Source organism: Pseudoxanthomonas gei (assembly GCF_010119615.1).
Classification (GTDB): Bacteria; Pseudomonadota; Gammaproteobacteria; order Xanthomonadales; family Xanthomonadaceae; genus Pseudoxanthomonas_A; species Pseudoxanthomonas_A gei.
Genome location: NZ_QOVG01000011.1, coordinates 1 through 56,148 on the forward strand (window position 1 = coordinate 1; position 56,148 = coordinate 56,148).

Annotated in this window: 54 protein-coding genes (1 of these 54 only partly in view); 20 read left to right on the forward strand and 34 right to left on the reverse strand. The window is 65.4% G+C overall.

Annotated features, from left to right (window positions below):
- The 6 genes from dinB to mddA all read right to left on the reverse strand — a co-directional run.
- Positions 1-1,051, reverse strand: a 1,051-nt coding sequence (gene dinB, locus DT603_RS14405; RefSeq protein ID WP_162350687.1) for a DNA polymerase IV, incomplete at its 3' end; no start/stop codon positions are given.
- 151 nt (positions 1,052-1,202) lie between these two features.
- Positions 1,203-2,318, reverse strand: a complete 1,116-nt coding sequence (locus DT603_RS14410; RefSeq protein WP_162350688.1) for an aromatic ring-hydroxylating oxygenase subunit alpha — start codon at positions 2,316-2,318, stop codon at positions 1,203-1,205.
- A 239-nt stretch (positions 2,319-2,557) separates the two neighbouring features.
- Positions 2,558-3,316 carry a L,D-transpeptidase gene (locus DT603_RS14415; RefSeq protein ID WP_246191870.1) on the reverse strand — a complete coding sequence of 253 codons (759 nt, stop codon included), beginning with the start codon at positions 3,314-3,316 and terminating at the stop codon, positions 2,558-2,560.
- A 23-nt stretch (positions 3,317-3,339) separates the two neighbouring features.
- The gene (locus DT603_RS14420; RefSeq protein WP_211368460.1) at positions 3,340-5,571 is read right to left on the reverse strand and encodes a two-partner secretion domain-containing protein; all 2,232 of its coding nucleotides are present in this window, start codon (positions 5,569-5,571) and stop codon (positions 3,340-3,342) included.
- Positions 5,572-5,620: 49 nt separating this feature from the next.
- Complete coding sequence (locus DT603_RS14425) at positions 5,621-7,279, reverse strand: ShlB/FhaC/HecB family hemolysin secretion/activation protein (protein WP_211368461.1); 1,659 nt, start codon at positions 7,277-7,279, stop codon at positions 5,621-5,623.
- Between the two features lie 835 nt (positions 7,280-8,114).
- Positions 8,115-8,897, reverse strand: a complete 783-nt coding sequence (gene mddA / locus DT603_RS14430; RefSeq protein WP_162350690.1) for a methanethiol S-methyltransferase — start codon at positions 8,895-8,897, stop codon at positions 8,115-8,117.
- A 182-nt stretch (positions 8,898-9,079) separates the two neighbouring features.
- On the opposite strand from mddA, the gene DT603_RS14435 reads away from it, so the two are divergent.
- Positions 9,080-10,135, forward strand: a complete 1,056-nt coding sequence (locus tag DT603_RS14435; protein WP_162350691.1) for an alpha/beta fold hydrolase — start codon at positions 9,080-9,082, stop codon at positions 10,133-10,135.
- 82 nt (positions 10,136-10,217) lie between these two features.
- On the opposite strand, the gene glmS is transcribed toward DT603_RS14435, so the two are convergent.
- Entirely contained in the window at positions 10,218-12,068 is a 1,851-nt protein-coding gene (glmS, locus tag DT603_RS14440) for a glutamine--fructose-6-phosphate transaminase (isomerizing) (protein ID WP_162350692.1), read from the reverse strand.
- A 199-nt stretch (positions 12,069-12,267) separates the two neighbouring features.
- Here glmS and DT603_RS14445 point away from each other — a divergent pair, with 199 nt between their 5' ends.
- From DT603_RS14445 to DT603_RS14480, 8 genes are all read left to right on the forward strand, one after another.
- A complete protein-coding gene (locus tag DT603_RS14445) occupies positions 12,268-13,563 on the forward strand; it encodes an efflux RND transporter periplasmic adaptor subunit (RefSeq protein WP_162350693.1) in 1,296 nt (431 codons plus the stop codon).
- Between the two features lie 62 nt (positions 13,564-13,625).
- Positions 13,626-14,354 carry an ABC transporter ATP-binding protein gene (locus DT603_RS14450; RefSeq protein WP_162350694.1) on the forward strand — a complete coding sequence of 243 codons (729 nt, stop codon included), beginning with the start codon at positions 13,626-13,628 and terminating at the stop codon, positions 14,352-14,354.
- Positions 14,355-14,366: 12 nt separating this feature from the next.
- Positions 14,367-15,677, forward strand: a complete 1,311-nt coding sequence (locus DT603_RS14455; protein WP_162350695.1) for an ABC transporter permease — start codon at positions 14,367-14,369, stop codon at positions 15,675-15,677.
- A gap of 45 nt (positions 15,678-15,722) precedes the next feature.
- Positions 15,723-16,955, forward strand: a complete 1,233-nt coding sequence (locus tag DT603_RS14460; protein WP_162350696.1) for an ABC transporter permease — start codon at positions 15,723-15,725, stop codon at positions 16,953-16,955.
- 284 nt (positions 16,956-17,239) lie between these two features.
- Positions 17,240-17,608 carry a DUF3471 domain-containing protein gene (locus tag DT603_RS14465; RefSeq protein ID WP_162350697.1) on the forward strand — a complete coding sequence of 123 codons (369 nt, stop codon included), beginning with the start codon at positions 17,240-17,242 and terminating at the stop codon, positions 17,606-17,608.
- 25 nt (positions 17,609-17,633) lie between these two features.
- Positions 17,634-18,143 (forward strand): nuclear transport factor 2 family protein, encoded by a 510-nt coding sequence (locus tag DT603_RS14470; protein WP_162350698.1) that lies wholly within the window; start codon positions 17,634-17,636, stop codon positions 18,141-18,143.
- 40 nt (positions 18,144-18,183) lie between these two features.
- Positions 18,184-19,521 (forward strand): sigma-54-dependent transcriptional regulator, encoded by a 1,338-nt coding sequence (locus DT603_RS14475; RefSeq protein ID WP_162350753.1) that lies wholly within the window; start codon positions 18,184-18,186, stop codon positions 19,519-19,521.
- On the forward strand, positions 19,518-20,861 hold the full coding sequence (locus DT603_RS14480; RefSeq protein ID WP_162350699.1) for a sensor histidine kinase: 1,344 nt from the start codon (positions 19,518-19,520) through the stop codon (positions 20,859-20,861). Before DT603_RS14475 ends, DT603_RS14480 begins: the two co-directional genes overlap by 4 nt.
- A gap of 235 nt (positions 20,862-21,096) precedes the next feature.
- On the opposite strand, the gene DT603_RS14485 is transcribed toward DT603_RS14480, so the two are convergent.
- From DT603_RS14485 to glmU, 4 genes are read right to left on the reverse strand one after another with little or no spacing between them, the layout of a single operon-like run.
- Positions 21,097-21,618: a GNAT family N-acetyltransferase gene (locus DT603_RS14485; RefSeq protein ID WP_162350700.1), complete on the reverse strand. Its 522-nt coding sequence runs from the start codon at positions 21,616-21,618 to the stop codon at positions 21,097-21,099.
- 37 nt (positions 21,619-21,655) lie between these two features.
- Positions 21,656-21,862, reverse strand: a complete 207-nt coding sequence (locus DT603_RS14490; RefSeq protein WP_162350701.1) for a hypothetical protein — start codon at positions 21,860-21,862, stop codon at positions 21,656-21,658.
- A gap of 6 nt (positions 21,863-21,868) precedes the next feature.
- Positions 21,869-22,381, reverse strand: a complete 513-nt coding sequence (locus DT603_RS14495; protein ID WP_162350702.1) for a DinB family protein — start codon at positions 22,379-22,381, stop codon at positions 21,869-21,871.
- 17 nt (positions 22,382-22,398) lie between these two features.
- Positions 22,399-23,766 (reverse strand): bifunctional UDP-N-acetylglucosamine diphosphorylase/glucosamine-1-phosphate N-acetyltransferase GlmU, encoded by a 1,368-nt coding sequence (gene glmU, locus DT603_RS14500; RefSeq protein WP_162350703.1) that lies wholly within the window; start codon positions 23,764-23,766, stop codon positions 22,399-22,401.
- A 62-nt stretch (positions 23,767-23,828) separates the two neighbouring features.
- Between glmU and DT603_RS14505 the strand changes: the two genes are divergently transcribed.
- The 3 genes from DT603_RS14505 to DT603_RS14515 all read left to right on the forward strand — a co-directional run bounded on the left by DT603_RS14505 (position 23,829) and on the right by DT603_RS14515 (position 28,699).
- On the forward strand, positions 23,829-25,871 hold the full coding sequence (locus DT603_RS14505; RefSeq protein WP_162350704.1) for a hypothetical protein: 2,043 nt from the start codon (positions 23,829-23,831) through the stop codon (positions 25,869-25,871).
- Positions 25,868-26,257, forward strand: coding sequence for a GtrA family protein (locus DT603_RS14510; RefSeq protein ID WP_162350705.1), 390 nt, complete (start codon positions 25,868-25,870; stop codon positions 26,255-26,257). The genes DT603_RS14505 and DT603_RS14510 overlap by 4 nt, the downstream gene beginning before the upstream one ends.
- A gap of 108 nt (positions 26,258-26,365) precedes the next feature.
- Positions 26,366-28,699, forward strand: a complete 2,334-nt coding sequence (locus DT603_RS14515; RefSeq protein WP_162350706.1) for a hypothetical protein — start codon at positions 26,366-26,368, stop codon at positions 28,697-28,699.
- Here DT603_RS14515 and DT603_RS14520 read toward each other — a convergent pair.
- Entirely contained in the window at positions 28,685-29,698 is a 1,014-nt protein-coding gene (locus tag DT603_RS14520) for a glycosyltransferase (protein ID WP_162350707.1), read from the reverse strand. The two genes, DT603_RS14515 and DT603_RS14520, sit on opposite strands and share 15 nt — an antisense overlap.
- 53 nt (positions 29,699-29,751) lie before the next feature.
- Here DT603_RS14520 and DT603_RS14525 point away from each other — a divergent pair, with 53 nt between their 5' ends.
- Positions 29,752-30,153, forward strand: coding sequence for a GtrA family protein (locus tag DT603_RS14525; protein WP_343037769.1), 402 nt, complete (start codon positions 29,752-29,754; stop codon positions 30,151-30,153).
- A gap of 6 nt (positions 30,154-30,159) precedes the next feature.
- Here DT603_RS14525 and DT603_RS14530 read toward each other — a convergent pair whose 3' ends face one another.
- From DT603_RS14530 to DT603_RS14575, 10 genes are all read right to left on the reverse strand, one after another.
- Positions 30,160-30,849, reverse strand: coding sequence for a class I SAM-dependent methyltransferase (locus DT603_RS14530; protein ID WP_162350708.1), 690 nt, complete (start codon positions 30,847-30,849; stop codon positions 30,160-30,162).
- A gap of 67 nt (positions 30,850-30,916) precedes the next feature.
- The gene (locus DT603_RS14535) at positions 30,917-31,342 is read right to left on the reverse strand and encodes a F0F1 ATP synthase subunit epsilon (RefSeq protein WP_162350709.1); all 426 of its coding nucleotides are present in this window, start codon (positions 31,340-31,342) and stop codon (positions 30,917-30,919) included.
- Between the two features lie 119 nt (positions 31,343-31,461).
- A complete protein-coding gene (gene atpD, locus DT603_RS14540) occupies positions 31,462-32,892 on the reverse strand; it encodes a F0F1 ATP synthase subunit beta (RefSeq protein ID WP_162350710.1) in 1,431 nt (476 codons plus the stop codon).
- Positions 32,893-33,011: 119 nt separating this feature from the next.
- Positions 33,012-33,875 carry a F0F1 ATP synthase subunit gamma gene (atpG, locus tag DT603_RS14545; protein WP_162350711.1) on the reverse strand — a complete coding sequence of 288 codons (864 nt, stop codon included), beginning with the start codon at positions 33,873-33,875 and terminating at the stop codon, positions 33,012-33,014.
- A 125-nt stretch (positions 33,876-34,000) separates the two neighbouring features.
- The gene (gene atpA / locus DT603_RS14550) at positions 34,001-35,548 is read right to left on the reverse strand and encodes a F0F1 ATP synthase subunit alpha (protein ID WP_162350712.1); all 1,548 of its coding nucleotides are present in this window, start codon (positions 35,546-35,548) and stop codon (positions 34,001-34,003) included.
- Between the two features lie 137 nt (positions 35,549-35,685).
- On the reverse strand, positions 35,686-36,213 hold the full coding sequence (locus DT603_RS14555; RefSeq protein WP_162350713.1) for a F0F1 ATP synthase subunit delta: 528 nt from the start codon (positions 36,211-36,213) through the stop codon (positions 35,686-35,688).
- 3 nt (positions 36,214-36,216) lie between these two features.
- Positions 36,217-36,687 (reverse strand): F0F1 ATP synthase subunit B, encoded by a 471-nt coding sequence (locus tag DT603_RS14560; protein ID WP_162350714.1) that lies wholly within the window; start codon positions 36,685-36,687, stop codon positions 36,217-36,219.
- A gap of 58 nt (positions 36,688-36,745) precedes the next feature.
- Entirely contained in the window at positions 36,746-37,021 is a 276-nt protein-coding gene (gene atpE / locus DT603_RS14565) for a F0F1 ATP synthase subunit C (protein ID WP_093285301.1), read from the reverse strand.
- 69 nt (positions 37,022-37,090) lie between these two features.
- Complete coding sequence (gene atpB / locus DT603_RS14570; RefSeq protein WP_162350715.1) at positions 37,091-37,960, reverse strand: F0F1 ATP synthase subunit A; 870 nt, start codon at positions 37,958-37,960, stop codon at positions 37,091-37,093.
- A complete protein-coding gene (locus DT603_RS14575; protein ID WP_162350716.1) occupies positions 37,950-38,336 on the reverse strand; it encodes an ATP synthase subunit I in 387 nt (128 codons plus the stop codon). The genes atpB and DT603_RS14575 overlap by 11 nt, the downstream gene beginning before the upstream one ends.
- Before the next feature lie 707 nt (positions 38,337-39,043).
- Here DT603_RS14575 and DT603_RS14580 point away from each other — a divergent pair.
- Positions 39,044-39,850: a hypothetical protein gene (locus DT603_RS14580; protein WP_162350717.1), complete on the forward strand. Its 807-nt coding sequence runs from the start codon at positions 39,044-39,046 to the stop codon at positions 39,848-39,850.
- Positions 39,851-39,924: 74 nt separating this feature from the next.
- On the opposite strand, the gene lpdA is transcribed toward DT603_RS14580, so the two are convergent.
- The 3 genes from lpdA to DT603_RS15995 form a co-directional block, all read right to left on the reverse strand.
- Entirely contained in the window at positions 39,925-41,754 is a 1,830-nt protein-coding gene (lpdA, locus tag DT603_RS14585; RefSeq protein WP_162350718.1) for a dihydrolipoyl dehydrogenase, read from the reverse strand.
- A gap of 83 nt (positions 41,755-41,837) precedes the next feature.
- Positions 41,838-43,280, reverse strand: a complete 1,443-nt coding sequence (locus DT603_RS15990; RefSeq protein ID WP_211368462.1) for a dihydrolipoyllysine-residue acetyltransferase — start codon at positions 43,278-43,280, stop codon at positions 41,838-41,840.
- Positions 43,281-43,409: 129 nt separating this feature from the next.
- Positions 43,410-44,159 carry a DUF2884 family protein gene (locus DT603_RS15995; protein ID WP_211368463.1) on the reverse strand — a complete coding sequence of 250 codons (750 nt, stop codon included), beginning with the start codon at positions 44,157-44,159 and terminating at the stop codon, positions 43,410-43,412.
- Positions 44,160-44,326: 167 nt separating this feature from the next.
- Between DT603_RS15995 and DT603_RS14595 the strand changes: the two genes are divergently transcribed.
- Positions 44,327-45,088: a hypothetical protein gene (locus DT603_RS14595; protein ID WP_162350719.1), complete on the forward strand. Its 762-nt coding sequence runs from the start codon at positions 44,327-44,329 to the stop codon at positions 45,086-45,088.
- Positions 45,089-45,107: 19 nt separating this feature from the next.
- On the opposite strand, the gene DT603_RS14600 is transcribed toward DT603_RS14595, so the two are convergent.
- Entirely contained in the window at positions 45,108-45,554 is a 447-nt protein-coding gene (locus DT603_RS14600; protein ID WP_162350720.1) for a DMT family transporter, read from the reverse strand.
- Positions 45,555-45,965: 411 nt separating this feature from the next.
- Between DT603_RS14600 and DT603_RS14605 the strand changes: the two genes are divergently transcribed.
- On the forward strand, positions 45,966-46,610 hold the full coding sequence (locus DT603_RS14605) for an OmpW/AlkL family protein (protein ID WP_162350721.1): 645 nt from the start codon (positions 45,966-45,968) through the stop codon (positions 46,608-46,610).
- A gap of 192 nt (positions 46,611-46,802) precedes the next feature.
- Positions 46,803-47,093 carry a hypothetical protein gene (locus DT603_RS14610; protein ID WP_162350722.1) on the forward strand — a complete coding sequence of 97 codons (291 nt, stop codon included), beginning with the start codon at positions 46,803-46,805 and terminating at the stop codon, positions 47,091-47,093.
- A 33-nt stretch (positions 47,094-47,126) separates the two neighbouring features.
- Here DT603_RS14610 and DT603_RS14615 read toward each other — a convergent pair whose 3' ends face one another.
- Both DT603_RS14615 and DT603_RS14620 read right to left on the reverse strand, forming a co-directional pair.
- Positions 47,127-47,657 carry a DUF1453 domain-containing protein gene (locus DT603_RS14615; RefSeq protein WP_162350723.1) on the reverse strand — a complete coding sequence of 177 codons (531 nt, stop codon included), beginning with the start codon at positions 47,655-47,657 and terminating at the stop codon, positions 47,127-47,129.
- The gene (locus DT603_RS14620) at positions 47,657-48,538 is read right to left on the reverse strand and encodes a DMT family transporter (protein ID WP_162350724.1); all 882 of its coding nucleotides are present in this window, start codon (positions 48,536-48,538) and stop codon (positions 47,657-47,659) included. The genes DT603_RS14615 and DT603_RS14620 overlap by 1 nt, the downstream gene beginning before the upstream one ends.
- Before the next feature lie 114 nt (positions 48,539-48,652).
- Here DT603_RS14620 and DT603_RS14625 point away from each other — a divergent pair, with 114 nt between their 5' ends.
- Together DT603_RS14625 and DT603_RS14630 are read left to right on the forward strand one after the other, a co-directional pair.
- Positions 48,653-49,135 carry a YajQ family cyclic di-GMP-binding protein gene (locus tag DT603_RS14625; RefSeq protein ID WP_162350725.1) on the forward strand — a complete coding sequence of 161 codons (483 nt, stop codon included), beginning with the start codon at positions 48,653-48,655 and terminating at the stop codon, positions 49,133-49,135.
- Between the two features lie 9 nt (positions 49,136-49,144).
- The gene (locus tag DT603_RS14630) at positions 49,145-49,699 is read left to right on the forward strand and encodes a DUF1415 domain-containing protein (RefSeq protein WP_162350726.1); all 555 of its coding nucleotides are present in this window, start codon (positions 49,145-49,147) and stop codon (positions 49,697-49,699) included.
- Positions 49,700-49,810: 111 nt separating this feature from the next.
- Here DT603_RS14630 and DT603_RS14635 read toward each other — a convergent pair whose 3' ends face one another.
- The 6 genes from DT603_RS14635 to DT603_RS14660 all read right to left on the reverse strand — a co-directional run bounded on the left by DT603_RS14635 (position 49,811) and on the right by DT603_RS14660 (position 56,110).
- A complete protein-coding gene (locus tag DT603_RS14635; protein ID WP_162350727.1) occupies positions 49,811-50,491 on the reverse strand; it encodes an HAD family hydrolase in 681 nt (226 codons plus the stop codon).
- Positions 50,488-51,189, reverse strand: a complete 702-nt coding sequence (locus DT603_RS14640; RefSeq protein ID WP_162350728.1) for a pseudouridine synthase — start codon at positions 51,187-51,189, stop codon at positions 50,488-50,490. The genes DT603_RS14635 and DT603_RS14640 overlap by 4 nt, the downstream gene beginning before the upstream one ends.
- Complete coding sequence (locus DT603_RS14645; RefSeq protein ID WP_246191871.1) at positions 51,186-52,265, reverse strand: class I SAM-dependent methyltransferase; 1,080 nt, start codon at positions 52,263-52,265, stop codon at positions 51,186-51,188. Before DT603_RS14645 ends, DT603_RS14640 begins: the two co-directional genes overlap by 4 nt.
- A 126-nt stretch (positions 52,266-52,391) precedes the next feature.
- Positions 52,392-52,751 (reverse strand): endonuclease domain-containing protein, encoded by a 360-nt coding sequence (locus DT603_RS14650; protein WP_162350729.1) that lies wholly within the window; start codon positions 52,749-52,751, stop codon positions 52,392-52,394.
- A gap of 138 nt (positions 52,752-52,889) precedes the next feature.
- A complete protein-coding gene (locus DT603_RS14655) occupies positions 52,890-55,385 on the reverse strand; it encodes an ABC transporter permease (protein ID WP_162350730.1) in 2,496 nt (831 codons plus the stop codon).
- The gene (locus tag DT603_RS14660; protein ID WP_162350731.1) at positions 55,382-56,110 is read right to left on the reverse strand and encodes an ABC transporter ATP-binding protein; all 729 of its coding nucleotides are present in this window, start codon (positions 56,108-56,110) and stop codon (positions 55,382-55,384) included. The genes DT603_RS14655 and DT603_RS14660 overlap by 4 nt, the downstream gene beginning before the upstream one ends.
- Positions 56,111-56,140: 30 nt before the next feature.
- On the opposite strand from DT603_RS14660, the gene DT603_RS14665 reads away from it, so the two are divergent.
- Positions 56,141-56,148: the beginning of an arylesterase gene (locus DT603_RS14665; protein ID WP_162350732.1), read on the forward strand. It continues 664 nt past the right edge of the window; the window shows 8 of its 672 coding nt (coding positions 1-8); it begins with the start codon at positions 56,141-56,143; its stop codon lies beyond the right edge, outside the window.

Sequence of the window (56,148 nt, forward strand, 5' to 3'; positions counted from 1 at the left end):
CAACGGCTAAGATCGGCGGCGGCGCAGGAAGTGTATAAGAGACAGGCCCCCCCCCCACCAGCCGGTACAGCGTGGCTTCCGGCTCGTGCACGCGAGCGCACAACGACAAGGCGATATCGGTCAGCGACTCCAGCGAGGCCGGTGGTGTCTCGGGCGTGAAGCTGCGGGTGAGGATGCGGAACTGCGAGGTCTTCAGTTTCAGCACCACCGTACGGCCCACGCGCTCGGTCTTGCGCGATGCCTCCCAGGTCTTGACCGCCAGCCGGCGGATCGTCGGCGCCAGTTCCGACAATGGCACGTCGTGCTCGAAGGTGTCCTCTGCCGAGATCGACTGCACCGGCTGGTCCGGCTGCACCGGGCGTTCGTCGATGCCGCGCGCGCGCCGGTACAGCGAAGCGCCAAAGCTGCCGAACAAGCGCTGCAGTTCTTCCAGCGGGTAATCGCGCAGGTCGCTGACCCGCTCGATTCCAAGCGCGGAAAGTTTTCCCTGCATCACCTTGCCCACACCGGGAATCTTGGCCACCGGCAAGGGTGCAAGGAAGGCCTCGACCTGCTGCGGTCGGATCACGAACTGGCCGTCGGGCTTGCGCCAGTCCGACGCGATCTTGGCCAGGAACTTGTTCGGCGCAATGCCGGCCGAGGCGGTGAGCGAGGTTTCCTCGCGGATTTGGCGGCGGATGTCCTCGGCGATGGCGGTCGCGCTGGGGAAATCCGTTTTCGGTTCGGTCACGTCCAGGTAGGCTTCGTCCAGTGACAGCGGCTCGACCAGGTCGGTGTGGCGCAGGAAGATCTCGCGGATCAGTTTCGAGGCGGCCTTGTAGCGCACGAAATCCGGGGGCACGAACACCGCCTGCGGACACAGGCGCTCGGCGCGCACCGCCGGCATGGCCGAGCGCACCCCGAACACGCGCGCCTCGTAGGAAGCCGCGCACACCACCGAGCGCGCGCCACGCCAGGCCACCACCACCGGCTGGCCGCGAAGATCGGGATTGTCGCGTTGTTCGACCGACGCGTAGAAAGCATCCATGTCGATGTGGAGGATCTTGCGCACGGGTGCATTATGCCCGCGCGGCCGCACGGGCCCAGACCGAGTGCCTGATCAGATCGTCATTCCCGCGCAGGCGGGAAGCCATGGACGTTTGGTCTTGGCGTGACAGCAGAGTCCATGGGTCCCCGCCTGCGCGGGGATGACGATGGATCTTTCACCCTTCGATTGCCCGGGACAAATCCCCATGCAGCAATCGATGGAACAGATGTTCCCCGGCTTCTCGCCGCACCGACAGGCGGCCGGTGGAATATGCGCGTGAATGCAATCCGCGCTGCACCGACTTGCAGATGGCCATGTCCTCGTCCTGGATGAGGTTGCCCACCTCGATGCTGGCGCGGTTGCGATCGCGCGCGGACTTGGACACGTCGGCGAAATAGAAGTCGAAGATCACCTCGGTGCGGTCCAGGCCCAGCGGCAGCACCAGGTTCACGTCCATCTGGCCTTCGTACCAGTTGACCATGAAATTCGGATGCAGCCAGTAGTACAGCGCACGGTCGCCGCTGCGCACCGAGGCGAAGTCGGCATGGTCGCCGTTATTCACCATCGGGCTGGACTGCAGGCAATGGTGCCTGCCGTTTTCAATGGTGTAGTTCCTGAAATCCAGCACGCTGTTGAGGCCCTTGTGCAGGTGCGGCACGTGATAGCCGCCGTCGAGGTAGTTGTCGACGAAGACCTTCCAGTTGCAGTCGAAGAAGTAATGCCGGCGCTCGAACCAGTGCAGGTCCTGCAACTGCAACGCGGCGAATTCCGCCACCAGCTGCGGCCCCAGGAATTCCTCCAGGCCGGGGCCTTCGGCATCCAGCCGCACGAACACCCAGTTCTCCCACACCGCGGTCGCTACCGGCACCAGTCCGTGGCTGCTGCGATCGAAATGGCATTCGCTGTTGAAGCTTGGCGTGCCCTTCAGCGCGCCCTCCAGCGTGTAGGTCCAGCCGTGGTAGGGACAGCGCAGGTTTCTCGCGCAGCCTGCTGCTTCGGTCATCACCGCCGCGGCATGGTGGCGGCAGACGTTGAAGAAGCCGCGCAGTGCGCCATCGTCGCTGCGCACCACCAGGATCGGCTCGCCGGCGATCTCGCAGGTGACGTACTGGCCGGGTTCGCGCAGCTGGTCAACACGGCCGGCCAGCTGCCAGGTGCGCGAGAACGTGCTGCGGTTCTCAAGCGCGGCGATGCGCGGGTCGAGGTACCAGGAAGAGGGGATGGTGCTGGCTTCATCCAGCGGCGCAGACGGATCGTATTGCTGCAACAGGGTGGCGACCGAGGCTTGCATCCGGGTTCCTGGCGAGATGGACCGCAGGGCATCGTGCCATTGCCGGGACGCCGTTGCACGGGCGACATGGCGTCCACGCGGCCGTGCTTGCCGGCGGCAGAAGACGGAGGCCATGCCTGGGCGGCAATCACTGCTGCCTGCTCATCACCAAGGACTACAAGCCGCTTCTGATTGCCCCTCCTGCCAGGCCGCTGGCGCATCGGCCTGGTCGGGCAGTCATGCGCCTGCGAAGCGCGTGTTCAATGCTGGCTGCTGTCCGGCGATTTGCCGCCAGTGTCGACCTCGTAGGAACCGAACACCTCTTGCGCCGGCCGGGTTTCCGGCAGGATGTAGACCACCCCACTGCTGTGGGCGAACGCAGGGCTTACCACGCCCTCGTAGAACGCCACCGGGACGTTGATGCAGCCGTAGGAAATGCGGTTGTCCTCGGCGCTTGCACTCTGCAACCGCTCGGCCCGTCGTTCCGTCGGCGTGCCCTTGACCACGCGATGCAGCGCCAACGCCGAGTCATAGTCGATCCACAGGATTTCCTGGCCTTTCATATCCCTGGCCAGCGAAGCGACGAAGCGGCCGGCGGGCGTGGTGCGTTCCTGCGGTGCAATGGCCGCGAGCTTGCGCTCGCCCAGGCCCAGGGCCGTTCCATCGCCGCGCTCCATTCCCAGCAGTGCTGGTCCGGCGCCCTGAAGGCGCCCTTCCTTGTCGAACACGAAGACCCTGGCCTGGACCTTGTCCACGATCATGTACGGCATGCCGGCATGGTCGCCCGAGTGCAGGGCCCAATGGGCGATGCGCCGGGTCTCGGGCGATGCGGCCTCACCTTTGAAATCCGCCAGCCGCGCGTCGCCTGCCAGGCCACCGGGCCCCGACGCGCTGGCCGAAGTTGCACCGGCCGAGGTGGCGCCGGCCTGCGCCGCGCTCGCCTGCAGCGCCATGGCCAGGGCCAGGGCGCCCGTCCACGCGGCCATGGCACGCAAGCCGCTGGAACGGGTATTCGGCACGGGGCGGCTCGTGTTCCCCACTGCTAGTTGCGGTAGGGCTTGGGCGCGCGCACCGGCGCCACGTACACGGGTACTTCAACCGGTACTGGCGTCACCACCAGCGTCTGCGGCGGCTGCACTTCCGGCGCAACGTCCACCACGGTTTCCGGGGGCAGCGGCGGCAAGCCGGGCAGCGGTGGGGTCACGAACAACGGCGGTCCTACCGGAGGCACGGTGGTCACGGGCGGAGTGACCGGCGGCGGAGTCACGGGAGGCGGGGTGACGGGCGGCGGAGTCACCGGCGGCGGGGCGGCGGCGATGATCGTGCCGGTGGTGTGCGCCACGACCGGGCCACAGCAATTGACCGGCAGTGCGTAGGCGCCCGCATTGGTGCCGGCCAGGCTGTAGCCGGTGAAGGTAATGGCCTTGCCGGTGCCGACTGCGGGCGTGTCGAAGTTGGCGCTGGCGCCCGGACCGGCCACCAGGGTGACGCCGTCGGGGTTGCCCTTCAATCCGGACAAAGTGGTGTTGGTGGTGCCGTCGAACGGCTTGTCGACGCCGGCGGCGAAGACCAGCATGAACTGGCGCAGCGCCGCGCCCTCGGTCAGCCTCAAGCGAGTCGAATAGTCAGTCGGTGCGGTGTAGGACACCGGGTTGTAATAGATCGTCACCGGTGCCGCGGTGACCGTGGTCGGCGGAGCCAGCGAATCGAACACCACCGTGCCGCCGGCAAGGCCCGGGCCGCTCCCATCGGTATCGGCGCTGAGGGTCAGGCCCAGCGGCAGGGCCAGGCTGCGGGTCGGGTCGCTGGTGCCGCGGGTCAGGGTGATGGCCCCGGCGATGTTGACGTCGTCGGCGGCGCACATCATCAGGTTGCCGTCGGTGACCGTGATGGCGCCCCGCTGGTTGATGTCGCGGCCTGCGCTGAGCAGCACGCTGCCGTTGGTGGTGGTGATGGCGGCGTTGACGTTGACGTCCTGCCCGCAGCAGACGACCAGGTTGCCGTTGGTGGCGGTGATGGCCGCGTTGATGTCGACGTTGCGGTCGGCGGTCAGGGTGAGGGTGGTGGGGCCGCCGCTGGCCGACCAGCTGACCGCATCGTTGACGAAGATGTCGCCGTTTTCGGTGCCGGCGCCGTTGGTGGTGATCTGGATGTTGTTGGTCACCAGCTGCCCGGACAGGGTGGAACCGGCGATGTTGTCGCCGGGCGCGCTGCCGATGGTGAAATCCTGCGGATCGATCAGCCAGGTTCCGGTCTGCCCGTGTGGGGCGGCGGTGCTGACGCGGACGCCGGCATCGACGTTGACCGTCGCCGCCGAGGTTTCCACGAAACCACCGGCGCCGCCGTTTGGCGCGCTGGCATCGAGGGTGCCGCCGACCTTGACGGTGCCCGTCTGCATGTCGCCGAGCAGCAGGATGCTGCCGCCGCGGTTGCCGATGCTCTGGGCCTGGATCACGCCGGTGTTGTTGACCGCGGTGTGCAGCAGGCTGCCGGCGGCCTGAGCGGTCATCAGCACGCGACCGCCATCGGCGCGGATCAGCCCGCCGTTCTCGGCCAGTGCATTGACCGCGCCGGTGGACACCGCCACGTTCAACAGGCCGTCGCCGGCCACGTCCAGGGTGACCGCCTGGCCTGCAGCCAGCGCCACCGTGCCCAGCCGGGCGACGATCACGCCCTGGTTGCTGACGTTCCTGCCCATCAAGGCCACATAGCCGCCGTCACCGGCACTGATGCTGCCCTGGTTGACCACCGCGCCGGCACCGGCGCCGGTGAACGCGTATTTGCCCGACTGGAAGTCCGCATCGCTGATGTTCATGGTCGAGGCCACCAGGCCGCCCACGTTCACCGACGAACCCTTGCCGAACAGGATGCCGTTCGGATTGAGCAGGAACACGCGCCCGTTGGAGGACAGCTTGCCCAGGATCACCGAGGGATTGGCACCGAGCACGCGGTTCAGCGCGATGGAATCGACGCCGGGCTGTACGAACTGCACCGACTCGCCGGCGCCGATGCTGAAGTCCTGCCAGTTGATCGACACGTTGCGCGTGGTCTGGTTGATGACCGTGCTGCTGCCGGCCTGGTCGATGCTGGCGGTGCCGGTGGTCACCACGCCGCCGGACGGCTGCGCCGCCTGGGCCGAGGCGGCGAGGACCAGCAGCAGCGCGCCCGACAGGACGTGAAGTGCCATGCCATTGAGCCCGCGAACACCGTTCGTATGGTGCGCGTTGGCGGATGCGGCGCGGGTGGCCTGGCGGGAAGCGGGGGCGATGTTCATCGGTGATCCTTCGAAAGTGGTTGCGCGGAGGCAGTGGCTGGCGTGCCGATCAGAAATACTTGATGGCCTGGATCCAGAAGCGGCCGGACCGGTCCGGCGCGGAAATCGCGTCTTCGCTGCCGAGCTTGCCGGCGTAGTAGGTCCTGACCGCGAAGTCGCCGGGCTCTTCCCAGGTCAGGCCGACGCCGGCGGCACTCAGGTTGCGGTCGCGGGATCCGGCATACCACGGGTCCTTGTCGGCGGTGATGCGGCCGCCATCGACGAAGCCAAGCACGTGCACCTGTCCCGGGACGCGTTCGCTCAGGCCGGCCAGCAACAGCCGCGCTTCCAGCGTGGCCACGAAGCCTTCATCACCGAAGCCTTCGCCCTGCGGATAGGCGCGCACGCCATCCATGCCACCCAGCACCAGCTTCTCCGAAGCATCCAGGTTGCCCGAGGCGACCTGTCCGCCGATCGAGCCGTACAGCGACAACAGATCGGTTACCCGCTGCAGCCGCGAGGCGTTGAAGGCGAGCTTGGAATAGGAGCCCTGGGCGCGCGCGCTTGCCGCATCGGCCGCGCGCGCGGCCGGGGTGCGTATGTCGAGTTCGCCCGAGGACAGGCCAAGATAGAACGCGTTGGCGCCGCCGCCGCCCAGGTCGTCGTAGTGGTTGCCATAGAGGCTGGCCGTGGCGACCCGCGCCTTCTTGCGGACGACCGAGGAAATCAGGTCGATGTGGTCTTCGAAGCTGCGGTCTTCGTAGGCCAGCCCGGCATAGAGATTGGTGTCGCGCGAGCGCAGCAGCGCGATCGAGCCGAACAGGCTGGCGACATCGGCCGTGCCGTGCGCGTCCAGGTCCTCGTACTGTTCGCCCAGCTCATACCTGAGCCGGCTGTAGGCGACCCCGGCGGTGACCCGGCCGAACGGCATCTGGTAGGCGCCCCGGGCGTAGTTCAACCCGGAGCCGGAAGTCAGCACGCGCAGCGAAGCCATGTCGCCGCGCCCCAGCGGATTGTTCAAGTTGACGGTGGAACCGAGCCGGTACTCGCCGGTATACGGATTGCCGGCGTTGTCGGCATCGATGCTGCCGGTGATGCGACGTCCCGGCGCGATGTCCACCACCAGGTCCGAAGTGCCGGGCGCCTGGCCAGGCACCATCGTCGATTGCACGACCACGCCGGGCAGGTCCGACAGCAGCAGCAGGCGATTTTCGATCGGCTCCAGGGTGACCGGGTCGCCCGGCCGCAGGCCGGCCAGGCGGCTGTTGGCCACGTCGTCGGCCAAGTGGCTCTGGTTGCGCAGGGTCACCTGTCCCAGCACGCCTTCGCTGACCGCGATGGTCAGCGCGTTCGAGGTGACGTCCTGCGCAGGAAGGTAGGCACGCGCGACGAAGTAACCCTGGCCGCGGTAGTGCTGGGTGATGCGCGCGGCCATGGCCTGCATCTGGGCAAGCGTCATTTGCGCGCCGGGGGTGAAGCCGGCGATCGCGACAAGCTCGGCAGCCGGAAATGCGCTGGCGCCGGTGAACTGCAACCGGTTCACCAGCACGCTGGCGGCGTCATCGGCCGCCGGCGTGGCCGCGGCGTTGTCTTCGATGCGTATGCGCGGCTGCGCCTGCGGCAGCGGCGGCGGGGTCGGCAACTGGCGCAGTTGGCTGCCCGCTCCGGGCACGTCCTGGGCAAGCGCACCCTGGCAGAGTGCAAGCAGCAACAGCGGCAACAGTTTCATTCTTGGATTCATGGCGTGCGTCCTGACTGGAGTCGGCCGCCAATCCCCCTGCAGTGCAGGAGTATCCCGGGCGGCCGTATTGCGATGAGGGAACGTGTTTTGGCGGCGTACGCTCGGGAGCAGGTACACGCGCGACGGCCCCTGCGATCGCCACGGCGACTGCAGCAGAAAGACGTTCCACGGTTTCCCTGTTACCTGACGCGAGCTGCGCAGCGGCAACGCTGATTCCCTGCCTCAGCGGCGCTGGTGTCCAAGCGGATATGGCGATGGTGGGGCGGCACGGACGGACCGTGGGACGGAATCCACTACTGGGCCGGGTGTAGGGCGACCAGCTGCATCGCGGTAGATGTCCGCATTAGGGACCGTTTGTTATGAATGCGTTGTGAGGTAGTCGCGCTTGGCCCAAAAGCACAGGCTGCGGTTAACAAACCACCGCCCAAGACCGGGAGCTGGATGGCCTCTGCATTCCGGTCAGGTCGGAAGCTGGCGGGAAAGGCTTTTTTGTATTCCCGAAGGCCGCCAAGTGATTCCGGAAAGGCTTTTCTGCCTTCCCGAAGGCCAATGAGTGATTCCCGAAAGGCTTTTTTGTATTCCCGAAGGCCGGCGAGTGATTCCGGAAGGGCTTTTTTGTATTCCCGAAGGCCGCCAAGTGATTCCGGAGAAGCTTTTCTGCCTTCCCGAAGACCGATGAGTGATTCCGCAAAGGCTTTTTTGTATTCCGGACGGCTCGCCGCCTTTCAGCGGCCGCTTGCAGGTTCCACGTCAATATCGAAATTGCCTGGCGCTTCTTCCCGCCGGGATGCATGCAGGCATCCCGCTGGTGCGCACTGAACAACTACTCCCCAGTCACGCTCTTGGCCAGGTGGCGCAACTCGGCCGCGGCGGCGCGCGCTCCCCGCCTGCGTCGCGGCACCAGCATCGGCACCCGTTTCCTGTAGTCGGCGTATTCGGGCAAGGCCGCCAGCAGATCGCGCTCCTCCCACTGGATGGCGACCAGGATGTAGGCAGTGGTCATCAGCGCGAACAGCAGGTGGGTCACGGTCATGGTCGGGGTGGCCCAGAAAGTGAAAAGCCAGCCCACGTACAACGGATGCCGGACCCAGCCGTAGATACTGGGCGTCTTGAACGGCAAGTGGGTGTAAGGACGCCGGCGGAACTGCAGCCAGACCTGGCGCAGCCCGAACAGGTCGAAATGGTTGAGCAGGAAGGTGGTGTACAGCAGCAGCATCCAGCCGAACGCGAACGCGCAATGGATGAGGGCTCGCGCGATTCCGTTTTCGACCCGCCAGACCACCCCGCCGATCGGGCTCCACAGCCAGAACAGCAGGATCAGTGCGACGCTGGACAGAAGGGTATAGGTGCTGCGTTCCGCCGACTCGGGGATGATCCGCGTCCATGCGCGCTTGAACGCTGGTCGCGCCATCACGCTGTGCTGGATGGCGAACAACGCCAACAAGCCCAGGTCGATCAGCACGGCCGTGCCGACCGCCGTCGCAGGCGCCGAGTCCATCGCCTTGGGCACCCACAGGTTGCCAATGAAACCGATGGCGTACAGGAAGGTGGCCAAGAACACGGCATAGCAAACCACGCCGTACAACAGGATAAGGAAACGTTTCATCAGGACCTCCAGGCGCCGGATGTCTTGGCGTGCGGCGCGGACATGTGCAATGGGTGACACAGCTTTGCCCGCGCGCGACCGCGCGCACAGGGGAGCAATGTCCCGGCGTGTGATCCAGGGCGCGCCTACCCGGTGAGGTTTGTCCCGGCTAGACTGGAACCGGCGCCTTTGCGGGAACCGGCATGCAGCAATCGATCCGCTACCTGACCACCGGAGACGGCGCGCGGCTGGCCTGGGCGTCGATGGGCACGGGCATGCCGCTGGTCAAGGCCGCCAACTGGCTGAGCCACCTCGAATACGACCTGGAAAGTCCGCTCTGGCGGCATTGGGTGCATTTCTTCGGCGAGCACTTCCGGTTCGTCCGTTACGACGAGCGCGGCTGCGGCATGACCGGCGGCACTCCGCACGGGCTGATCCTGGAGCACTGGCTGGGCGACCTGGAAGCAGTGGTGGATGCGTCTGGTTTCAACCAGCCTTTTGCCCTGCTCGGCATTTCGCAGGGTGCGGCCGCCTGCGTGGCCTACGCGGTCAAGCATCCACAGCGCGTATCCAGGCTGGTGCTGTATGGCGGCTATGCACGCGGCCCCTACCAGCGCGACAGCGAAGAGGGCGCGCGCCTGTACCACGCCATCTCCGACATCGCGCGTGTCGGCTGGGCCGATGAGAATCCGGTGTTCCGCCAGTTGTTCACCGCGCGCTTCATCCCCGATGCCAGCGACGCCCAGGTGAAGTGGTTCAACGAGCTGGCGCGCACCACCACCAACGCCGAGGCCGCCGGCGCACTGCTGGATTCGCGCGGACACGTCAACATCGTGTCGTTGCTTGGCCAGGTCAGCGTGCCCACCCTGGTGCTGCATGCACGCCAGGATGGCGTGGTACCCATCGAGGAAGGCAGGTTGCTGGCGGCGGGGATCGCAGGATCACGCTTCGTGCAGCTTGAGTCGCGCAACCACGTGCTGCTGGAGAACGAGCCGGCGTGGCAGCGCTTCGCCAGCGAAGTGCTGGCATTCCTGGGCGAACAGCCGCAACGCGACGGGCGGCTGGCGCTGCTGAGCGCGCGCGAACGCGAGATCGTCGCAGGGCTGGTGGCCGGCCACAGCAACGCGCAGATCGCCGCCGCACTGTTCATCAGTGACAAGACCGTGCGCAATACGCTGACCCGGATCTACGGAAAGCTGGGCGTGCAGTCACGGATGCAGGCGATGGCCGTGCTCCGCGATCGGCACGACATGCCTTAGCTTCGTGCAGGCGCGCTGTCCGCGCGCTTGTCCGAACATTGCATAGCCCCGCCGCGGTCAACCCGCCTGCCGCAACGATCGATTACTCGACCGTCACGCTCTTGGCCAGGTTGCGCGGCTTGTCGACGTCGGTGCCACGCGCCAGGGCGGTGTGGTAGGCCAGCAGCTGCACCGGGATGGTATGCACGATGGGACTGAGCACGCCGGCGTGGCGTGGGGTGCGGATCACATGCACGCCTTCGGACTCGGTGAAATTGCTGTCCTGGTCGGTGAACACGAACAGCTCGCCGCCGCGCGCGCGCACTTCCTGCATGTTGGACTTCACTTTTTCCAGCAGCTTGTCATTCGGCGCGATCACCACCACCGGCATGGCCGCATCGACCAGCGCCAGCGGACCATGCTTGAGTTCGCCGGCCGGGTAGGCCTCGGCGTGGATGTAGGAGATTTCCTTGAGCTTCAAGGCACCTTCGAGAGCGATCGGATAATGCAGGCCGCGACCGAGGAACAGCGCATTCTGCTTGCCGGCGAATTTCTCGGCCCACAGGGCGATCTGCGGTTCCAGGTTGAGGGCGTGCTGCACGCTGCCGGGCAGGAAGCGCAGCTGCTCCAGGTAATCGGCCTCGTCGGCCTCGCTGACCTTGCCGTGCAGCTTGCCCAGCACCACGCACAACTGGAACAGCGCCGCCAGCTGGGTGGTGAAGGCCTTGGTCGAGGCCACGCCGATCTCGGCACCGGCGCGCGTGTAGCAGACCAGTTCGCTGGCGCGCGGGATCGCGCTTTCCGGCACGTTGCACACCGACAGCGTGTGCAGGTGGCCCAGCGACTTGGCGTACTTCAGCGCTTCCATCGTGTCCAGGGTTTCGCCGGACTGGGAAATGGTGACGATCAGGTGTTTCGGATTGGCATGGGCGGCGCGGTAGCGGTATTCGCTGGCGATCTCGACCGAACACGGCAGCCCGGAAATGGCTTCCATCCAGTAGCGCGCGGTCATGCCCGCGTAGTAGCTGGTACCGCAGGCCAGTATCTGCACGCCTTCGATGTCGCGCAGCGCGGCCTCGGCATTGGCGCCGAACAGCTCGGCCGAGAAGCCGCCATCGATCACCGCCTCGATGGTATCGGCCAGCGCGCGCGGCTGCTCGTGGATTTCCTTCTGCATGAAGTGGCGGTACGGGCCCAGCTCCAGCGACGCCAGTGACACATCGGACACATGCACTTCGCGCTGGATCTCGACGTTGTCGCCATCGAACACGCGCACGCCGGCCCGGGTCACTTCGGCGGTATCGCCTTCCTCCAGGAAGATCACCCGGCGGGTGGCCTGCAGGATCGCCGAGACATCGGAGGCCACGAAGTTCTCGCCCTCGCCCAGGCCGATCAGCAGGGGGCAGCCCATGCGCGCGCAGACCATGCGCTCGGGTTCCTTGCGGCTGACCACGGCCAGCGCGTAGGCGCCGGTCAGGTCCTTCACGGCGCGCTGCACCGCTGCAAGCAGACCCTGCGCCGGACCTGTGCCGGCGTCGTTGCTTTCCTTCAGGTAATGGTGGATCAGGTGGGCGATGACCTCGGTGTCGGTCTGCGATTCGAACTGGTAACCCAGTTCGCGCAGGCGCTCGCGCTGTTCCTCGTGGTTCTCGATGATGCCGTTGTGGACCAGGGCCACGCCCTGGCTGATGTGCGGGTGCGCATTGGCCTCGGTCACCCCGCCATGGGTGGCCCAGCGGGTATGGCCGATGCCGAGGTGGGCATGGAAATCCTCGGCGATGGCGGCGTTCTCCATTTCCGAAACGCGGCCGGTGCGACGCACGCGGCGCACGTCCTGCTCGTCCACCACGGCAATGCCGGCAGAGTCGTAGCCGCGGTACTCGAGTCGCTTGAGCCCTTCAATCAGTACCGGAACCACATCGCGATCCGCGATCGCGCCAACAATGCCGCACATCAAGCCTGCTCCCGTTCAAAGTGGGTCCAGTGTAAACGCGCAAACCCCGGCCGACCGTCCGCGCGGACGCCACAAGTGTCCGCGCGGACACCGTCACAAGCGGTTATTTACTTGTGATTCAACGGCTTGCAGTTGGCACAAGCATTGCGTGGGGAATGGCATCCAAGACCCATGCAAGCCAACGGACGCCCGAAACCCCATGGAAACCCGCGATCCCTTCCGTATCCGCGATACCTCCGCACAGGACCAGGTGATCCGGCCCGGGGCGGCCGGCGGGCGCCGCATTCCCCGCGCCTGGCTGGTCGGCGGCGTCGCCGGGCTGGCGGTGCTCGGGCTGGCGGCTTGGGTGGCCAGCGGCTGGATGTCGGGCGGCCGCTCCTTCGATGCTTCGCGGGTGCGCATCGCCGAAGTGACCCGCGGCGACCTGGTCCGTGACATTTCCGCCGACGGCCGCGTCATCGCCGCCAACAGCCCGACCCTGTACGCCATCGCCGGCGGCACCGTGTCCCTGAAGGTGGTGGCCGGCGACGTGGTCAAGCAGGGCCAGGCCCTGGCGGAAATAGACAGCCCCGAGCTGCGCAGCAGGCTGGCCCAGGAAGGGTCCACCCTGGCCAGCATGGAGGCCGAGGCCAGCCGCGCGCTGCTGGATGCGCAGATCACCCGTTCCAGCGCCTCCAAGCTGCTGGACCAGGCCAATATCGAACGCACGGCCGCCGAACGCGACCTGGAGCGCTACCAGCGCGCCTATGAGGGCGGCGCCGTGTCGCAGAACGAATACGCCAAGGCCCAGGACGAGCTGAAGAAGGCCCAGATCGGCCTGGCCGCCGCACGCAAGGATGCCGGCCTGCAGGGCCAGGGCGCCGGCCTGGATTCGCGCAACAAGCGCCTGCTGGCCGACCGCCAGCGCGCGGTGGTGGCTGAACTGCAGCGCCAGGTCGATGCGCTGACCGTGCGTGCGCCCTTCGACGGCCAGATCGGCCAGGTGCAGGTGCCGCAGGGCACCAACGTGGCCGCCAGTGCGCCGATCCTCAGCGTGGTCGACCTGAGCGTGTTCGAAGTCGAGATCAAGGTGCCCGAAAGTTTCGCCCGCGACCTGGCCATCGGCATGCCGGCGCAGATCGGCAGCAACAACATCCAGTACCCCGCGCAGGTGTCGGCGGTATCGCCGGAAGTGGTCAACGGCGAGGTCAATGCGCGCCTGCGCTTCGCCCAGGGCAAGCAGCCGCCGGGCCTGCGCCAGAACCAGCGCCTGTCCGCGCGCATCGTGCTGGACACCCGCCGCAACGTGCTGATGGTCGAACGCGGTTCCTTCCTCGAACAGGGTGGTGGTTTCGCCTACGTCGTCGATGGCAGCCGCGCCGAGCGCCGGGCCATCCAGACCGGGGTCAGCAGCCTGGGCGCGGTGGAAATCATTTCCGGCCTGCAGCCTGGCGAAAAGATCGTGGTCTCCGGCAGCGACCAGTTCGGCGATGCCGCGCGCGTCACCCTCAATTGAACCCGGCACTCAATTCCCTTCCGCAATCTGCTTCCCACGAATAACCAACAGAGGAAAACCCGATGCTCGACATGCGCCAGGTCACCAAGGTCTACCGCACCGCGATGGTCGAAACGCACGCGCTGCGTTCGCTGGACCTGCACGTCAGGGAAGGCGAGTTCGTCGCCGTGACCGGGCCTTCGGGTTCGGGCAAGACCACCTTCCTCAACATCGCCGGCCTGCTGGAGGATTTCAGCGGCGGCGAGTTCAGCCTGGATGGCGAGAACGTGAAAGGGCTTTCCGACGATGCCCGCAGCCGCCTGCGCAACCAGAAGATCGGCTTCATCTTCCAGGGCTTCAACCTGATTCCCGACCTCAACCTGTTCGACAACGTCGACGTGCCGCTGCGCTATCGCGGCATGGCCGCCAGCGAGCGCAGGCAGCGCATCGAGGAGGCGCTGGGCCAGGTCGGCCTGGGTTCGCGGATGAAGCATTTCCCGGCCGAACTCTCCGGCGGCCAGCAACAGCGCGTGGCCATCGCCCGCGCCCTGGCCGGCAAGCCGCGCCTGCTGCTGGCCGACGAACCGACCGGCAACCTGGACTCGCAGATGGCGCGCGGCGTGCTGGAGCTGCTCGAGGACATCAACGCCAAGGGCACCACCATCATCATGGTCACCCACGACCCCGAGCTGGCCGCACGCGCGCAGCGCAACGTGCACATCGTCGACGGCATGGCCACCGACCTGTCGGTGGAGCCCAGCCTGATCCGCGTGGCGCAGGCCGCCGGCGCGACCGCCGACACCACGGCATAAGGGAGGCGCGTCATGTTCGCTTATTACTTCAAGCTCGCCCTGCGCAGTTTCCGGCGCAACAAGGTGCTGACCGCATTGATGGTGCTGGCCATCGCCCTGGGCATCGGCGCCAGCATGACCACGCTGACCGTGTTCTACGTGCTGTCCGGCGATCCGGTGCCCACGCGCAGCGAGCAGCTGTACTACGTGCAGATGGCGCCGGAGAGCATGAACGGCTTCACCCCAGGCGACGAACCGGCCCAGCAGGTGACGCGTTTCGACGCGGAGAAACTGCTTCGTGAAAAGCGCGGCGACCGCCAGGCCTACATGACCGGCGGCGGCGTGGCGATCACACCTGACAAACAGGGCCTGACGCCCTTCCAGGTGGATGCGCGCTACTCGACCGCCGACATCTTCCCGATGTTCGACATGCCATTCCTGTTCGGCACCGGCTGGAGTGCGACCGAGGATGAACGCCACGGCCGGGTGGCGGTGATCGCCAAGGCACTGAACGACAAGCTGTTCGGCGGCGCCAACAGCGTGGGCAGGACCGTGCGCCTGGACAAGGCCGACTTCACCATCGTCGGCGTGCTCGACGAATGGCGTCCGACGCCTCGCTTCTACGACATGAACAGCGACCAGTTCGGCGAACTGGAACAGGTGTTCCTGCCCTTCTCCACCTCGCGCGACATGAAGATGGGCCGCAACGGCAGCATGGACTGCTGGGGCGATACGGGTTCGGACCCGGAAGGCTCGACGGGTGCGAACGCGCCCTGCGTATGGATCCAGTACTGGGTGCAGCTGGACAGCGCGGCCAAGGCTGCGACCTACAAACAGTACTTGACCAACTACTCCGACCAGCAGCGCAGCGCGGGGCGCTTCGAACGGCCCACCAACGTGCGCCTGCGCAAGGTCATGGAATGGCTGGACTTCAACAAGGTGGTGCCGGGTGACGTGCGCCTGCAGGTGTGGCTGGCCTTCGGCTTCCTGCTGGTGTGCCTGCTCAACACGGTCGGTCTGCTGCTGGCGAAATTCCTGCGCCGCGGTGGCGAAATCGGCGTGCGTCGCGCCCTCGGGGCATCGCGGCGGGCGATCTTCACCCAGTGCCTGATCGAGGCTGGGACCGTTGGCCTGGCAGGCGGCATCGCAGGCCTGGGGCTGGCCTTGCTCGGCCTGTGGGCGGTACGCCAGCAACCGGCCAGCTACGCCGAACTGGCGCACCTGGATCCGTGGATGCTGCTGGCCACTTTTGCGCTGGCGATAGTCGCCAGCCTGCTGGCCGGGATCGTGCCGGCATGGCAGGCGATGCAGGTCACCCCGGCCATGCAGCTGAAATCGCAATAACCCCCTTATTCAAGGCAGGCGTCAACGACGCCTACGGAGATCGTCATGGAACTGCGCCCCATCCTTTCCACCCTGCTGCGCCACAAGACCGCCGCCGCATTGATCGTGCTCGAGATCGCGCTGAGCTGCGCGATCATCTGCAACGCGCTGTTCCTGATCGGCGGGCGCCTCGATCGCCTGAACCTGGTCAGCGGCGTGGCCGAAGACGAAGTGGTCCGCGTGCAGCTCACCGGCATCGGTGAAGACACCGACGCCGCCGCGCTGACCCGCAGCGACCTGGCCCTGCTGCGCGGACTGCCGGGGGTCAAGGCGGCCTCGGTCACCAACCAGGTCCCGTTCGTGAATTCGTCCTGGAACACCTCGGTCAACATGGCCAAGGACCAGAAGCAGCCGACCTTGGTCGCCACCACCTACATGGGCGACGAGCAGTTTTTCGCCGCTCTGGGACCGAAGCTGGTCGCGGGCCGCGGCTTCGCCGCCGACGAGTTCATCGAATGGGCGGCACTGGATGCACCCGACAGCAAGGTTTCGATCCCTTCGATGATCATCACCCGGAGCATGGCCGACAAGCTTTTCCCTGGCCAGAGCGCACTGGGCAAGTCTCTCTACAGTTGGGGCGAGGAGCCGATCCGCGTCGTCGGCGTAGTCGATCACCTGGTGCGCCCCAGCGAACAGGGCGGAGCGGTGGCGCACGAGTATTCGATGGTGTTCCCGATCCGTGTCCCCTACTCGCTGGGCGGAAACTACCTGCTGCGCACCGATCCTGCGCGCCGCGACGAGGTGCTGAAGGCGGCGGTGGCCGCGCTGGAGAAGAACGGCCCGAGCCGCATCATCCTGGAGGAAAACACCAAGACCATGGAAGCGCTGCGTGCAGGCTATTACCGCCAGGACCGCGCCATGGTCTGGATGCTGGCCGCGGTGATCATCGCCCTGCTGGTGGTGACGGCGCTGGGTATCGTCGGGCTGGCAAGTTTCTGGGTGCAGCAGCGCACCAAGCAGATCGGCGTGCGCCGCGCCCTGGGCGCCACCCGTGGGCAGATCCTGCGTTACTTCCAGACCGAGAATTTCCTGCTCGCCAGCATCGGCATCGTGCTCGGCATGTTGCTGGCCTATGCAATCAACCAGCTGCTGATGGGCAAGTACGAGCTGCCGAGGCTGCCGCTGTACTACCTGCCGGTCGGCGCGGTGCTGCTTTGGGTGCTGGGGCAGATCGCGGTGTACGGCCCGGCCCGCAAGGCGGCCTCGGTGCCGCCCGCAGTGGCCACGCGCAGCGCGTGAGAGGTCACATGCTGATGATCTTGTTTTCCCTCTCCCATTTCGGGAGAGGGTGGCGCGAAGCGCCGGGAGAGGGTTCGGCTTCTGACTTTCGCAAGGCCGCCACAACAGCAAGAGCACGCTCGCTTCGCTTCGCGCCCCCTCTCCTGCCCTTCGGGCATCCTCTCCTACAAGGGGAGGCGATACAGAATCATGTGTCTGAAACATTCCATACTCACCTCCGAGAGGGGAAGCACTCAGACTTCGCTACTTATAGTCGTGCTTCCTCCCCCAAACCCCTGCACGCCATGAACCTGCCTCGAGTGTTATCGCTCTCCTTCGTCCTTGTTTGCGCGCTGGCCTGCGCCCCCGCCGGCGCACAGGAAAAGGAAGCCGCTGCCGACAGCGGCGTGTTCGTGTCGGAAGGCACCCTGGACACCTACGTCGGCAGCTACGTCATCTCGCCGGGTTTCGAGCTCAGGGTGTGGCGGGAAGGCGAACAACTGATGCTGCAGGCCACCGGGCAGGCGGCATGGCCGCTGCAGGGCATTTCGGAAACGGTGTTCCGGGTCCAGGCCGTCGATGCCAAGGTGAGCTTCGGCGCCAATGCGGCGGGCGACGTGGACCAGGTGGTTTTGTTCATGGACGGTCGCGAGACCAGGGCAATACGAAAATAATCCTTCTTCGCAGGAGCGATACCCGATGAAGATCCACCTGCCGGTGTGGCCGTTGCTGCTGGTCGCCATGCTGCAGCCCGTGCCGGTGCTTGCCGCCGATGCCGCATTGGCGGGGAGCCAGGGACAAGACCCCCTGTTCGACCAGATCGCCGGGCTGGATGCCAAGGTATTCGATGCCTTCAACCATTGCGGCGAGCCAGGCCGGCTGCAGGAACATGCCGGCTACTTCGCGCCCGGCATCGAGTTCTACCACGACACCGGCGGAGTGACCTGGAGCCGCGACGACATGATCGCCAACACGCGCAGGTACGTGTGCGGCCACTTCACCCGCGAACTCATCCCGGGCACGCTGAAGGTGTATCCGGTAAAAGACTTCGGCGCCATCTCGCAGGGCACGCACCGCTTCTGCCAGATCGACAGCGGCAAATGCGAGGGCCTGGCCGACTTCCTTGTCATCTGGCAACAGTCGCAGGGCCGCTGGGAGATCACCCGCGTGGTCAGCTACGGGCACCGCGCAGTGGCGGCCGCACAATGAAGTTACGATGCCGACCTGTTCCAAGGATGCCGGTCACACCATGTCCAGCCTGCTGATCATCGACGACAACCCGGCGGTTGCCACGGCGCTTGAGGTGCTGTTCTCGCTGCACGACATCGCCACGCTGCACGCCGAGACGCCCGAAGCAGGATTGGCGATGCTGCAGTCCGAATCGGTGGACCTGGTGATCCAGGACATGAATTTCAGCGCCGACACCACTTCGGGCGACGAAGGCGTCGCCCTGTTTTCCGAGATCCGCGCGCGCTATCCGGACCTGCCGGTGATCCTGCTCACCGCCTGGACCCACCTGAGCAGCGCGGTGGAACTGGTCAAGGCCGGTGCCGCCGACTACGTGGCCAAGCCCTGGGACGACCGCAAGCTGCTGGCCACCGTCAACAACCTGCTGGAACTGGCGGAGGCGCGCAGCGAACTGGACCGGCGCCGCAACCGCGAACGCGCACGCCAGGAGCAACTGGCCAGCAAGTACGACCTGCGCGGCGTGGTCTTCGACGATCCGGCCAGCGAGCGCGTGATCGCACTCGCCTGCCAGGTCGCGCGCTCGGAACTGCCGGTGCTGATCACCGGGCCCAATGGCAGCGGCAAGGAGAAGATCGCCGAGATCGTGCAGGCCAACTCCTCGGTCCGCAACGGTCCCTTCGTGACCTTGAACTGCGGCGCGCTGCCGTCGGAACTGATCGAAGCCGAACTGTTCGGCGCCGATGCCGGCGCCTACACCGGCGCCAACAAGGCGCGCGAAGGCAAGTTCGAGGCGGCCGATGGCGGCACCCTGTTCCTGGACGAGATCGGCAACCTGCCGCTGGCCGGGCAAATGAAGTTGTTGCGTGTGCTGGAAACCGGGCGCTTCGAGCGCCTGGGCTCCAATCGCGAACGCCAGGTCCGCGTACGCGTGATCAGCGCCACCAATGCCGACCTGCCGCTGCTGATCCGCGAAGGCAGTTTCCGCGAGGATCTTTTCTACCGCCTCAACGCCATCGAGCTGGCATTGCCGCCATTGGCTGAGAGGCCGGGCGATATCCTGCCGCTGGCCGAAAGCTTCCGTCCCGCCGACAAGCCCATCGGCGACAGCGCGCGTGCCGCCTTGCTGCGCCATCCGTGGCCCGGCAACGTGCGAGAACTGCGCAACGTGATCCAGCGCGCCGGCCTGCTGGCCGGCGGCGACCGCATCGAGGCGGCCGATCTAAACCTGCCCAAGGCTACGATCCCCAGGCCCGCGGTAACCGTGGAGCCGGATCGCGCCGGCATTGAATCGGCGCTGGCGCGCGCCGGTGGCGTGATCGCCCAGGCCGCCGCGGACCTGGGCCTGAGCCGGCAGGCGCTGTACCGGCGCATGGACCGCTTCAACATTCCACGCGAATGATCCGCCGCTCCGTCGCCGGCCGCCTGCTGTTCTGGCTGCTGCCCCTGCTGGCGGTCGCCATCGCGCTGCCCTTGCTGTTGGTGGACTGGCTGGGCGATGCCAGGCTGGCCGCACTGGTTTCGGCGCTGGTCATCGTGCCGCTCGCCGCATGGGCCGTGAAGCGCGCGCTGGCGCCGGTGAACTCGCTGTTCCGCGCCCTGGCCGGCAGCGTCAACACCTATCGCGACGGCGAGTACAACTCCGGCATCCACTGGCGCGGGCAGGACGACCTCGGCGACCTGGTCAAGGCCCATGCAGAGCTGGGTGAGGTGCTGCGCGAGCAACGCCAGGGACTCGTGCAGCGCGAACTGCTGCTCGACACGATGGTCCAGAACACGCCGGTGGCCATGCTGCTGATCGCCGCCGGCGGCGATGGCGAGCGGCGCGTGGTCTTCGCCAACCTGGCCGCGCGCAAGCTGCTTCACAGCGGCTGGAAGCTGGAGGGCCAGCGTTTCGACGACCTGCTGGCCGCCGCGCCGGTGGAAATGCGCGAGGCCATGCAACGTGGCGGCGACGGCCTGTTCGCGATCGACAGCGACGACGAGGACGAGGCCGACTTCCGAGAAGAGCAGGTCTACCACCTGGCGCGCCGGCACTTCCGACTCAATGGCCGCAAGCATGAATTGCTGCTGCTGCGCCTGCTGACCAACGAGCTGCGTCGCCAGGAAGTGCAGACCTGGAAGAAAGTCATCCGCGTGATCAGCCACGAGTTGAACAATTCGCTGGCCCCGGTGGCCTCGCTGGCCCATTCCGGCGCCGAGCTGGTGCGCCGCGGGCGCCACGAACGCCTGGAGGAGATCTTCGGCACCATCGAGGAGCGCGCGCGCCACCTGGAAGGCTTCATCCGCGGCTACGCGCGTTTCGCCAAGCTGCCGCAGCCGCTGCTCAACACGGTGGACTGGGCGCATTTCCTGGCCAGCCTGCATCGGCAGATCGCGTTCGAGATGGAAGGCTCGGCCGAGGGCATGAGCAGCCGCATCGACCAGGCCCAGATGGAACAGGCCCTGTTGAACCTGCTCAAGAACGCGCACGAGGCCGGTGGCGAATCCGGAGGCGTCAGCGTCAGGTTGACGCGCCTGCCGGAGTGGTTGCGCATCGAAGTGCTGGACCGGGGCGCCGGCATGAACGAGTCGGTGCTGCAGAACGCGCTGGTGCCGTTCTATTCCACCAAGCGCAACGGCACCGGACTGGGCCTGGCGCTGACCCGCGAGATCGTGGAAGCCCACGGAGGCCGACTGTCGATGCACAACCGCGAGGGTGGCGGGCTATGCGTGGCGATCCAGCTACCGGACGCGGGATGAAAGCCTACACGCTGAAATTCCGCGACACCCGAACGTAGGGCGGGTCTTGACCCGCCATTGCCATGAATAAGTTCGCGATAGCAATGAGCGAACCTGCTTGGTCAGCCGGCGTCGCATTCGGCGGGATGGTAATGGTTCGGACCACATTCTGGCCGCTCAAGGTATTCCGTAACCAATACACCGACCGTCGTTCCCACGCAGGCGGGGATGACGATGAGAGAGGAATTCGCAGCCGTCAGCAGACGGGCAGCGAACGCCGCATCACCACCCGCAGCCTCATCGGAAAGCCAAGCATCCGTTCGCGCGCGACAAGCTGCGCAAGCTCCACGCCGCACTCCGCATCATCGATCTCCACGAAGCCGCGGGCCGCATAGAAGGGCGCATTCCAGGCCACGTCGCGAAGCGTGACCAGCGTGATCACCGGCAGTCCACGCGCAGCCGCTTCGTCGCAGGCCGACTCAAGCAAGGCGCTGCCGATGCCGCAACGCCCATGCTCGGGAACAACATCCATTTCAAACAGATGCGCGTGGCCGTCGGCCTGGCCGCACAGTGCGAAGCCGACGACTTCTCCGTCGGCCTCTGCCACGCGCAGGATTCCGTTGGTCACGCCGTCGCGAAGATTTTCCGGCGACAGGCTGTGCATGGCGAAAAGACCGTAAGCGCCATGGTCGAGCAGCAGGGCGGCGGCGCGGCGCTCGACTTCCAGCAGTGCGTGGACATCGGCCGCCGTGCCCGCCCGGATCATCGGCGCGGTCATGGCCGGCGCTTGCTGGCCACAGTGGCGTTCGCCTGTACTAACGTCGCCATTGCCAGACCACTCCCAGACATAGCCCCGCTGCACCAATAATGCCGGCCAGCAGGAAGGTCACGCTGGATGGACCAAGCAGCTCAACAAGACCCCACGCAAACAGGCCCCCTGTTGTGGCCGCCAGGAAGAAACGCCAGGTCGTGCGGAGGTCAACGACCTCGGCTATCACTTCCACCATGTCAGACAGCGCCATCGGAAATCATCGGCTGCAGGCGCACTGGGATAACAGGAAACCATCGATCCTGGCGGCCAGCCACTGCAAGCCAGCCAGATGCTGCTGGTCGTGACTGCACAGCAGGTGCACCAACCCACGCACGCTGACGGGAACATCATCGAACACCGCGGTGCGATCAAGCTGTTCGGCCGTCAGCGCCGAAATGACCCCAAGTGTTTTGCGGCGGGCGCTGCGGAATGTGGCGAATACTTCCGAGGGATCGGCAACGGCGTAATTGCGCTCGATCGACAACGCCTCGCCGTCTATATTTTGCAGTATGGGGCGGGTTTCCCCCAGCGCGAGGCGGAAGCGTTCATGGTAGCCGTCCACTTCGACATCTAGCACATGGCGGATCTGCTCGATGGGGCTGAAAGGCTCGCTGGGTATTCCTTCCCACGACGCAGGCTTCCAGTTGCGGAAATCCGCCGGGATTGCATCGAAGAACGCTTCCAGCGATTGCGGGAAAGCCCCAAGGGCAACGAGCGTGGCAGGATTCATGCGCCGTGGCTCCCCTGCTATTCGGGCTTCGTCGGCCGCTGCCAGCCTTCCAGGGTCTGCTGGCGCGAGCGGGTGAGGGTGAGCTCACCGGCCGGTGCATCCTTGCCGATCACCGAGCCGGCGCCGATGGTGGCGTTGGCCCCGATGGTGACCGGCGCCACCAGCGCCGAGTTGGAACCGATGAAGGCGCCGTCCTCGATGGTGGTGGTCGACTTGTTCACCCCATCGTAGTTGCAGGTGATGGTGCCGGCGCCGATGTTGACGCCACTGCCGATCACCGCATCACCGAGGTAGGTCAGGTGATTGGCCTTGCTGCCCACACCCAGGGTGGCCTTCTTGGTCTCGACGAAATTGCCGATGTGCACGCCATCGGCCAGCACCGTGCCGGGGCGCAGGCGCGCGTAGGGGCCGATCTGGGCCGCGCCTTCCGTCACCACGCCGTCGAGGTCGCAATGCGCGCGCACCAGCGTGCCGGCGCCGAGCTTCACGTCCTTCAAGCGGGTGAAGGGGCCGATGCTGACGCCGTCGCCGAGTTCGACGTTGCCTTCCAGCACCACGTCCACGTCGATCTCCACGTCACGGCCCACCGTCACCGTGCCGCGCTGGTCGAAGCGCGCCGGATCCAGCAGGCGCGCGCCCTGCGCGCACAGGGCGCGTGCCTGGCGCAGCTGGAAGGCCCGCTCCAGCTGGGAAAGCTGCCAGGGGTCATTGGCGCCCTCGGCTTCGATGGCTTCGCTCACCACTACCATCTCGGCAGCGCTGAACTCCTCGGCGGCGGCGGCGAATACATCGGTGAGGTAGTACTCGCCTTGCGCGTTGTCGTTGGACAGGTGCGCCAGCCAGCGCTTCAGCGCGGTGGATTCGGCGGCGATGATGCCGGTGTTGATGACGTGGATGCGGCGCTGCTCCTCGTCGGCATCCTTCTGCTCGACGATGGCGGCGACCCGGCCTTCGGCATTGCGGATGATGCGGCCATAACCGGTAGGATCGGCAAGCTCGGCGACCAGCACGGCCAGGCGTCCGGGGGCCTCCAGCAATCGTTCCAGGGTGTCGCTGCGGATCAGCGGCACGTCGCCGTACAGCACCAGCACGGTGGCCGCGTCCGGCACCCCGGGCATGGCCTGCTCCACCGCGTGGCCGGTACCGAGCTGTTGTGCCTGGTGCGCCCAGTGCAGGTCGGGCTGGTCGGCGAACGCTGCCTGTACCTGCTCGCCGCCATGGCCGTGCACGATGTGGATGCCGGCCGGGTCCAGCGCGCGCGCCGCGGCGATGACCTGGGCCAGCATCGGCCGCCCAGCCATGGGTTGCAGCACCTTGGGCCTGGCCGAGCGCATGCGCTTGCCTTCGCCGGCGGCAAGGATGATCACGTGCAAGGGTGAGGCCATGTGTGTTCCCGGGATTGATTTCGTGGCGCATTCTAAATCGGCGCGCTGTTAGCATGCGCGCGATGACGCCATCAGACGCCACCCACTCGCCCCCGTTTGCTGTTGCCGATTCGACACCCCGCCCATGGCAGAAGGCGCTGCTGTGGGCTGGCGTGCCGCTTTGTATGGCGGGCATGGTCCAGTACCGGCTGTGGGAACACTGGCACCCCGGCCGCTTTGGCGAACTGGTGCTGCTGTCCCTGCTGGCCGGGTCGATCGCCTGGCCGCTGCGGCGTTTCGCTGGCTGGACGTGGGCCTCGGCACTGGCACTGCCCTGGTGCCTGGCGCTGGTGGGGTTCGCAGGCGTGCTGCCAGTGGCGTGCACCTTGCTGATGGCCATGGCCGCCATTGCACTGGGAGGCATCCTCCTGCCACGCGAATCGGCTGCGTTGCAGGCAGCCTGTGGCCTGGTCGTGCTGGGCGCCATGCTGGCCTGGTTGCTGCCCTTGCCGCTGCACCATCGGTGGAGCTACCTCGGCGTCTGCGTCGTGCTGGTCGCGCTGGGGCGAGCCACCGTGGCCAGCACGCTGCGAGGCCTGCGCAGGCAATGGAATTCCGCCATCACGCCCGCGCCGCGCGCCGCGGCATGGGCGGTGCTCGCGCTGGGCCTGGCCAGCACCGGTTGCTGGTTGCCCACCATGCAACCCGATGACGTGGGCTATCACCTGCGCCTGCCCTGGGAACTGCTGGAACAGGGCCGCTACACGATGGATCCGGAAACCCACATCTGGGCACTGGCGCCGTGGCTGGGTGATGTCATCCACGCGTTCCCGCAACTGCTTGCCGGCGCCGAATCGCGGGGCCCGGTCAATGCCTTGTGGATGCTCCTGACCGCAGCCGGCGTCTGGCAGCTCTGCACGACGCTGGGCGGCGATAGCCGTAGCCGCTGGCTTTCCGTGGCCTTGTACGCAAGCCTGCCGTTGACCGCGGTACTGGCCGCAAGCATGCAGACCGAGACCCCGACCGCCGCATTGCTGGTCTGGCTCGTGGCGCTGATCCTGCGCACGCCCGAGGCCGGTCGCCGATCGCTGCTGGCGGGCGCGATCCTGGTCGGCGGGCTGCTCGGGCTGAAGCTCGCTGCGGCCGCAACGGCGCTTCTGTTGTTGCCCTGGGCGGCATGGCGACACCGGAGTTTGTTGCGCCTTCTGCCCACGCTGGGCGCCACCGTGGTGGCGCTTGCGATCGGCACCAGCAGCTATGTTTATGCGTGGACCCTTGCCAGCAATCCGTTCCTGCCGTTGTTCAACAGCTACTTCCATTCCCCGTACTTCGCCGCGTCCGACTTCAACGACCCGCGCTGGCATGCCGGATTCAACGTCCTGCTGCCTTGGAAGCTGACCTTCGATACCGGCCGCTACCTGGAAGCTTTCGCCGGCGGGGGCGGCTTCGTGCTGGTCGCCTTGCTGGGGGCGTGGCTGCTGGCGCTGTCGCACCGACGGACCGCGATGACGGCAGTGATGCTGGCCGCCCTGGTCCTGCTCCCGCTGATCCCGCTCCAGTACCTGCGCTACGCATTTCCCGCCAGCGTGGTGCTGCTGGCCTTGCTGGCGGCAACCGCTTTCCGCGTCCACCCACGCCGCGCCGCCTGGTTGCTGGGCGGCGTATGCCTGTTGAACTTCGCTTTCCAGTCCAATGGCCACTGGATGCTCCGGACCGGGGCGCTGAAGGAAGCCGTGCTGGCGCGAGGCGATGACGCGGCGTCGTTCCGCCACTACACGCCCGAGCGCGTCCTGCTGGCCACCTTGCGCAGGTTGCCAACGGACCACGGCAACGTGCTGGCGATGGACCCGCAGCAGCCCCTCGTTGCGGAGATGGGCGTGCGGGCGCGCACGCTATCGGCCTATGACCCGTCGCTGGCCCGTGCCGCACTCACGGCCGAGGCCGACCTCGGCGGTGGCGCCTGGGAAGCGCTGCTGCGGCAGCAACATGTCGGCGCGGTGCTGACCCGCACCGGCACACTCTCCGGCGCGCAGCGCGCCGGCCTGCAGCGTGCCGGCGCGGCCTTGCAGGACGAAGTGGGCGATGCGCAGCTGTGGCTGATTCCAGTGTGGGAAAATGCGCCATGAGCGTATTGCGACAGGGACGTTATTACCTGCTGATCGGCATCCTGCAATGGCTGCTGGACTGGGGCGTGACCGTGGCCCTGAGCCACGGCGGCCTGGCCATCGAACCTGCCAACGTCGCCGGCCGCATCAGCGGCGCGCTGCTCGGCTTCTGGTTGAACGGACGCTTCACCTTTTCCGGCGACGAACACCACATGGGCCGCAAGCAGTTCGCCCGCTTCCTGCTGATGTGGACGGTGACCACGGTCATCAGCACGATCTCGATGGGAGCCATCGACGATGTGTTCGGACTGCGGTGGGCGTGGCTGGCGAAGCCCGCCGTGGAAGTGGTGCTCGGCCTGTTCGGGTTCCTGATGTCAAAGTATTGGGTCTATCGTGCCCACAGGTAATTCCGGCATGTCCGGATGAGGAGTGCCCGCGGGTCCGACTCGACAGTGTCCGGGCTCAAACAAATTCCTGCCACAGCACATGACATCCCGCCCCACGAGGAACGCTGCATGCAATCCGGTTCATTGCCATCGCCCCCCGCAGCCAGGATCCACCGGGGCCGCCTGACTATCGGCTGGCCATGGGCCGCCAAGGCACTGCCACTGACGCTCGTGCTGGGGCTCTGCCTGGCCTTGTTCTGGCCGGCACTGTTTGGCGGAATGACACTGGCCCATGGCGATGCAATCGTCCATGGCTTGCCAATGCTGACCTATCACGCCGACGCACTCGCCGGATACGAGAGCATGCTCTGGTCAGACAAGGTGTATGGCGGCCATGCCTTGCTGGCCGAAGCGCAGACTGCATTCCTGAGCCCGCTCAACCTGGTGCTGGATGCATTGGTGGACCCGCGCTACTGCCACGGCCTGTTTCATTTCCTGTGCATGGTGATAGCCGCCTCCGGCATGTACAGGTTGTCACGCAGCCTTGATCTGGACCGCTGGGGCGCCGCGTTTGCCGCCGTCGCCCTGGTTTTCTGCACCAGCTGGTTGCTGTCGCAGGGGAACATGACCATCACCGGCACACTATCGTGGTTGCCATGGGCCATGTGGTCGGTCGAGCGCTGGTATCAGCGGCCCGGACTCCTCAATACGATGACGATGGCGTTGCTCTGTTCGCTGGTGGTGCTGGCCGGCTACCTGCAACTGGCGCATGGCCTTGCCCTGTATATCTTCTTCGCGTTGGCAAGCCCCCTGCTGTTGCGCTCGGAACGGCTGCATCTGTTCGCACATTGGAAGCCGATGCTTGGCTATGGCGCGCTGGCCGTCTTCATTGCACTTGGAGTCTGTGCAATCCAGCTGCTGCCATTGATGGAACTGATTCCTTATTCGATACGCAAGGATGGCACGGCACTCCTTTTCTACTCGCCCATGATCGACTACCTGCGTGGTGCAGTGCTGCCCACGACAGGCAACGCGCTGGGGCTCGTACCTTCACTGGGAAGTCCGCTGACGGCGGCGTTGTTCGCTGCCTCGTTGCCGATGCGCAAGCCACCCCGCGTAATGGGCCACGCGATTGCAGCGGTGGCACTCATCGCCCTGGGAGCGACCACGCCCCTTTTCATGTTTGCGTATGAGCACCACCTTGTGCCGGGACTCAACTATTTCCGTTCAATGCAGGCCTACATCGGCGTTGCCATGATCCCGGTTGCGCTGCTGGCCGGGCACTTGTGTAGCGAATTGCGCAGAGCGGCGGCAGTCGGCAGCGGGCCTGCTCGAACACATTTTCTGCCGGTCGCCGTCGCCGCCGTGTTGGCGCTGTGCACAGTCGCCGCATCGACCCTGTCCTTGATGCCGGCAGGCCAGCTGATCGGTATGACCTCGTCTATCGTGGCGCTGCTGGCGGCCCCGCTGCTGTGGAGATCGGGGCGTTTGCGCTATTTTCCTGCACTTGCCTTCGTCCTGCTTTTGATCGAGTGCCTGGTCCTGCGCTTTGACACCTTCCGGATGGTCGACAAATCCTACCTGGCCATGCCCGGAACGGTACGAACCATCCGCCAGGATCCCGCCTTCGGCCGTTACAAGCTCTACGACTCAACCGGATCGGCACTCGCCGTATTCACTCCGCCCCATTCGGAGGCGCTGGGGCCAAATACGGGCAGGCTCATTGCCGCGGTCGGCGGCATGACCAACCTGCTGTGGGGAATTCCCTCCCTGGATGGCTCCATGGCGCTCTATACCGAGCGCAGCCAGATCGCCAGCAAGGCGGTTGCTTCCGAACTGCAGCAATCGGCCAGCCACGGGCAAAGGTTGCTCGACATCCTGTCGATCCGGTATGTCTCGTCCAGCTCCGACCCGATCGCCGCGGGACTGCACCGCATCTACCTGGACCGGACCTATGACATCAGGTTGCTGCGCAACGACCGTGCATTGCCACCCGTCCGCCTCTACGCGAACCACCACTATGTGCGTGACGCGCAGCACGCACTGGAGCTGCTGCATGCCAGCGGCACCCAGGTGCTTGCACTGGAAGGCGGCGGCAATGCTCCGGGGCCAACCACCGACACCGGCCAGGAATGTGGCGCAGACGATGCCATCCAGGAGGTTTCGCACGCGTCCACGCGCTACGTCGCGGTAGTGACCACAACAAGGCCATGCTGGTTGTTCTTCGCCGATGCGCCGTATGCCTCATGGGTCGCGCAAGTGAATGGCAAGCGGGCAACCGTGTACCCGGCGCAGGTTCTGGGGCGCGCTATTTATCTGCCCCCGGGGCGCAATGAAGTGGTGACGAAATTCACTTCCTCGCCATTCCGCGCCGGCCGCGCGATCACCGTCGTCGCGTTGTTATTGCTTGCCACGATGCTGGCGCTGGTTTGGAGGCGCCAGAAGAGACTATTGGCCTTCTAGCGCCGCAGCCTGGCGGGCGCGGGTTGCCGCACTGCCGCCGCTTCCGCGACTATCGCTATGCTTGGTGGAAACCAACTGGTCGGTGATCAGTCGCAGTATTTCGCTCGAACGCCGATTCACGGTGTCCAGGATCAATCCCGTAGCCAGGGAGATGATACCGGTCAGGGTAAAAGCCACTGCGAGCACCGCGGTGGAAGGCCTGGTCACCAAGCCCGTGGCAGTGAATTCACTCAAGACCACGAGGCCACACAGCAGCCCGACGATGATTGACAGCGCCGCCAGGCAGCTAAAGAAAAGCAGCGGTCGCATATCCTTGAAAAGAAAGAAGATCGTACGCATTACGCGCGCGCCGTCCCGGAAGGTATTGAGCTTGGAGTGGCTGCCTTCCGGACGCACGCCGTAGGCAACGGTGCGCTCGGTGATCAGGAAGCCACTGGTAAGCGCAAAGACCGTCATCTCCGTCTCGATCTCGAAGCCACGTGACAGCACCGGCATGGACTCCACGAATCGGCGTGAGAATGCCCTGTACCCCGACAGCACGTCGCGTATCGGGCTTCCGATAAGCCAGCCGATGCTCCAGCGGACCAGCTTGTTGCCAAACCCGTGGAAACGCCTGAAGGATGCGTCATCGTGGGATTCCAGTCGCGTGCCCACGACCATGTCGGCACGCCCGGCAATCACATCCTCCAGCATCAGCAAGGCTGCATCTGCAGGATAGGTGTCGTCACCATCCACCATCAGCACCACGTCGGCATCGACATCGCGGAACATGCTGCGGACCACATTGCCCTTGCCCTTCGCCGCGACCGGGATGACCATCGCCCCGGCCGCCAGCGCGCAGCGCGCCGTATCATCCGTGCTCGCATTGTCGAAGACGTAGATGTCCGCGTCCGGCAACACCCTCCGGAAATCCTGCACGACCTTGGCTACCGTGAGTGCTTCGTTGTAGCAGGGAATCACTACGGCAACTGTCGGGTTTTCGCGCTTGTCGTCAGTCATGTGCTCTGGTCTTGATGGTGGGATACTGCGGTGACCAACTACGTCCAGGCCGTGTGGAAGGCAAACCCCTGAAGCTGCTCGCCCATAGAGAATCGCGTTTTGTGGCCGTCGGGTTGTTCCAGCTCGTGCTCGACTGGACCCTGTTCGTCATCTTAACCGCTTGTGGAGTTCCTACAATCTGGTCCAACACGCTGGGCAGGACCTGCATTGCAGTGCTCGGCTTCGCGCTGCATGGCCGCTACACGTTCGGTGAAGCAGGCCAATCCCGGCTGGGGTGGCAGCGATTCGCCCGGTTCGCCGCGAGCTGGTTGTCACTGACCGCATGCAGCACGGTGGCCATGCAGGCGATACGCGAACAATGGGGACTGTCGGCCGCGTGGATCGCAAAGCCCGGAGTGGAGCTCGTGCTCGCGATCGTGAGCTACCTGGTGCTGAGGCGCTGGGTTTACCGTTGAACTCGTTCAGCCCTTGCGGGACGTGAGTATCACGTTCTTTCCGAACAGCAAGCCGAACAGATGGTCGGTGACGCGGCTCAGCGGGAATATGAACCTGTCGTAGAACTTCAAGGCGCGCAAGTTGATGCCTCCGTCGCCTTCACCGCGTTCCATTGCACGGTAGGCAAGGGCCGCGAAGAAGCCGATCGAATCAACGTACCGGGCTTTTATTCCGGTGAAGCCGGCGGCTGCCACCTTGGACTGCAGCTCCAGTCGGCGGTAACGGCGGACATGGCCCACCTTGCGGTCCATGCCTGAGTAAAGCACCTGGAATGCCGGGACGTAGACCAGCAGGCGGCCTCCCGGCCTGAGCGCGGCAGCGATCTGCGCCAGTGCTTCCCCGTCATCGTCGATGTGTTCCAGGACGTTGAGGGTGTAAATGTAATCCACGCTGCCGGCCGGCACTGATGCCATCGATTCGCAGACAAGCATGCCGTCACTGCGCAACTTCGCCGCCTGCGCCGCATCCGGCTCCAAGCAGAGCACGCTGAAACCGGAATCGCGTAATCGCTGGGCGAACGTGCCTATGCCGGCGCCGAAATCCAGGATGTTTTTAGTCCCCGAGGCAAGGCGCAGGACGCGCTCGCTGAGGAAATCGTTGTAGTTGACGGCCTCGGCCATCACCTCGAGATTGTCAGTGCCGGAATAGTCGGACATCAAGACGCCACTGCCTGCCTGGAACACCGGGCAGCATACAGCCTGACAAGTGATCCGTGATACGTGATCAGTGCTTGAGCGTCTTGCGCAGGCGCTCCAGCGCCTGCAGCTGCACGGTGGCTTCCAGCAGCTTCTGTTGCGCCTCGGCGACTTCCATGGCTTCGCCACGGTTGGCGAGCACGCGCTCGGCTTCTTCCATGGCGGTGCGCACGGCGGCCTCGTCGATGTCCTGGGCGCGGATCGCGGTGTCGGCCAGCACGGTCACCACCTGCGGCTGCACTTCCAAGATGCCGCCACCGATGGCGAAATCCAGCTGCTCGCCGCTGGGCAGGGTCACCACGACCTTGCCCGGCTTCAGGCGCGTGATCAGCGGGGCGTGGCGGGGCGCGATGCCCAGCTCACCCAGTTCGCCGGTCACCACGACCAGCGTCGCTTCGCCGTGGAAGATTTCCTGCTCGGCGCTGACGATGTCGCAACGGATGGTGCTTGCCATGGTTTTCTCGCTTTGCTCGAAGTAAAGGGTAAATGGTGAAGGGAACGCATGCCGCGCATGCTCAAGGTTCGAATCGCTGTTGCTCTAATTCACTCTTCACCCTTCACTCGTTACCGCTCTCAGGCCTTTTCGGCCATCTTCTTGGCCTTCTCGACCGCTTCCTCGATGCCGCCGACCATGTAGAACGCCTGCTCGGGCAGGTGGTCGTATTCGCCATCGCAGATGGCCTTGAAGCCGCGGATGGTGTCCTTCAGCGACACGTACTTGCCGGGCGAGCCGGTGAACACTTCGGCCACGTGGAAGGGCTGGCTGAAGAAGCGCTCGATCTTGCGCGCGCGCGACACGGCCTGCTTGTCTTCTTCCGACAGCTCGTCCATGCCCAGGATGGCGATGATGTCCTTCAGTTCCTTGTACTTCTGCAAGGTGGACTGCACGCGGCGGGCGGTGTCGTAGTGCTCGTTGCCGATCACGTTCGGGTCCAGCTGGCGCGAGGTGGAATCGAGCGGATCGACGGCCGGGTAGATACCCAGGGCGGCGATGTTACGCGACAGCACCACGGTGGCGTCCAGGTGGGCGAAGGTGGTCGCCGGCGACGGGTCGGTCAGGTCGTCCGCGGGCACGTACACGGCCTGGATCGAGGTGATGGAACCGGTCTTGGTCGAGGTGATGCGTTCCTGCAGCACGCCCATTTCCTCGGCCAGGGTGGGCTGGTAGCCCACGGCCGACGGCATGCGGCCGAGCAGCGCCGACACTTCGGTACCGGCCAGGGTGTAGCGGTAGATGTTGTCGACGAAGAACAGCACGTCGCGGCCCTTGCCCTCGGCGTCCTTCTCGTCGCGGAAGTACTCGGCCATGGTCAGGCCGGTCAGCGCGACGCGCAGGCGGTTGCCCGGCGGCTCGTTCATCTGGCCGTAGACCATCGCGACCTTCGACTCTTTCAGGTTCTCCAGCTTGATGACGCCGGCTTCGGCCATCTCGTGGTAGAAGTCGTTGCCTTCGCGGGTACGCTCGCCCACGCCGGCGAACACGGAAAGACCCGCGTGTTCGGTGGCGATGTTGTTGATCAGTTCCAGCATGTTCACGGTCTTGCCGACGCCGGCGCCGCCGAACAGGCCGACCTTGCCGCCCTTGGCGAACGGGCACATCAGGTCGATGACCTTGATCCCGGTTTCCAGCAGGTCGTTGCCCGAGGACTGCTCAGCGTAGGCAGGCGCCGCGCGGTGGATTTCCCAATGCTCGGTCGCTTCGACCGGACCGGCTTCGTCGATCGGCTCGCCCAGCACGTTCATGATGCGGCCAAGCGTGCCCACGCCCACCGGCACCGACACGGCGCGACCGGTGTTGGTGGCGATCAGGTTGCGCTTCAGGCCGTCGGTGGAACCGAGCGCGATGGTGCGCACGATGCCGTCGCCCAGCTGCTGCTGCACTTCCAGGGTGATGGCGGTGTTTTCCACCTTCAACGCGTCGTAGATCTTCGGCACGTCGGTGCGTGCGAATTCTACGTCGACGACGGCGCCGATGATCTGGACGATCTTGCCTTGGTTGCTCATTGCTGACTCCGGTAACTTTGTTTGTTTGGTGCGGTAAAGGGCGAAGCGTAAATGGTCAAGAAAAGCGAGCAGTGCTCTGGCTGTGACTCTTTACTCTTTACTCTTCTCTGTTTACTGCTTCAGACAGCGGCCGCGCCGCCGACGATTTCGGAAATCTCTTGCGTGATCGCGGCCTGGCGCGCCTTGTTGTAGACCAGCTGCAGGTCGCCGATGAGCTTGGTGGCGTTGTCGCTGGCCGACTTCATGGCGACCATGCGCGCGGCATGCTCGGAGGCCACGTTCTCCAGCACCGCCTGGTACACCAGCGATTCCACGTAGCGCGTGAGCACGTGCTCGAGCACGCTGGCCGCATCGGGTTCGTAGATGTAGTCCCAGTCGTGCTGGGTGATCGGCGTGTCTGAAGCGGGCAGCGGCAGCAACTGGTCGAACGCCGCGCGCTGGGTCATGGTGTTGACGAAGTCGTTGTAGGTCAGGTACACGCGATCGACCTTGCCCGACTCATAGGCATCCAGCATGACCTTGACCACGCCCACCAGCTGTTCCAGCTGCGGTTTGTCGCCCAGGTGGGTGACCGTAGCCAGCATGCCGACCTTGATGCGGCGGAAGTACGACGAGGCCTTCTGGCCGATGGTGACCACGTCGACCTCGGCACCCTTGTCCTGCCACTGGCGGATCTCGCCCAGCAGCTTGCGGAACAGGTTGTTGTTGAGGCCGCCAGCCAGGCCGCGGTCCGACGAGATGATTACGTAGCCGACGCGCTTGATCTCGGCGCGCTCGACCAGGAACGGATGCTGGTACTCGGAATTGGCCTGGGCCAGGTGGCCGATGACCTGCTTCATGGCACGCGCATACGGACGCGAGGCCTTCATGCGGTCCTGCGCCTTGCGGATCTTGGAGGCCGAGACCATCTCCAGCGCGCGCGTCACCTTGCGGGTGTTCTGCACGCTCTTGATCTTGGTTTTGATTTCTCTGCCGCTTGCCATTCGTTGTCGCTCGCTGTGCTCGCTGTAAAGGGTGAAGGGTGAAGGGAACGCTTGCTGCGCAAGCTCGAGAGCTGAAGCGGTGACGCTCTACTTCACTCTCGTCCCTTCGCCATTTACCGCCCTTGTTACCAGCTACCGGTGGTCTTGAACTCGGAGATGCCGGCCTTGAAGGCCGCTTCGATCTCGTCGTTCCAGTCGCCGCTGGCATTGATCCTGTCGATCAGGTCGCCCTTGGTGTTGGCGAAATGCGCATGCAGGCCTTCTTCCAGCGCCAGCAGCTTGTTGACCGGCACGTCGTCCAGGTAGCCCTCGTTGACGGCGTAGATCGACAGCGCCTGGTTGGCGATGGACATCGGCTGGTACTGCTTCTGCTTCATCAGCTCGGTGACGCGCTGGCCGCGCTCGAGCTGCTTGCGGGTGGCTTCGTCCAGGTCCGAGGCGAACTGCGCGAACGCGGCCAGCTCACGGTACTGGGCGAGCGAGATGCGGATGCCGCCCGACAGCTTCTTGATGATCTTGGTCTGGGCGGCGCCACCGACGCGCGACACCGAGATGCCGGCGTTCACGGCCGGACGGATACCGGCGTTGAACAGGTCGGTTTCCAGGAAGATCTGGCCGTCGGTGATCGAGATCACGTTGGTCGGCACGAACGCCGACACGTCACCGGCCTGCGTCTCGATGACCGGCAATGCGGTCAGCGACCCGGTCTTGCCCTTGACCGCGCCCTCGGTGAACTTCTCAACGTAGTCCTCGGACACGCGCGCTGCGCGCTCCAGCAGGCGGCTGTGCAGGTAGAACACGTCGCCCGGATACGCTTCGCGGCCCGGCGGGCGCTTCAGCAGCAGCGAGATCTGGCGGTAGGCCACGGCCTGCTTGGACAGATCGTCGTACACGATCAGGGCGTCTTCGCCGCGATCCATGAAGTATTCGCCCATGGTGCAGCCCGAGTAGGCGCTGATGTACTGCATCGCGGCCGATTCGGACGCGGTCGCGGCAACCACAATGGTGTGGGCCAGCGCGCCGTTTTCTTCCAGCTTGCGGACCACGTTGGCGATCGACGAAGCCTTCTGGCCGATGGCGACGTAGACGCACTTAATGCCGGTGGCTTTCTGGTTGATGATGGCGTCGATGGCCACCGCGGTCTTGCCGGTCTGGCGGTCGCCGATGATCAGCTCGCGCTGGCCGCGGCCGATCGGGATCATGGCATCGATGGTCTTGTAACCAGTCTGCACCGGCTGCGACACCGACTTGCGCCAGATCACGCCGGGAGCCACGCGCTCCACCGGTGCGGTCATCTTGGCGTCGATCGGGCCCTTGCCATCGATCGGCTCGCCCAGCGCGTTGACCACGCGACCCAGCAGCTCCGGACCGACAGGCACTTCGAGGATGCGGCCGGTGGTCTTGGCCACGTCGCCTTCGCGCAGGTTTTCGTAATCACCCAGGACCACGGCGCCGACCGAGTCGCGCTCCAGGTTCAGTGCCAGTGCGAACGTGTCGTTCGGCAGTTCGATCATCTCGCCCTGCATCGCGTCGGCCAGGCCGAAGATGCGCACGATGCCGTCGGACACGCTGGTCACGGTGCCTTCGTTGCGGGCCTCGGCGGCCAGCTTGACCTTCTCGATCCGGGTCTTGATCAGTTCGCTGATTTCGGAGGGGTTGAGCGTGGTTGCCATTGCGGTTTCCTTGGTCGTTCCGGCAAGGGGCCGGATACGGGTTTGATTATTCTGGGAAGGGCGAAGTGGAAATGGAGAATGGTTAGGGCGACAACCGCTGCTCTTACTATTCCCTACTCACGCTTCTCCATTCCCGCTTATTGCGCGAGTGCGGCCTGCAGCCGCGAGAGCTTGCCTTTCAACGAGCCATCGATCACCACGTCGCCCGCGTCGATCACCGCGCCGCCGATCAGCGATGCGTCGACGGCGGTGCTGATCTCGACTTCGCGACCAAAGCGTTTCTTCAAAGCGGCCTTGAGCACGTCCAGTTCGCCCGCCGGCAGTTCCGTCGCGGAGGTCACGGTGGCCTTGACCACGCGCTCGGCCTCGGCCTTCAACTGCTCGTAGAGCGCGACGATTTCCGGCAACTGGGCCAGGCGGCGGTTTTCCGCAAGCAGGGCCAGGAAGCGCGTGAACGATTCGCCGGCGCCATCCACCGAAAGCAACGAAACCGCCTCGGCATGGGTCAGCTGCGGGTTCAGCAGCAGCGAGGCGGCGCGCGGGTCAGCGGCCACCTGCGCGGCGAAACCGAGCGCGCTGGACCACACCGACAGGCCGTTCTCGTCTTGTGCAATGGCAAAGGCGGCGCGTGCGTACGGACGTGCGAGGGTGAGGGCCTGGCTCATCGATCAGATCTCTGCCGCCAGCTCGTCGAGCAGCGCCTTGTGCGCGCTGGCGTCGATTTCACGCCTGAGCAACTTCTCGGCGCCGCTCACCGCCAGCAGGGAAACGTGCTTGCGCAGGTCTTCCTTGGCACGGGTGCTGGCGGCATCGATCTCGGCAAGGCCCAGCGCCTTCTGGCGGTTGGCTTCGCTGATGGCGTCGTTCTTGGCGGCTTCAACGATCTGGTTGGCACGCTGGTGCGCCTGGTCGATGATTTCATTGGCCTTGGTGCGCGCTTCTTTCAGCGCCTCGTTGACCTTTTCCTGCGCCTGCGCGAGGTCTTTCTGGCTGCGGTCTGCCGCGGCCAGTCCTTCTGCGATCTTCTGCTGACGCTCTTCGATGGCCGCGATGATGTGCGGCCAGCCGAACTTCATCACCAGCCACGCCACCGCGAAGAACGCGAAGCCCTGGACGATGAAAGTGAGGTTGATATCCATTGCGTACTCCTGACGCCAGCGCGCTAGGCGCCGGCGTTAGCCAAGACCGGTTGCCTGATCAGCCCGCGATCGCGGACAGGAACGGGTTGGCGAAGATCAGCAGCAGGGCGATGGCGACGCCGATGATCGGCACCGCGTCCAGCAGGCCGGCGACGATGAACATCTTGGTCTGCAGCATCGGGGTCAGCTCCGGCTGGCGGGCCGAACCTTCCAGGAACTTGCCACCGAGGATGGCGAAACCGATCGCGGTGCCAAGGGCGCCGAGACCGATCAGCAGGCCGGCCGCGATGACCGTGAACTTCGCGATTTCTGCGTAGAGGGCGACATTTTCCATGGTGTTCTCCGTACAACTAGTCAGGTGTGAAAAAGGATGGGATGAAAGGGTGAAGCGAAACTTGTCGGCTTAGTGGCTTTCGGCCGCCATGCTCAGGTACACGACGGTCAGCATCATGAAGATGAAGGCCTGCAGGGTGATGACCAGGATGTGGAAGGCCGTCCACACGAAGCCCGAGATGAATTGCAGCGGCGCCATCACGTAGGTCATGCCGCTGGAGGCAGCTGCATTCCAGGTCATGAGCGCGATCAGGATGAAGATCAGCTCGCCGGCGTACATGTTGCCGAACAGTCGCAGCGTCAGCGAGAGCGGACGGACCAGCTCCTCGATCACGCGCAGCAGCAGGTTGGCGGGGGCCAGCAGGATCTTCATCACCGTGCCTTCGGCATGGAAGGGCGCGGTGAAGGCCTCGGCGGTGAACTTGCCGATGCCCTTGTGGCTGATGCCGAAGACCTGGATCAGCAGGAACACCATCAACGACAGGCCCAGCGTGGTGTTGAGGTCGGCGGTGGGGACCACACGCAGGTAGGCATGCGCAGGATCGTGGCCGGCGGCCTCGTTGGCCTTGCCCCACAACGCGGGCAGCCAGTCGACCGGCAGCATGTCCATGAAATTCATCATGAACACCAGACAGAATATGGTGATGGCCAGCGGCGCGATGAGCTTGCTGCGGCCATGGAAAGTCTCGCGGACCAAGCCGTCGACGAAGCCGACCACCATCTCCACCACCGACTGGAATTTGCCCGGCACGCCGGCGGTCGCCTTGCGTGCAGTACGCAGGAAGAAGAACAGGAACAGCGCCGACATCAGCAGCGTGAAGAACACGCTGTCGATGTTGATGGTCATGAACTTGCCCTCTCCCACTTGCCACTGGAGATGGTGCAAGTGGTGCTGGATGTATTCGGTGGACCCGCCACCGGAGGCCGTTTCAGCGCTCACGTTCTACCCTGACACTAAAGTTCAAAATCAGTGGGTGCGCAACCAGTGCGGTTGCGAGCCCTGCCAGCAGCGGGAGCGGCGCCATGCGCCCAACACCCAGTGCCAATGCAAATATCGATATCAGCACCAGCCATTTCAGGCCGGTGCCCAGCAGCAACCGCAGGAACGCCGATCGCGCCGTTACCACTCCACCGCCCAGCGCGACATTGGCAGCCAGGGCACTTCCCAACACCACGCCAGCCCCGCCCAGAAGCGCGGCCAAGCTGGCCGACCACCCCTGTACTAGGAAAACCAGCGCCACCAGCACCACGACGGCCATCTGGTATGAAGCCGCCCGCAATGCCAGTCGCCGGCCTGCAGCGGCGGAATTCAGCACACGCGAAACCTGGTGGTTGGGAAGCGACGAAGCCGTTGAACGCGCCTCGCCGAGCCGCAAAAGTATAACAGGCGTTAAATTTAAGCGGCAACCGCTGTGCATCCAGAGGCAACAGCCCCACCGCCCGGACCGGTCCAGCCGGCCTGGCGAGGCAAGGATTTCAGCAGATTTGCCTGTTCAGCCGGGAAGCACGGAACTTTCACCAGACAGGTGGGTCACTTCAATACGGTCTGCGCCAACTTCCTCGTCGATGCTCCGTCGCAGACCCCCACGAAGCCCCGGCCCGCTGCCGGGGCTTCTTCTTTTCCGGCCACGGCGCCAAAGACCGGGGCTGCCGTGACCCACGCCACAATGGCCGGGAACCGCCGGCCCGACATGCCCGCCAGGAGATCAGTCGGATCCTCGCCAGCAGACTTGAGTGACCCAAACCCGCGTCTGGCGACGTCCGAACTACCTTGGCGCTCCGTCCGGGGTTGGTGGGCGATGACCTGATCGCCGTCCTGGAGCCTGCCTGCAATACGGTGCTTTTTTGGATTTCCACCAGCTGGCGGGGCCGTGCTGGGAAGGTCGCCGGATTTGCCGCCCACGCTCGCAGACGCGTCCGGAAAGGCCGGCATTTCACCGGGCGTGCACTTTCAATGGGATTTAATGAACTGCGCAGTACACGATGTGCTGTGCTCTTTATCTTCCATGGAGTACTACCCGCAATGCACAAGCACCTCCCCCTGAGCCTGGCCCTGGCTGCGCCCGGCTTGTTTGCTGCCAGCTCGGCTCATGCCATCGAAGACGATGGTTTCCACCTGCGCCTTGGCGCGATTTCCGCCGAAGGCAACAGCGACATACGCGGCAGCACGGTTTTTAACGGTGAAGAATTCGATTTCAGCGAAGGATTCGACTACGGCAGCGCCGAACTCTCGCCGCGCGTCGAAGGCCAGTTCCGCCTCAGCAACCGCAACCGCCTGCTGTTCAACTATTTCAGCTATGAAAAAGACCAGAGCGCCACCTTGGGCAACGATCTGTCGTATGACGATGTGACCCTGCCGGCGGGAAGCTTTGCCAAAATCGACAGCAAGTTCGAGCTGGCCAGCCTGGTCTACGACTTCGCCGTCGTCGAGACCGACACCATCAGCCTGGGGCTGCAGGTCGGTGCCGAATACGCCAAGGTCGAAAGCACGCTCTCGGCCGGAGCGGGCGAGCTCGACTACAGCACCAGCTCGCGTGAGGACGGCTTCGCACCGGTCGTGGGCGCGCGCTTCACTGCGGCACCCGGCGAAAAATGGCGTGTAGTGGTGCAGGCGCAGTACCTGGACGCGGACTGGGGCGACCTGGGCAAGTACGAAGGCGACCTGACCCGGGCCAACGCACTGGTGGAATACCGCATCACCCCGAAGTTCGGCGTGTTTGCAGGCTATGACTGGTTCAAGCTGGATGTGGAGCAGACCGGCGGCGAAGGGGTCGTGGGCCTGGACCAGCGCTTCAAGGGTCCGATGGCGGGCGTGACGCTCTCGTTCTGAGCGAGCCTCTTCACGCAATCACAAAAAAAGCCCCGGGCGAACCGGGGCTTTTTTTGATGGCGCCATGAAAGAAGTCAGGCTTTCTTTTTTGGGATGTAGAGGTCGGTAATGGTGCCGTCGAACACCTCGGCCGCCATGCCCACCGATTCGCTGAGGGTCGGATGCGGATGGATGGTGTGGCCGATGTCGGCCGCGTCGGCGCCCATCTCGATGGCAAGCGACACTTCGGTGATCAGGTCACCGGCATGCACGCCGACGATGGCGCCGCCGATGATGCGGTGGGTGTCCTCGTCGAAGATCAGCTTGGTGAAGCCCTCGCCACGGCCAATGCCCACGGCGCGCGCCGAAGCGACCCATGGGAACTTGCCCACGCCTACTTTCAGGCCCTTGGCCTTTGCTTCGGTTTCAGTCACCCCGACCCAGGCGATTTCGGGATCGGTGTAGGCCACAGATGGAATCACCCGCGCCACCCATTCCTTCTTCTCGCCCGCAGCGACTTCCGCCGCCAGCTTGCCTTCGTGGGTGGCCTTGTGCGCCAGCATCGGGTTACCGACGATATCGCCGATGGCAAAGATGTGCGGCACGTTGCTGCGCATCTGCCGGTCCACCGGGATGAAACCGCGATCGGTGACGGTGACGCCGGCCTTGTCCGCGCCAATCTTGTTGCCGTTGGGCGAGCGACCCACGGCCACCAGCACGCGGTCGAAAGTGGTGGTTGCCAGTTCGGCGGGCTGGCCTTCGGCCGCGCTTTCAAAGGCGACACTGATGCCCTGCGCGGAAGCCTCGACCTTGGTCGCCTTGGTCTTCAGGTAAATCGCCACGCCTTGCTTCTTCAGGCGATCGGCCAGCGGCCTGACCAGGTCCTTGTCGGCGCCGGGCATCAGCTGGTCCATGAATTCCACCACTGTGACCTGGCTGCCCAGCGCGCGATACACGGTGGCCATTTCCAGGCCGATGATGCCGCCACCGACCACCAGCAATTTTTCCGGGACCTCGTCGATCTGCAACGCGTCGGTGGAGTCCATGACGCGCGGGTCGTCCCACGGGAAGGCGGGCAGCTTCACCGCCTGCGAGCCGGCGGCGATGATGCATTGCTCGAACCGCAGCAACTGGGTCTTGCCGTCTTCGCCGACGATTTCAAGCTCGTTGGGCGACGCGAACGAGGCCACGCCCTGCACGACGCGCACCTTGCGCTGCTTGGCCATGCCGGCCAGGCCCTTGGTGAACTGGCCGACGACCTTGCCGTCCTTGAACGCGCGCAGCTTGTCCAGGTCGATCTTCGGCGCGCCGAACTCCACGCCGATATCGGCCGAATGCGCGGCTTCCTCGATCAGCGCGGCGGCATGCAGCAGCGCCTTGGAGGGAATGCAACCCACGTTGAGGCAAACGCCGCCCAGCGAGGCATAGCGCTCGATCATCACCGTATCCAGGCCCAGGTCGGCGGCGCGGAACGCGGCGGTGTAGCCTCCCGGGCCGGACCCCAGCACGACCATGCGGCATTCAATGTCGGCGGGCTTGCCGCTGCCCTGTGCCGCTTTGGGAGCCGGCACGGAGGGGGCCGCAGGCATGGCCGGCGATGGCGTGACCGGAGGCTTCGGCATCTCGACGTCGACCCTGGCCGGTGCGGAAATGCCCGGTGCGGGAGCGGCGGGCGTGGAGACCGCACCCTCCGCTTCCAGGATGGCCACCACGCTGCCTTCGGACAGGGTGTCGCCCAGCTTCACCCTCAATTCCTTGACCACGCCGGCCGCGGACGAGGGCACTTCCAGCGTCGCCTTGTCCGATTCCAGTGTCACCAGACCCTGGTCCTTCTTCACCGTGTCGCCCACGGCGACCAGGATTTCGATGACCGGCACATCGGTGTAGTCGCCGATGTCGGGAACCTTGATTTCAATAGTTGCCATGAGGCTCGTTCCTTGCGCGGGGCGACTTTCCAGCCGCCTGCGGATGCGTGGAGGTGGTTAGGCGGTGGCCAGACGCGTTCGCCTTACAGCAGCACGCGGCGCATGTCGCCGAGCAGTTGCGCCAGGTACGCGGTGAAGCGGGCGGCGGAAGCACCATCGATGACACGGTGGTCGTAGCTCAGCGACAGCGGCAGTTGCAGGCGCGGCTGGAAGGCGCTGCCGTCCCACACTGGCTGGATCGAGGATTTCGACACCCCCAGAATCGCCACTTCCGGCGCATTGACGATAGGCGTGAAGGCCACGCCACCGATGCCGCCAAGCGAGCTGATGGAGAAGCAGCCACCCGACATTTCCGCCGGACCCAGCTTGCCGTCGCGGGCCTTGGCGGCCAGTTCACCCATTTCCCTGGCAAGCTCGGCAAGGCCTTTCTTGTCCACGTCACGGATCACCGGCACCACCAGTCCGTTGGGCGTGTCGGCGGCAAAGCCGATGTGGAAATACTTCTTCAGCGTCAGGTTCTCGCCGCTGGCATCCAGCGAGGCATTGAAATCCGGGTACTTCTTCAGGCCGGCCACTACCGCCTTCATGATGAAGACGAGCATGGTCAGCTTGATGCCGGCTTTCTCGTTCTCCTTGTTCAACAGCACGCGCAGTTCTTCCAGTCCGGTGATGTCGGCGTGGTCGTGCTGGGTGACGTGCGGGATCATTGCCCAGTTGCGGGCGAGGTTGGCACCGGAAATCTTCTTGATCCGCGACAGCGGCTTGACCTCGATCTCACCGAATTTGGCGAAATCTACCTTCGGCCAGGGCAGCAGGCTCAGGCCATTGCCACCGGAAGGCGTCGGGGAAGCGCCGCCCACGGCAGCGCCGCCACCGGCCAGCGCTTCCTTGACGAATTTCTGCACGTCTTCCTTGCTGATGCGGCCGGCGCGCTCGCTGCCCTTGACCTGGGCCAGATCGATGCCGAGCTCGCGTGCGAACAGGCGCACCGACGGACTGGCATGCGGCACTTTCTGCGGCAGCACCGCATCGGCGTTGAATTCCACCGGCGGGCTGTTCGGTGGCGAGGCCTCCGGATCCAACCCGGGCCTGCTGTCCACGACCTGCGTTGCAGGCGCTGCTGCCGCCTGAGTCGACGCAGCCTGCTGGTCGATCTCGCGCTGGGCCAGCTTGTCGGGTTCGGCGGCAACGGCTACCGGCTCGACCTTGGCACCGGTTTCGGCAGTGGCGACTTCGGCCTTGCCTGGCGTTGCGGCGGCCGCGACAGGCTTGGCAGCCTCGCCATCGGCCGCTTCGATCAGCGCGACCAACGAGCCTTCCGAAAGCGTGTCGCCCAGCTTCACCTTCAGCTCCCTGACCACGCCGGCAAACGGAGCGGGCACCTCCAGGGTGGCTTTGTCCGATTCCAGCGTGACCAGCCCCTGGTCCTTGACCACCGTGTCGCCGACGGCGACCAGGATTTCAATGACGGGCACATCACTGTAGTCGCCGATATCGGGAACGAGTGCTTCCTTGAATCCGGCCATACGGAACTCCAGTGATCAGATCGGGTGGGGAAACCCTATTGTGGCCATCTGGATGCAATGCGCCAACCTTTCACTGGTAATCCATTGGTCTGCTGCCGCTTTCGCGCTGAGCGGTCCAGCGCGGCCCGCTCACTTTGCCGCAGTCGCGCCTTCGTCCTGCTTGACACGCAACAGATCCAGCGCGGCGCCACCCGGCAGACGATACGCCAGCGCATTGTCCAGCCGGTCCAGTGCTTCCATCTTCGAACACAGCTGCTCGGCGCGCTTCTCCAGCGCCTTGGCCCGCGGCCCCACACGCGCCTCGATCTGCTTGTCCAGGTCTTGCATCGCCTCCAGGCGCTTGCTGTCACCACTGAGCGCGGCACGGACCGCCCCGCCGACAATGTCGCCGATGACCATGGGCACGACTTCGGAGACCGCCTCGCCGATGCCGTTGCCCAGGTCGCTGGAATCGAAACGGTTGGCAGCCACTGCATGCGACAGGCGCGCGTCGATCCTGCTGCGTGCGGTTTCCAGCCTGGCACGCGTGCTGGGCGGATCGCTGCTGAAGCCGGCTGCGACCTCGCCCAATGCCGTGAACGCGATGTCCGCGGCAGCGCGCCCGATGTCGCGTGCCAGCGGCAGGATTTCGCGGGTGCCGCGATCGAACTCGGCAATACGCTTGCTGTCCGCTTCGCCCAATGCCACCCATTTGTCATCGACGAACAGGCGCTCGCCACGGATCACGATCCACTTCGGGGTGCCGCTGCCGCGGGTCAGGATGACGCTCTGTCCGTTGACGCTGAGGTCGTAGTCGCTTTCGATGTTGCAGCGGATGTCACGCGATTGCGCGGCGGCCGCCGGCAGCGACAAGGCAACGACAAGAAGTGCGCGGCGCATAGGAATTCTCGCAGGGTCTGGTGGCGGGCAGCATGCCACCTGGCGGGTCGCCGACCACGTGCCTTTCGGCAGGAGGCCGCAAGTCACGTGCTGGCCGATGATCCTGGCTGCGCATTCACTTAACGGGACAGACCCTAGGATGCCGCGTCCCCACCCGGAAAGTCCCCATGCGCCTGCTCGTCCTGCTGATGTCCCTGGCCATGCCCCTGGTAGCGTGGTTTTCCCAACGGGAAGCCTTCGGGCCCAGCAATGGCGCCATTTCCGATCGCTATCCGACCCTGGTGGTGGCGGCCGGCTACGCCTTCGCGATCTGGGGACTGATTTTCCTGCTGGATGTGCTGTTCGGGTTCTGGCAACTGTCCTCGAAGCGCCGCAACGACGGCGCCGTCGCGGGCATCCGCCTGCCTGCCGCGCTGGGCTTTGCCCTGACCACGCTGTGGATGCCGGTGTTCTCGAACCAGCGCTTCGGGCTGGCCTTGCTGATCATCTGGGCCAGCCTGGCGTGCCTGCTGGTATGCGCGCTGCGCCTGTCACGCGATCCGCGGCCGGCACCCGGACAACGCTGGTTTGCCTGGCTGCCGCTGTCGCTGCACGCAGGCTGGCTGTCGCTGGCCGCCATCCTCAACACCGCGCAGGTGATCGTGGCGTACGAACTGTTGCCAACCGGGAACATGCTGCCCTGGAGCGTGGCCTTGCTGGCCGCCGCCGCCCTCATGCTGCTGGCCCTGAACCAGCGCATGCGTGGCAACCTGGCCTATGTCGCCGCGGCGCTGTGGGCATTGGTGGCCGTGTACATGAAGCAATCGGCAAGCGAACTGCCGGGCGCCGGCACTGCGGCCTGGGTGGCCCTGGCCATTGCGGCGATCCTGGCCATCCAGACCCTCTGGCTGCACCTGCGCGCGCGGCCCGCGCTTTCGGTCGCGAACTGACGCAGCGCGCCTGCTTGGTTCAGGCCTGCTGCCAGGGCCTGACCACCAGCAAGGCTCCGGCGATTACCAGCAGCGCGCCAAAGACACGCAAACCGTCTATCGGCTGGCGCGCGTGCAGCACGCCGAAGTGATCGAGCAGCAGCGATCCGGCCACCTGGCCGAACACCACCAGGCAGATCAGCGCGGCCGCGCCCATCCGCGGGATCAGCATGGTGGCGGCGGCGACATAAACGGCGCCGATCAGGCCGCCGGTCCATGCCCACCACGGAACCCTGCCCAACGCGGCCAGATCCAGCGAAGGCTTGCTGGCAAGCCACCACACCGCGAGTACTACGCCCCCCACGACGAACGAGGCCAGCGACGCAAACAGCGGTCCGGTGGTCTGCTTGCCAAGGGATGCGTTTATCAAGGCCTGCAGCGGCAGCAGCATGCCGATCAACAGGGCCAGGGCAATTGCCGATTTCATGAAGGCTTCCTCGCGGGACAGCGGACACGATAAGCCATCGCCCGCGAACTGTTCCAGGGTGCATGCGCGAACACAAGCGTCAGAGCCGCAGCGCTGCAGCAGACGCGGGACGGTCGTGATGGGAGGCCAGAACGAGGAATCCTTGAATAGCGAATCTCCGGAAAACTGCGTAGGGCGGGCGCAGAGAGCGCTTTGACGCGAACGTATACGCGGAGCGAGTCACCGCTGCGACTTCAGGATGAATCGAATGTCACCTTGCTGAATTTCTTGCGCGGCTTATGAACACGATGAAGCAAGCATGAAAAAATCCGGCTGATCCAAATGTCTTGCTGGCGTGCATTCATGCGCGAATCGATACCGTGTCCACCGCCCTCTCCCCGGGCGCATTCAAAAGAACATGAGGAGAACCACATGGCTTCATTTAAGAAACTCAGCATTGCCCTGCTTTCGGCAATCGCTTTTGCGCCTGCGGCTTTCGCGCAGGACACAGGCAGTACCGATGCCTCTGGCACTGATACCGCATCGGGCAAGCGCATCGCCATCGTTGGCGGCGGCGCGATCCTGCAGCCGGACTCCAACCCGACCCCGGGCCTGGAAGTGGATGGCGGCACGGCACCTACGTTGAGCGCGAGCTGGTATGTCAACGACAACGTGGCCGTCGAACTGTGGGGCGCAGCGGACAAGTTCAACCACCGCGTGCGCGGACCGCAAGGCAAGATCGGCACGGTGGAACAGCAACCCATCGCCGTCAGCGGCCAGTATCATTTCCGTGACGCCGATGCGGTAATGCGTCCGTTCCTCGGGCTGGGCTACTACGAGTCCAACTTCAGCAACGAGGACATCTCCGGTGGTGGCCCGCACGTGGGCCTGTCGACCGCCAAGGGTCCCATCGCCACGGCGGGTATGGACTTCAACATCAATAGTCGCTGGTTTGCACGTACCGACGTGCGTTACATGAAGGGCGACGCGGACGTGAACGTTGCGGGCGAAGGCACCGGTACCGAACTGACGCTGGATCCGTGGACCGTGGGCCTGGGCCTCGGCGCGCGTTTCTAAGCCAACGCTGTAACGAGCAAGCTGCGGCAGGCCTGGCAACAGGCCTGCCGTTTTTCGTTGGCGGCAGCCTAAAGTTGCAGGCTGAATTGCCCGGCCCTGCATGAGCGGGCGATCACCGGGCCGATGCTCACCGGTACTTAGCGCTGCGGACGGTAGCTTTGTCAGTCCCGTTCCCTTCCCCCAAGGATTCCCATGCCCACTGTCCGCCTGCGCGTCACCGGTAACGAATATGCCGCCTCCGAGCTCATGCACGCCCTCGAGGCGATCGAAGGCATCGAGCATGTCGAGGAAGTCGCCGACCTGATGCCGCACATGGATGACGAGGATTCCAGCTCGGCCGGCCTGCCCGATGACGAATCGCCCGGGCTGCACAACATCGAGATCGAAGCGCCCAATGAGGAAGCCGTGCGCCGCATCCACACCGTGGTGGAAGTGCTGGCCGAGCGCACCGAGAGCGCGATCGAGATCGTCGAAGAGTTCTGAGGTGCGGGCCCCGGGCGTGCCGGCATGCCCGGCTTACCTGGTGCGGGGCAAGCGGCGCCGCAGCCCCCAGGTGTAGCTGAGGTAGTAGCCGAGCAGCAGTCCGGCCACGGCGAACAGGCTGGCATGGTCCAGCACCGGGATCATCGCCAGCGATTCGCGCCCTTGCCAGTACCGCCACATCTCCACGAATCCCATCGCGATACGGGCGGTGACCAGCAGGGTCAGCGCCAGTACCAGCCAAGCGTTGGGCGTGTAGAACAGTCCCTGTGGCGTGGCTTCGAAACGGCTGATCCACAAGCCAAGCACGCCTGCAAGCAGCCCGATCCCCATTCCGCCCAGCGCATAGGCCAGGGCGCCGGGCCACCAGAAGGTGGTCACGGCCATACTGAGCACGAACAACCCAGCGGACAGCAACAGCAGCCAAGCATTCAAGTTGACCAGCCAGGGCCAGGCCTTGCGCCGCGCCTTGCCCAGGCGATAGCGCTGCCAGATGGACAGCGGCAGCAGCACCAGCCACAGCGCCAGCAGGACCAGGATCACCAGCGGCACGATCAGCAACGGCATCAGGGGTGCTCACTTTCCATATGGACTTTTTCGCGGCGCAGCAGGTACAGGCCGCTGACCACGATGATGCCGGCGCCTATCCAGGTCACGCCATCGGGCAGCACGTGCCACAAGGCCAGGTCAAGGCCTACGCCCCAGACCAGCGCGCTGTATTCGAATGGCGCAATCAGCGAGGCCTCGCCACGGCGGAAAGCCTCGGTGAGCGCCACCTGCGCCAGCGAACCGGATAAACCGACGCCCGCGATCACCCACAGGTCGGCGACCTGCAGCGGCCGCCAGTTCGGCGCAGCCAGCACGCCGGCCCCCAGCGACAACAGCACGATGAACCACAACACCATCGCCTGGATGCTGTCGCGTTGCGCCAGCAGGCGCACGGTGATGGCGCTGGCCGCGTAGCAGATCGCGGCCAGCAGGATGGCCAGCCCACCCAGTGTCGCCATGCCCTGTCCTGTAGGGCGCAGGACCACCAGTACGCCGACCAGGCCCACCACGATCGCCACCCAGCGCCCGGGCCCCACTTTTTCGCCCAGCAAGGGCCCGGCCATCGCGGTGACCAGCATCGGCGCCACGAAGGTGATGGCGTAGGCGGTCGACAGCGGCATGGTCCGCAGGCCGTAGACGAAGCCGAACATCATGCCGATGCCCAGCACCCCGCGCAGGACATGCAGCGGCCAGTGCACGTGCCACAGGGTGTTGGGCCTGGCCGTCCATGCGACCCACACCAGCACCAGCGGCAGCGACGCCAGTCCGCGCAACGCCGCCACCTGCAGTGGCGGATAGTGCGGCGAAAGCAGCTTCAAACCCGCATCCATCAGCGCGAACAGGGCCACGGCCAGCAGCATCAGGCTGATCGCGGGCAGGTGGCTGGGCTTGGATTCCATCCCGCATTATCGCCCACGCCATGCCTGCCTCCGTGTGTCGCGCACGTCGCGATCCGCCCGGCCCTGCGGGCCATCTGGGTTAACCTAGCGACCTCCCCACGTCCAATCACCGCCATGCCCTCTTTCGACGTCATTTCCGAAGTCAACACCCATGAACTCACCAACGCCGTCGACCAGGCCAGCCGCGAGCTGACCACCCGCTTCGACTTCAAGGGCGTGGAGGCCAAGTTCGCACTCGACGAAAACGTGATCAGCCAGTCGGCACCCAGCGAATTCCAGCTCAAGCAGATGTCGGAAATCCTGCGCGCGCGCCTGATCGCCCGCGGCATCGATGTGCGCTGCCTGGAGGAAGGCGAGGTGGAAACCAACCTGGCCGGCGCGCGCCAGAAGATCACCGTGAAGCAGGGCATCGAGCAGAAGATCGCCAAGAAGATCGCCGCCACGCTGAAGGAAGCCAAGCTCAAGGTGGAAAGCCAGATCAACGGCGACAAGCTGCGCATCAATGGCAAGAAGCGCGACGACCTGCAGGACGCGATGGCGCTGCTGAAGAAATCGGATTTCGAATTGCCGCTGCAGTTCGACAACTTCCGCGACTGAGTCCCGGCAATGGACGACAAAATGCCCGGCGACCCGATCGCCGATACCCGGCGGTGGCTGGAGCGCGCGGTGATCGGACTCAATCTGTGTCCGTTCGCCAAGGCGGTTTACGTCAAGCAGCAGGTGCGCTTCGTGCTAAGCGATGCGAGCACGCCGGAGGCCCTGCTGGAACAGCTGGCCGAGGAGCTGCTGCTGCTGCGCGATACCCCGGCCGAAGAAATCGATACCACCCTGATCGTGCATCCGGACGTGCTGCAGGACTTCCTGGACTACAACGACTTCCTGGACAACGCCGATGCCGCGGTCGAGGCGCTGGACCTGGCCGGCGTGCTGCAGGTGGCCAGCTTCCACCCGGCCTACCAGTTCGCCGGGACCGCCCCTGGCGACATCGGCAACTACAGCAACCGTTCGCCCTATCCCACCCTGCACCTGCTGCGCGAAGACAGCGTGGCCCGCGCGGTCGAAGCCTTTCCGGAGGCCGACGCCATCATCGACCGCAACCTGGAAACGCTGGACAGGCTGGGCATCGAGGGCTGGCAGCAAATATTCACGTCAACGCGCTAGCGAAAACACACCCACCGAACGCCGAAACCGAAACCGAACGACGTAGGAGCGACGCAAGTCGCGAAGCTCGTAACCCGTCAGGTCTCCGTATTTTCGCGACTCGCGTCGCTCCTACGCTTGTGCGGTTTGCTTCCCCAGGGCCAGATGCAGCCAGGATTGCAATAGTGGTCGTGCGGCCTCCAGGCTGGCCACGACCTGCGCCAGCGACCGGCTCAGATCCGAGGCCGGAACCAGATCAGGTACCTGGATGACGCGGATGCCCGCCGCAGAGGCCGCCCGCACCCCGAATTCGGAATCCTCGAGCGCCACGCAGTCAGCCTTCGCGACACCCAGCCGTGCCGCAGCCAGCAGGTACAGGTCGGGCGCTGGCTTGGCATGGACCACGTCGCTGCTGGTCACCACATGCTCGAAATAACGGTCGATTCCGCTACGCGCCAGCTTGGTTCGCGCGCGCTCGCCGCGCGTGGAAGTTGCGACGGCCATCGGCACGCCCAGATCCAGCAAATCCTGAAGCAGGTCGCGCGCTCCGGGCTTGAGCGGCAGCCCCGCTTCCACCATGCGGTCATAACCGCGGCTGCACTCCAGGCTCAATAGCCTGGCCTGCGCGACGCCAAGCATGCCGTTCAACAATTCAGCACAGCCGGCTTCGTGCAGGCCGACCATCGACAGCCACAGCCCGTCATCGAGTTCCAGCGACTGCCCGGCCGCGGCGTCGCGCCAGCACTGGAGGATGGCGCGCTCGCTGTCGATCAGCAGGCCGTCCATGTCGAAGATCACGGCCCGCAAGCTCATGCGTTGAACAGCGCCGCCCTGTCGGCCTCGTCAAGCGCGCGCCATTGGCCCGATGGCAACCCGCCCAGGGCGAGTCCACCGATGCGGCTGCGATGCAGCGCGGCGACATGATTGCCGACCGCCGCGAACATGCGACGGACCTGGTGGTAGCGCCCTTCGTGCAAAGTCAGCCGCACCCGGCCGGCATCGATGATCTCAAGCTCGGCGGGCAGCAAGGGCGTCTGTTCCGATTCCAGCATCAGCGTGCCGCCTGCGAACAACTCCACTTCATCGCCACGCAAGTCGCTGGCCAGGGTCGCTTCGTAAACCTTGGACAGCTTCGACTTCGGCGAGGAAATCCGGTGCAGCAGCGCGCCGTCGTCGGTGAACAGCAGCAGGCCGCTGGTGTCGCGGTCCAGACGGCCCACATTGGAAAGCAAGGGCGAACGCAGGCGATAGCGCGGCGGCAGCAGGTCGTAGACGATGCGGCCCGGATCCTTGGTCGAGCAGGTATAGCCGACCGGCTTGTGCAGCGCGATCAGCAGGCCCTGCGGCGGATCGAGCGGTTCGCCGTCGACGCGGGTGTTGTCGTGGTCCAGCGGATCGTCGGCGTACATCACCTCGCCCTGTGCGTCGGTGATGCGGCCTTCGCGGAACATCAACGCCACCTGCTTGCGGCTGCCATAGCCCAGGTTGGCGAGATGCTTGACCAGTTTCATCGCGCGTTCCTGCCCGGGCTGCGGGAAGGGATAGCCTTGATCGCCTCGATGACCTTGAAGCCGTCGCGCTCGCCCAGCACCTGCACCTGGCCGAAACTGGCGTTCAACACCGCTTCGTAGGGAAGGTGCCGGTTGGCAACCAGGTACAGGCGCCCGCCCGGCTTCAAGGCTTCGGCGGCTACGGCAATGAAACGCCGGCCCACATCCGGACGGTCGGCGCGGCTCTGGGTGTGGAACGGCGGATTGCTGACGATGAAGTCGTACTGCTCGGGCACACCGGTGGTCACGTCGTGCCAGCGGTAACCCAGTTCGGCCTTGCCTTCGAAGCCGGCGAGATTGTGCCGCGCCAGATCCAGTGCGCGCGCCTCGGCTTCGTAGAGATCGAGGGCGACGACCTTGGCGCTGCGGGCCAGGACCTCGGCCGACAGGTAGCCATAGCCGGCACCCAGGTCGGCGCCCTTGCCCGCCAGGTCGGGCGGCAGGTGTTCGGCCAGCAGGGCCGAGGCCGGATCGATGCGGTCCCAGGCAAACACGCCTGGCCGACTGCGGAAGCGCCCGTCCAGGATCTGCCGCGACGCGTCCAGTCCGTTCCACTTCGAAAGCAGGTCTGCATCGTGAGCCGCACCCAGCGGCTTGCTCCAGAACACGCGGCAGTGGTTCTTGGTCAGGCTGCCGCCCAGCCCAGCCAGCTGGTTGAGGTCGGCTTCGCCGGACTTGGCGCCTTCGTTGTTGGTGATGCTGGCGACCACCACGCCACCCGGGGCGCACAGCGACAACGCGCGTGCGAACAGGGCGCGGGCTTCCTCGCGCTGGCGCGGCGGCAGCACCAGCACCACCGCATAGCGCGCCGCCAGCGTCGATGCGTCGGCGATGACCTGCAGTCCGCCGCGCTCGAGCTCTTCGGCGAAGGGTTTGTAACTTTGCTCACAGACCAGCTGCGCCAGCGGAAATTGGCGCATCGCCGCACCTTCGCGGGCGCGCAGGAACAGCACCTCGCCCTGAGGCCAGGCCAGCAGTCGGCCGGAGAACGGCAGGAACAGGGAATCGAGTGCGGGGTCTGAGTTGCTGGCGGCCAAATGGCGTCACCCGGAAAGAATCAGCGCTGATTCTACCCGGGCCAGGCCATGCTTCGATTCGAAGGACCACTCTGGCATCACCAAGAGAGAAGAGCCTGCGGACTTCCGCGCAGGCGCCCGCCTTGCCTATTTGCCCCGAGGCGCCCGTGCTTCCCGCTCTATCTCATCAAGCACCGCGCCGCTGTCGCGCAGTACCTCGTCGTTCCAGAACCGCAGGACCCGGTAACCCATGCGTTCCAGGTACAGGGTGCGCAGATCGTCGGCGTGCTGCTGCCTTGGCTCGAGAGGCTCGTTGCCGTCCAGTTCGATGATCAGGCCCAGCTCCAGGCAGACGAAATCGAGGTAGAACGGTCCGGCCCGGTGCCGCCTGCGGAATTTGCATTCATGCAGGCGGCGGCCCCGCAGGCACTGCCAGACCAGAAGTTCCGCATCCGTCTGCTGGCGACCCAGCATTCTCTCTTTGCCCTGATCCCGTTTTGCGCGCATGACTGCCTCCTTGGCTGATGTCAGCCAAGCTTAGGCAAGCAGGCGCGGCGTGCGTATCAGCGAACGCCGCGACTTTGTGTAGGGAAATGCCTCACAAGATCCGCAGATTTATCCCACCCAGGCCAACAGGGCGCTGCCTCAGCCCTGCAACTCACGCAAGGTGACCGACGGTGGCGCGTCCAGTACCCGCCGGGTGGCGAACAGGCCTGCGGCCAACGCGGCCAGCATGCCCAGGCCACCACCGATAAAGGCGAGTGACCAGTTCGCATGCCACGGCAGATCGAACACCTGGGTTGCGATCACACCGGAGAGCACTGAAGCGGCAATAGCCGCCACCAGGCCCGACAGCAGCCCGATGGCGGCGAACTCGGAAGCCTGCGCCAGCCGCAACTGCCTGCGGCTGCCGCCGAGCACGCGCATCACGCCGCCTTCCAGCAGGCGCTCGTCCTGGCTGGCGCTCACTGCGGCCAGCAACACCAGCACGCCGGCGGCCAGCGAGAACCAGAACACCACCTGGACCACGGTCGACACCTGGTCGGCGGTGCTGCGCACCTGCTTCAACACCGCATCGACGTCGATCACCGACAAGTTGGGGAAGCGCTCGACCAGCTGGGCGGTGAAACGCGTCTGCGTGGCTGGCACGCTCACGGCGGTGATGTAGCTGGCCGGATAGCCCTGCATCGCGCCTGGCGAGGCGATGACGAAGAAATTCGGCCGGAAGCTTTCCCAGTCCACGCTGCGCAGGCTGGTGATCCGGCCTTCGAAGGGCTGTCCGGCGATATCGAAGGCCACCCGGTCGCCCAGCTTCCATCCCAGCTGTTCGGCAAAACGCTCCTCCACCGACAGCTCCGGCGTTGGCGTACGCCCGCTCCAGAACGTGCCCGCGGTGACCTTGTTGTCGTCGCGCAAGGTCGCTGCGGTGGACAGGTTGAACTCGCGCTCGGCGCGGCGCCGGGCTTCTTCATCGCCTGCGTAGTCGGCGCCGCTGGCGGGCTTGCCATTGAGCGAGACCAGGCGCCCGCGAATCATCGGGAACAGGGTGGGCGCCGCGATCTTCTGTTCGGCCATGAACGCGTTGACGTCGGCCTGCTGGTCTTCCTGCACATTGATGATGAAGCGATTGGGTGCGTCGGCGGCCAGCGACAGCTGCCAGCGATCGAGCAGGTCGGTGCGTACGAAGGTGAGCAGCAGCAGTGCCATCAGCCCCAGCCCCAGTGCGGAGACCTGGGCCACGCTGGTGCCGGCGCGGCGGCTGACGTTGGCAAGACCGTAGCGCAGGCTGCCGCGCAGGCGCGAACGCAGGCGCCTTACCAGCAGGATCATCAGCCAGGCCAGCAACGCCAGCACGGCGAGCGTGCCGCCGATGCCCAGCAGCATGGCCGTGCCCAGGGTCGCCGAACCCGCCTTCCACCACAGCAATGCGCCGAGGCCGGCAAAGCCGGCCAGCGCCACCAGCCAGGCGCTGGGTTCGGTCGGATCCAGGTCGCGGCGCAGCACGCGCAGCGCCGGTACGCGGCGCAAGGCCAGCACCGGCGGCGCGCCAAAGGCCAGCAGCACGACCAGGCCGACCGCGTATCCCTGCAACGCAGGCATCCAGCCTGCCGGCGGAATGGAGATCTTCATTTCCGCCTGGAGCCAGCTGCCGATGGCCCATTGCAGGCCGAAGGCGACCACCACCCCGACCGTGCAGGCGATCAGCCCCAACAACACCAGCTCGCCCACATGGATACCGACCAGGGTGCGCTGGCTGGCGCCAAGGCAGCGCATCACCGCGGTGCCGGACAGATGGCGTTCGCTGTGGCGGCGCGCGGCCATGGCCACGGCCACGGCGGCGAGCACCACCGAAACCAGTGCGGCCAGGCCAAGGAAACGACCGGCGCGATCCAGCGCCGAGCGTACTTCCGGACGCGCGTCCTGGATGGTCTCCAGGCGCTGCCCACGCGCCAGTGCCGGGCGGGCAACAGCGACGAAGCGCTCGACCGCGGCGGCATCCCCGGCCACCACCAGCCGATAGCCCAGCCGGCTGCCGGGCTGCACCAGGCCGGTTGAGGCTACGTCGGCGAGGTTGAGGAAAGCCTTGGGCGCCACGTTGAAATAATCGAGCGAGGCGTCCGGCTCCTGCACCACCAGCGCTGCCAGCCTGAGTTTGATGTCGCCAATGCCGATGCTGTCGCCCAGCCTGGCATCCAGTGTTTCGGCACCCGACTGGCTGAGCCAGAGCGTGCCGCGCGCCGGGATGCCGCCCGCATCGTGTTCCACCGGATTGGCCGTGTCGATGATGCGGAAGCTGCCGCGCAGCGGGAAGCCTTCGCCGAGCGCGCGCAGGTCGCCGAGCCGCAACTGCTCGCCGGCGCGGATCATGCTGTCCAGGCTCAGGGTCTCGGTGCGACGCAGACCGGTGGCCGAAGCGGCGTCGCGGATCGTGCCGCTGATCGGTGCATCACCGCGGACCACCACGTCACCGCCCATCAGGCGGTTGGCCTCGATGGCCAGCGCGCGCCCGGCGCGGTCGGTGACGAAGCCCACTGCAGTCACCGCCACCACCGCCAGCACCAGCGCCGCGAACAGGATGCGGATATCGCCGGCGGCCACGTCGCGTCGCAACTGGCGCCACGCCATGCGCAAGGTTTTCATGCAGCCACGCCTTCGCCCACCAGCTCGCCACTGTCCAGGCGCAGGATGCGGCCGCAACGTCCTGCCAGGTGCTCATCGTGGGTCACCAGCACCAGGGTGGTGCCGGCTTCGGCATTCAACGCAAACAACAGCTCGATGATGGCCTGCCCGGTGTGGGTGTCGAGGTTGCCGGTGGGTTCGTCGGCGAACAACAGCGAGGGCCGGGTCACGAAGGCACGCGCCAGGGCCACGCGTTGCTGTTCGCCGCCCGACAGCTGCCGCGGATAATGCGCCAGGCGCTCACCCAGTCCCACTTTCTGCAGGATCTGCATGGCGGGCCCGTTGACGTCGGCATCGCCCCTCAGCTCCAGCGGCAACATGACGTTTTCCAACGCGGTGAGCGAAGGCAGCAGCTGGAAACTCTGGAACACGAAGCCGACCTTTTCACCGCGCACGCGCGCACGGCCGTCCTCGTCCAGGGTGGAAAGCGCTTCCCCATCCAGGACCACGCTGCCGTCGCTGGGACTGTCCAGGCCGGCAAGCAGTGACAACAGCGTGCTCTTGCCCGAGCCCGACGCGCCCACGATCGCAACGGTATCGCCCTGCCCGATCTCGAACCCCACGTCCTTCAGAATGGTCAGCTCGCCCGAAGGCAGCGGCACGCGCTTGCCCAGCGCATTCACTTGCAACGCGGGTCGCAGGGTCGGCCGCGCGACTTCAGCGCGCAGTTCGGTGGAGTCGGCCATGATGGTCCTTGGATACAGTGGAGACGCGGGATGAATTC

Excerpts from the sequence above, each read along its gene's own strand:
- DT603_RS14610 (WP_162350722.1), top strand. The coding sequence starts at position 46,803 with ATGCCCACTGTCCGCCTGCGCGTCACCGGTAACGAATATGCCGCCTCC.
- DT603_RS14420 (WP_211368460.1), bottom strand. The coding sequence starts at position 5,571 with ATGAACATCGCCCCCGCTTCCCGCCAGGCCACCCGCGCCGCATCCGCC.
- DT603_RS14520 (WP_162350707.1), bottom strand. The coding sequence starts at position 29,698 with ATGACTGACGACAAGCGCGAAAACCCGACAGTTGCCGTAGTGATTCCC.
- DT603_RS14435 (WP_162350691.1), top strand. The coding sequence starts at position 9,080 with ATGCAGCAATCGATCCGCTACCTGACCACCGGAGACGGCGCGCGGCTG.
- DT603_RS14655 (WP_162350730.1), bottom strand. The coding sequence starts at position 55,385 with ATGAAAACCTTGCGCATGGCGTGGCGCCAGTTGCGACGCGACGTGGCC.
- DT603_RS14595 (WP_162350719.1), top strand. The coding sequence starts at position 44,327 with ATGCGCCTGCTCGTCCTGCTGATGTCCCTGGCCATGCCCCTGGTAGCG.
- DT603_RS14485 (WP_162350700.1), bottom strand. The coding sequence starts at position 21,618 with ATGACCGCGCCGATGATCCGGGCGGGCACGGCGGCCGATGTCCACGCA.
- DT603_RS15990 (WP_211368462.1), bottom strand. The coding sequence starts at position 43,280 with ATGGCCGGATTCAAGGAAGCACTCGTTCCCGATATCGGCGACTACAGT.
- DT603_RS14605 (WP_162350721.1), top strand. The coding sequence starts at position 45,966 with ATGGCTTCATTTAAGAAACTCAGCATTGCCCTGCTTTCGGCAATCGCT.
- DT603_RS14515 (WP_162350706.1), top strand. The coding sequence starts at position 26,366 with ATGCAATCCGGTTCATTGCCATCGCCCCCCGCAGCCAGGATCCACCGG.
- DT603_RS14615 (WP_162350723.1), bottom strand. The coding sequence starts at position 47,657 with ATGCCGTTGCTGATCGTGCCGCTGGTGATCCTGGTCCTGCTGGCGCTG.
- DT603_RS14445 (WP_162350693.1), top strand. The coding sequence starts at position 12,268 with ATGGAAACCCGCGATCCCTTCCGTATCCGCGATACCTCCGCACAGGAC.
- DT603_RS14580 (WP_162350717.1), top strand. The coding sequence starts at position 39,044 with ATGCACAAGCACCTCCCCCTGAGCCTGGCCCTGGCTGCGCCCGGCTTG.
- glmS (WP_162350692.1), bottom strand. The coding sequence starts at position 12,068 with ATGTGCGGCATTGTTGGCGCGATCGCGGATCGCGATGTGGTTCCGGTA.
- DT603_RS14530 (WP_162350708.1), bottom strand. The coding sequence starts at position 30,849 with ATGTCCGACTATTCCGGCACTGACAATCTCGAGGTGATGGCCGAGGCC.
- DT603_RS14625 (WP_162350725.1), top strand. The coding sequence starts at position 48,653 with ATGCCCTCTTTCGACGTCATTTCCGAAGTCAACACCCATGAACTCACC.
- DT603_RS14650 (WP_162350729.1), bottom strand. The coding sequence starts at position 52,751 with ATGCGCGCAAAACGGGATCAGGGCAAAGAGAGAATGCTGGGTCGCCAG.
- glmU (WP_162350703.1), bottom strand. The coding sequence starts at position 23,766 with ATGGCCTCACCCTTGCACGTGATCATCCTTGCCGCCGGCGAAGGCAAG.
- atpE (WP_093285301.1), bottom strand. The coding sequence starts at position 37,021 with ATGGAAAATGTCGCCCTCTACGCAGAAATCGCGAAGTTCACGGTCATC.
- DT603_RS14475 (WP_162350753.1), top strand. The coding sequence starts at position 18,184 with ATGTCCAGCCTGCTGATCATCGACGACAACCCGGCGGTTGCCACGGCG.
- atpG (WP_162350711.1), bottom strand. The coding sequence starts at position 33,875 with ATGGCAAGCGGCAGAGAAATCAAAACCAAGATCAAGAGCGTGCAGAAC.
- DT603_RS14490 (WP_162350701.1), bottom strand. The coding sequence starts at position 21,862 with ATGGCGCTGTCTGACATGGTGGAAGTGATAGCCGAGGTCGTTGACCTC.
- DT603_RS14505 (WP_162350704.1), top strand. The coding sequence starts at position 23,829 with ATGACGCCATCAGACGCCACCCACTCGCCCCCGTTTGCTGTTGCCGAT.
- mddA (WP_162350690.1), bottom strand. The coding sequence starts at position 8,897 with ATGAAACGTTTCCTTATCCTGTTGTACGGCGTGGTTTGCTATGCCGTG.
- DT603_RS14620 (WP_162350724.1), bottom strand. The coding sequence starts at position 48,538 with ATGGAATCCAAGCCCAGCCACCTGCCCGCGATCAGCCTGATGCTGCTG.
- DT603_RS14495 (WP_162350702.1), bottom strand. The coding sequence starts at position 22,381 with ATGAATCCTGCCACGCTCGTTGCCCTTGGGGCTTTCCCGCAATCGCTG.
- DT603_RS14560 (WP_162350714.1), bottom strand. The coding sequence starts at position 36,687 with ATGGATATCAACCTCACTTTCATCGTCCAGGGCTTCGCGTTCTTCGCG.
- DT603_RS14640 (WP_162350728.1), bottom strand. The coding sequence starts at position 51,189 with ATGAAACTGGTCAAGCATCTCGCCAACCTGGGCTATGGCAGCCGCAAG.
- DT603_RS15995 (WP_211368463.1), bottom strand. The coding sequence starts at position 44,159 with ATGCGCCGCGCACTTCTTGTCGTTGCCTTGTCGCTGCCGGCGGCCGCC.
- DT603_RS14635 (WP_162350727.1), bottom strand. The coding sequence starts at position 50,491 with ATGAGCTTGCGGGCCGTGATCTTCGACATGGACGGCCTGCTGATCGAC.
- DT603_RS14535 (WP_162350709.1), bottom strand. The coding sequence starts at position 31,342 with ATGGCAAGCACCATCCGTTGCGACATCGTCAGCGCCGAGCAGGAAATC.
- lpdA (WP_162350718.1), bottom strand. The coding sequence starts at position 41,754 with ATGGCAACTATTGAAATCAAGGTTCCCGACATCGGCGACTACACCGAT.
- DT603_RS14410 (WP_162350688.1), bottom strand. The coding sequence starts at position 2,318 with ATGCAAGCCTCGGTCGCCACCCTGTTGCAGCAATACGATCCGTCTGCG.
- DT603_RS14425 (WP_211368461.1), bottom strand. The coding sequence starts at position 7,279 with ATGAAACTGTTGCCGCTGTTGCTGCTTGCACTCTGCCAGGGTGCGCTT.
- DT603_RS14455 (WP_162350695.1), top strand. The coding sequence starts at position 14,367 with ATGTTCGCTTATTACTTCAAGCTCGCCCTGCGCAGTTTCCGGCGCAAC.
- DT603_RS14460 (WP_162350696.1), top strand. The coding sequence starts at position 15,723 with ATGGAACTGCGCCCCATCCTTTCCACCCTGCTGCGCCACAAGACCGCC.
- DT603_RS14480 (WP_162350699.1), top strand. The coding sequence starts at position 19,518 with ATGATCCGCCGCTCCGTCGCCGGCCGCCTGCTGTTCTGGCTGCTGCCC.
- DT603_RS14555 (WP_162350713.1), bottom strand. The coding sequence starts at position 36,213 with ATGAGCCAGGCCCTCACCCTCGCACGTCCGTACGCACGCGCCGCCTTT.
- DT603_RS14470 (WP_162350698.1), top strand. The coding sequence starts at position 17,634 with ATGAAGATCCACCTGCCGGTGTGGCCGTTGCTGCTGGTCGCCATGCTG.
- DT603_RS14450 (WP_162350694.1), top strand. The coding sequence starts at position 13,626 with ATGCTCGACATGCGCCAGGTCACCAAGGTCTACCGCACCGCGATGGTC.
- DT603_RS14465 (WP_162350697.1), top strand. The coding sequence starts at position 17,240 with ATGAACCTGCCTCGAGTGTTATCGCTCTCCTTCGTCCTTGTTTGCGCG.
- DT603_RS14630 (WP_162350726.1), top strand. The coding sequence starts at position 49,145 with ATGGACGACAAAATGCCCGGCGACCCGATCGCCGATACCCGGCGGTGG.
- DT603_RS14510 (WP_162350705.1), top strand. The coding sequence starts at position 25,868 with ATGAGCGTATTGCGACAGGGACGTTATTACCTGCTGATCGGCATCCTG.
- DT603_RS14600 (WP_162350720.1), bottom strand. The coding sequence starts at position 45,554 with ATGAAATCGGCAATTGCCCTGGCCCTGTTGATCGGCATGCTGCTGCCG.
- DT603_RS14660 (WP_162350731.1), bottom strand. The coding sequence starts at position 56,110 with ATGGCCGACTCCACCGAACTGCGCGCTGAAGTCGCGCGGCCGACCCTG.
- atpA (WP_162350712.1), bottom strand. The coding sequence starts at position 35,548 with ATGGCAACCACGCTCAACCCCTCCGAAATCAGCGAACTGATCAAGACC.
- atpD (WP_162350710.1), bottom strand. The coding sequence starts at position 32,892 with ATGAGCAACCAAGGCAAGATCGTCCAGATCATCGGCGCCGTCGTCGAC.